The following is a 56,087-nucleotide window of genomic DNA, read 5'->3' as shown; positions in this document are numbered from 1 at the left end:
TCCCGGCCGGGCACCTACGGCGCGGGCCTGCTCCAGCTGATCGACTCGCGCGACTGGCGCACCGACGCCGACCTGGCCGAGGTGTACACGGTGTGGGGCGGTTACGCGTACGGCCGCGGGCTCGAAGGGCGCCCGGCGCGCGCGGAGATGGAGACGGCGTACAAGCGGATCGCGGTGGCGGCGAAGAACACCGACACCCGCGAGCACGACATCGCCGACTCGGACGACTACTTCCAGTACCACGGCGGCATGGTGGCCACCGTCCGGGCGCTGCGCGGGACGGCCCCGGAGGCGTACATCGGCGACTCCACCCGCCCGGAGACCGTCCGCACCCGCACCCTCGTCGAGGAGACCTCGCGCGTCTTCCGCGCCCGGGTGGTCAACCCGCGCTGGATCGAGGCGATGCGCCGCCACGGCTACAAGGGCGCCTTCGAGCTGGCGGCGACCGTCGACTACCTCTTCGGCTACGACGCCACGACGGGCGTCGTCGCCGACTGGATGTACGACAAGCTCACCGAGGCCTACGTGCTCGACCCGGAGAACCAGGCCTTCCTGAAGCAGGCCAACCCCTGGGCCCTGCACGGCATCACCGAGCGCCTCCTGGAGGCCGAGTCCCGCGGCATGTGGGAGAAGCCGGACCCGGAGACGCTGGCGGCGCTGCGCCGGGTCTTCCTGGAGACGGAGGGCGACCTCGAAGGCGCCGCGGGCGACGACGAGGCCTGAGCTGTGCTCCCGGTCCGCGCGCGCTGTGTGCGGATCGGGACGGTGACCTGGGGCGGGGTGGTGGGCGTGCGTGCCCGCGCAGCGGTGACGGCGGCGGCGGTGCTGGGCCTGGGGCTTGCCCTGGGCGCCTGCTCGGGAGGCGGCGACGGGGGTGCGCCTCCGAAGCCCCCGAAGCCCGCGCGTCCCACGACGGCGCCCGCCGCGACGCCCTCGGCGTCCCCGTCGGCGGACCCGGCCGCGGAGCCGTCGGCGGACCCGGCCGCGAGCGCCACTCCGTCGAGGGTCCGGATCACCCCGGGCACCGGCGGGCGCTCGGCGAAGCCGTACCGGCCCGGGACGTCCGGCGGCGTCCGGAAGAAGGCGGCGGCGGAACCGCAGAACCCCTACGCCGGCCCGAACCCGCCCCCCGCGCCGGACCGCCCGGAGCCGCCGCCCTACACGCCGCCGCCGGCCTACCGGCCCGGCGACCCCGTCACCGTCGTCCCGGTGCCCACGTCGGAGCAGACCCCCTTCACCCCGGACACGGTGCGCCGACCCACGGCTCCAGCTCCATCCGCCGCCCCCGGAAACCCTCCCGCAGGCGCCGGTCGTGGCTGACGACGACCAGCGTGCCCGGGTAGCCGGCCAGGGCCGCCTCCAGCTCCTCCACCAGGGCCGGGGCCAGGTGGTTGGTCGGCTCGTCCAGGAGGAGCAGGTCCGCGGGCCGGGTCACCAGCCGGGCGAGCTCCAGCCGGCGCCGCTGACCGGCCGACAGGTGCCGCACCGGGACGGTCAGGTCGCGGGCCGTGAAGAGGCCGAGGGCGAGCAGCTCCTCCTCGCGGCCCTCCCCGAAGGCCGCCGCCACGGTACGGGGGTCGGTGGGCGGCGCGGTGTCCTGGCGGAGCAGACCGGCCCGTGCGGGCACCTTCACCGTGCCGCCGTCCGGGGCGAGTTCGCCCGCCAGGACCCGCAACAGGGTCGTCTTCCCGGCCCCGTTCGGGCCGGTGACCAGGAGGCGCTCGCCGGGCTCCAGGCGCAGGGCGTCCAGCCGGAGACGCCCGTCGACGCGCACGTCCGCGAGCTCGACCGGGGTCGGCTCGCCCTCGATCCGCGCGGCGAACCGCAGCGGGTCCGGCGGCCGGGGCGCCGGGTGCTCGGCGAGCTCCCGGAGCCGGGTGCGGGCGGCCCGGATCCTGCTCATCGCGCCGTGCGCCCGTGACCGCGCCCGGAAGGCGCCGGCGCCGCTGAACGCGGCGGGAGCCTTGCGCGGGATGAGGGAGAAGCGGTCGATGGTGCTGTCGGCGAGCCCCGCGTACCGGGCCCGCTCCGCCCGCCACTCCTCGTACTCCCGCTCCCGGCGGGCGCGTTCGGCCGCCCGAGCGGCCAGGTAGCCGGCGTAGCCGTCGCCGTGCCGCCGTACGGTCCGGGTCTCGTGGTCCACCTCCAGCACGGCGGTGGTGATCCGGTCCAGGAAGGTCCGGTCGTGCGTGACGGCGACGACCGTGCCCCGGTGGGTGCGCAGCCGCTGCTCCAGCCAGGCGACGGCCTCGTCGTCGAGGTCGTTGGTGGGCTCGTCGAGCAACAGCAGCTCGGGCTCGGCGGCGAGGGTCGCGGCGAGCGAGAGCCGGGACCGCCGGCCGCCGGACAGGGTGCCGAGCGGCCGGTCCCGGTCGAGCGGCGTGCGCTCGCCGAGCCGCCGGAGCACGGTCTCCACGCGCCGGTCGGCGCCCTCGCCGCCGCGGGCCTCGTAGGCCGCGAGCAGTTCGGCGTACCCGTCGAGGTCGCCGGTCGCGTCGAGCGCGGCCTCGGCCTCGCGGATGCGCCGTTCCAGTGTCCGGACGCCGGCGAGCGCCCGGTCGATCGCGTCTCCGACGGTGGCGGTGCCGGGCAGGTCCAGGGTCTGGGCGAGGTGCCCGACGCCGCCGGGGGACTCGACGGTGACGGTGCCGTGGTCGGGGCGCTCGATGCCGGCGAGGAGCCGCAGGAGGGTGGACTTGCCGGAGCCGTTGTCCCCGACGACGCCGACGCGTTCGCCGGCCCGGACGGTCAGCGAGACCCGGTCGAGGACGAGCCGGTCCCGAACGTACCGGTCGTCGTAGCGCTTGGTGACGTCGAGGAGATGGACACGGAACAAGGGCGACCTCCCGGGGCGCGGCGACGGGGACGGGATCCATGGAGCGAGATCCGCGACGAGACGTATCGTCTCGTCACCTGTTCACCGTACGCCTCCGGTCCTCGCCCGGCAAGACGTTTCGTCTCGCCACCGGACAGGTGCACCCGGCCTGGGTGGTCCGGCGGCGGACTTCACGTGCCGCCGATGAGTTCCGGCGGCGGCCAGGGTCTACCCCCTGACCGATCCACCACGGAGGAGAGAACCATGGCCGAGACCGACACCCGCACCCTGGAGACCGTCGGCGCGACCCTTCGCTACGACGTGCGCCCCGGCACCGGGAGCGACCCGCGCCCCCTGCTGCTCATCGGCTCCCCGATGGACGCGACCGGCTTCACCACCCTCGCCTCCCACTTCACCGACCGGACCGTCGTCACCTACGACCCGCGCGGGGTCGGCCGGAGCGTCCGCACGGACGGCGCCGCCGAGACGCTGCCCGAGGAGCACGCGGACGACCTGGCCCGGCTGATCGAGGACCTCGGCGCCGGTCCCGTGGACGTCTTCGCGAGCAGCGGCGGCGCCGTCAACTCCCTCGCGCTGGTCGCCGCGCGCGGGGACCTGGTGCACACCCTCGTCGCGCACGAGCCGCCGACCGCCCAGGTCGTCCCCGACCGGGAGCGGGCGCTCGCGGTCTGCGCGGACGTCCACGCGACCTACCTGCGCGACGGCTGGGGCGCGGGCATGGTCCGGTTCCTCGCGGTCGTCTCCCACAAGGGCCCGTTCCCGGCGGACTGGGCGGCGCGTCCGTTCGCCGCCCCGGACACCCTGGGCCTGCCGGCCGAGGACGACGGCAAGCGGGACGATCCGCTGCTCGGGCAGAACATGCGCGGCTGCACCTCCTTCGCCCCGGACTTCCCGGCGCTGCGGGCCGCGCCGACCCGGATCGTGGTCGCCGCCGGCGAGGAGTCCGAGGGAGAGTTCGCGGCGCGCGCGGCGGCTGCCGTCGCCGAGGGCCTCGGCACCCCGCTCGCCGTCTTCCCGAGCAACCACGGCGGCTTCCTGGGCGGCGAGTTCGGCCAGCAGGGCGCCCCGGAGGAGTTCGCGAAGACCCTGCGCGCCGTGCTGGAGGCGTGACCCCGGCCCGACGCGTCCCGCCTGACGCCCGCCGCCTGCTGCCTGGCGCCTGACACTCGCCGCCTGACACTCGCCGCCTGCCGCCTGCCGCCTGACCCGGGTGGCAGGCGGCGTCAGCCGGCCGGCGCTCCCAGGCGCACGTTCCAGCGCCCCGAGCGCCCCGACAGCTCGACCCGTTCCAGCGGGCGCACGTCGAGGCGCCAGAAGACCGCTTCCGCAGCCCCCAGCGCGTGGGCGACGCCCGCGCGGATGACGTCCGGCTCGGCGACGGCGACGACGGTGCCCGGCTCCAGGGCGTCCATCCAGCCCGCGACCCGGGCGCGCAGCTCCCGCAGGGACTCGCCGCCGTGCGGGGCGGCGGCCGGGTCGGACAGCCACGCGGCCACCGACTCCGGCTCGGAGGCGCCGAGTTCGTCGAGGCCGCGGCCCCGCCACCGGCCCATCGAGCAGCCCGCGAGCGCCGGTTCGGCCGGCACCTCCGGGTGCCCGAGGAGCCCGGCCGTCTCCGCGCAGCGCGCGGACGGCGAACGGAGCAGCCGCACCCGGGGCCCGGTGCGGAGCGGGCTGACGCTCCGGTTCCGCAGCGGCTCCAGCGGCTCGTCGTCGTCGAACCTCGCCTCGCGCAGGGACCGGTTCATGGCGGGCGCGATCAGGGAGAGGTGCACGGTCCCGGGCGGGGGCGTGGTCATGGGTGATTCATCCCTCAGCGGTTCAGGCGCTCTTGGCGTGTTGTGATCGGCGCGGTACCGTCAGTCGACATTTCCATATGAACGACGACGGCGAGACGGAAGCCCGGTGAGAGTCCGGCACGGTCGCGCCACTGTGAGCCGCCCCCAGCCGGTGGGCGGTGAGTCAGACCCGACGACCGTCGTCGCGCACCACCGTATGGGACGCGAGTTCCCGAGGAGGTTCCACCATGGCCGAGGCCATTGCGTCGCCCGCCGTTCCGTCCACCCCCGCCGTCACGGTCCCGCTCACGCTGCCGGTCCGCGCCGTGCTGCCCTGGGCGCTGTTCGTCGGTGTCCTGATGCTCGTCGCGCTCTACTTCGTCGGTGCGGAGCAGGGTGCGACGTCCCTGTTCGCCGGCAGCGACGTGCACGAGTGGGTCCACGACGGGCGCCACCTGCTCGGTTTCCCCTGCCACTGAGGGGCCACCGCACGCATGTCGTCCCCCGCGCACGTCCCCACCGCTCCCACGGGCTCACTCGTCGGGAGACTCCTGCTCCGCGGCCTGCTCGCGGGTCTGATCGCCGGACTGTTCGCCTTCGCCGTCGCCTACGTCGCCGGTGAGCCGTCCGTCAACGCCTCGATCGCCGTCGAGGAGGCCGCCGCCAAGGCGGAGCACGCCGCGCCGGCGCACGACCACGGCGCGAACGGGGCGGCCACCCAGGCCGACTCCGAGGAGGAGATCGTCAGCCGCGACCTGCAGTCCACCGCGGGTCTCGCCACCGGCGTCCTCGTCTACGGCGTCGCCCTCGGCGGCATCGCCTCCCTGGCGTTCTGCTTCGTCCTGGGCCGGGTCGGCCGGTTCACCGCGAAGGCCACCGCGGCGCTCGTCGCGGCGGCGGCCTTCACCACGGTCTATCTGGTGCCGTTCCTGAAGTACCCGGCGACCCCTCCGGCCGTCGGCAATCCGGACACCATCGGGAAGCGCACCACGCTCTTCTTCCTGATGATCCTGCTGAGCGTGCTGCTCGGCATCGCCGCGGTCGTCGCGGGCCGCCGGCTCGCGCCGCGCCTCGGCAACTGGAACGCGACCGTCGTCGCGGGCCTCGGCTTCGTCGCCGCGGTCGGGATCGCCTGCGCGTTCCTGCCCGGGAACGAGGACGCGGTGGCGGGCACCTTCCCGGCCGCCGTGCTGTGGGACTTCCGGCTCGCGACCCTGGGCATCCAGGCGGCCCTGTGGGCGGTCTTCGGACTCGCCTTCGGGCTGCTCGCGGAACGGCTCCTCGCACCGAGGACCGAGACGGCGCAAGCCGTCGGCGCGGCCGCACCGGCCGCCTGAACTCCGGGACGCACCGACGCGATCGGCCCCGTCCGCCCGAGGAGGCGGACGGGGCCGATCGCCGTCTCCGGGTCCGCGCCCCGCCGGCCGGACCGGACCCCGCCGGAGGCCGGGGAAGCGCGGGCGCTAGCGCCAGTTGATCCGGGCCTTGACCGCGCGGGCCGCCTTCCATCCGTAGCTGAGGGCGTACGCGGACACCACCGACGGGGCCGGCTTGACCTGGAGCACCAGTCGGTCGTCGCGCGGCCCGATCCGTACGGTGTGCAGCTTCTTGCCGGCGCCGGGCAGCGAGACGGCGTGCTCGTCGGCGCGCTTGCTGACCTTGCCGCCGAGGGCGCCGCCGAGGCTGCCGCGGGCGGTCAGGCCGTGCGCGGTGCAGCGCAGCGAGAGGTGCCAGTCCCCCTTGGGGAGTACGGCGCCGCCGTCGGCGGTGGCCAGGTCGACGGAGGCGCGGAAGCAGGCCTTGCCGTAGTCGTAGGTCTCCTTGCCCCGGCTGACGGTCAGGTGCGGGGAGGGGAGCTGCTCGGCGGGGAGGGCGATCTCGCGTCCGGTGCCGGCGTGCCGGAGGACGAGCTCGGTCACGAGGTCGTCCGTGTCGACCTGGTCGAGGTAGGCGTAGCCGGAGAGTTCGAGGACGCTGCCGCGCCAGGACAGGTGCTCGACCCGGCGGCGCGGACTGACGGCGAGTGCGGAGGCCGTGATGTCGCAGAGCTCGGCGTGCAGCGGGGAGTCCGCGTCCGGGAACGGCGGTGCCGCGTACAGGCGTCCGTCGCGGACCAAGGCCTTGCCGGGCCGTCCGTCGCGGTTCCACCGCACGACGGCGGCGAGTTCGTCCACCAGGCCCTCGCGCACGCAGTGCGCGACGAGCTTCTCGTGGACGGACTTCCCGGCGAGGACCTCCGGGCGGATCCACTTCCGCGCGAAGGGGCGGGCCACCTCCACCATGCGCGCGAACTCCTCGGCGTCACAGTCGGCGAGGAGCTGGTCGAAGCGGCGGATCAGCTCGACGGTGACGTGCCGCCCGATGAGGTGGTCGCGCAGCGGGCCGGGTTCGGTGAGTCCGGTGACGAGCGAGACCATCTCGTCGGCCTGTTCCAGGGCGACGGGGAAGTCGAGCCAGTCGGCGGTGATGTTGCCGTTGTCGCCCCGCTTCACGACGTAGTAGCAGTCGTAGTCGCCGACGATCGAGATGACCTTGCTGTGCAGGTAGGCGCGGGCCACGAAGTGCTGGTCCTCGCTGACCCGCATGTGCTCCGGGAAGCGCAGGCCGTGCTTCTCGATGAGCGCGCGCCGGAACAGCTTGAAGGGCATCAGGGTGTAGTAGACGTCGCCCTTCGACAGGTCCGCCTTGGCGACGTTCTTCGCGAAGACCTGCTTGGGCACCCGGCGTCCCACGCCGACCAGCTTGGCGAGCACGGTGTCCGAGCCGTTCTTCTCGGCCGTCGCGACCAGCCGTTCGAGTGCCTCCGGCCCGAGGCAGTCGTCCCCGTCGACGAAGAACACGTACGTGCCCGTGGCCAGGTCGAGTCCCACGTTCCGCGGCCGGCTCGGCCCGCCGGACGCCTCCTGGTGGACGACCTTCATGACCCCCGGGTGCCGCTCGGCCCAGGCGTCGAGCACCTTGCCGCTGCCGTCGGTGGAGCCGTCGTCGACGGCGACGACCTCGATGGCGTCCAGGCCGATGGTCTGCTGCTCGATCGACTGGAGGGTCAGTTCCAGGTACGGCATCGAGTTGTAGACCGGGATGACGAGCGAAACGGTGGGCGTACGCGAAACGTTCATCTTCGGATCCCCCAGTAAAGATGGTGTGAAGCTGGTCGCACGCGCGCATAGTAACGCCTTTGGGGGGAAGGTGATTTAGCCGTCCGAAAGCGCCCGAGCCGCCACCAGGACCGGGCGCCGTGCGTCGCCCTCCGTCCCGAAGCCCGGTCTGCCGGACGGGGCTTCGGTTCTGAGGACGGTGCGGGCGGTCAGGCGGTTGCCTCGGCGGGGGCGTGGGCGTGGGCGGGGGTCGGGGTGTTCCGGTGGACGACCCGGCGGCGCCGGGACGGCATGCCCCCGGTCGGGTTGGCCACGCTCCAGGCCGCGCCCTTGCAGATCAGTTCCTTGTAGAGCGCCGCCGGACGGCCCGTCAGGGCACGGTCGACCGAACGGTCGTCGGCCGTCACGAACTGGATCAGCCCCTCCTTGCGGCCGAGGGAGATGCACTGCTGGAAGTAGCGGATGGAGACCCGGGGGACCTTGGTGCCGGTCAGCCGGGCGGCGATGGCGTCGGCCGCCTGCCAGGCCATGGGGACGCCGGAGGCGCAGGACATGCGCAGCGGCTTGCCCTGCGGGCCGACCGCCAGCGCCGCGTCACCCACGGCGTACACGTCCGGGTGGGAGACCGAGCGCATCGTCCCGTCGACCACGATCCGGCCGCCTTCGGCGAGCTCCAGGGTGGTGCCCCGGGCGATCGGGTGCACGGCGAAGCCGGTGGTCCAGACGGTGACGTCGGCGGGGACGGTCCGGCCGTCGGCGATCGTCACGCCGTCCGCCGCCACGGCGGTGACCGCCGCGTGCTCGTGGATCTCGATGCCGAGCCGGTCGGTCACCTTCCGCAGGTGGGCGCGGCCCTTCGCCGAGAGCCAGTCGCCCAGCGCGCCGTGGGTGGCCAGGGAGACCGCGAGGTCCGGGCGGGCCTCGGCGATCTCGGTCGCGGCCTCCACGCCGGTCAGGCCTCCGCCGACGACGACCACGGGCCGGCCGGCGGGCAGCGCGGCGAGGCGGTCGCGGAGCCGGCGGGCGCCCGGCCGGCTGGACAGCTCGTGGGCGTGCACGGCGGTGCCGGGGACGCCGCCGTCGTTCCAGCCGCTGCCGAGGGCGTAGACCAGGGTGTCGTACGCCAGCTCGGTCGGGCCGTCGGCGCCGGTGACGGCGACCGTCCGGCGCTCCACGTCCACGGCGGTGACCTCGGCGAGCCGCAGCTCCACGCCCGTGCCGGCGAACATCTCGTCGAACGGGCGGGGCCGGAGGTCCTGGCCGGCGGCGAGCTGGTGCAGCCGGACGCGCTCCACGAAGTCGGGCTCGGGGTTGACGAGGGTGAGGGTCACGTCCTCGCGGTGCAGCCGCTTGGCGAGGCGGCCGGCGGCGACTGCTCCGGTGTAGCCGGCTCCGAGGACGACGATGCGGTGCTGCATGTCCGTGCTCCTGTCTGAGCGGGGTCCGCCGTTGTCCGGCGTGATGTCGCCCCTTGAACCGGGCGGCCCCGCGTTTCCTGACAGGGTTCGGATATGACCTGCGTCACACCACCTCAGAGGGTGTGGAGGGGGCCCTCCTCGTGGTCCGCGGCGGCCCACAGCTCGGTGGCGCGGACCAGCTTGTCGGGGTTGGCCTGGCTGCGGACCGCCACGATGCCCTCCGCGGTGACCTCCAGGCAGGTGATGGCGACGACCCGGCCTTCCACGACCGCGAGGACGGCGGGCCCGCCGTTGGCGGTCGTGGCGTAGATCTCGGGCACCCCGCCGACGAGGGCCCGCTTGGCCTCGGCGGGCTTGAACAGGCCGCGCAGGAAGGTGGCGACCGCCTTCGCGCCCTCGAACGCCTTGGCGCGGGCCGGGACCTTGCCACCGCCGTCGCCGACCGCGACGGCGTCCTCGGTGAGCAGCCGTACGAGGGGCTCGGTCCGTCCGCTGGTCGCCGCCGCCAGGAACTCCTCGACGATCCGGCGCGCGGCGGCCTCGTCGACCTCGGTGCGCACCTTGCCGTCCGCGACGTGCTTCTTGGCCCGGTGGTAGATCTGCTGCCCGGCCGCCTCGGTGATGTCCAGGATCTCGGCGATCTCCCGGTGCGGGTAGTCGAAGGCCTCGCGCAGCACGTACACCGCCCGTTCCTTGGGGGAGAGGCGCTCCAGGAGGACGAGGACCGCGTACGACACCGACTCGCGCTGCTCGGCCGTGTCGGCCGGGCCGAGCATGGGGTCCCCGGCGAGCAGGGGCTCGGGGAGCCACCGGCCCACGTAGGTCTCGCGCCGCGCGCGGGCCGACGTGAGCTGGTTGAGGCACAGGTTGGTGAGGACCTTCGTCAGCCAGGCCTCGGGGACCTCGATCCGCGAGGGGTCGGCGGCCTGCCAGCGCAGGAAGGTCTCCTGCACGGCGTCCTCCGCCTCGCTCGACGAGCCGAGCAGCCGGTAGGCGATGGCTGCGAGCCGGGGCCTGGCCGCCTCGAACCGGTCGACGTCACTCGTCATCAGGGCCATGTCACGATCCTAGGCGCCCCGGCGCCCGCGTGACGGGACGGCGGGCGGGAGGCCGCCCACGCGCCGCGACGCCCCCTCCCGCCCACCGGCCTGAACTGCGGTTCCGTAGAAAGGCACGAACTGCGGAACCCGGTCCGATCAAGGTTTCATGTTTTCAACGCCTGCCTGCACCAAGCCAGTTGCGGGTCTACTCCTGGGACAAGCCGAACCAACGAACGGGGAAAGCCTTGTCCGAGAAGCTGCCTGGCCGTCAGATCGAGATCTCCTGGCCCGACCTCGGCATCACGGTCACCGCCGACCTGGACGACCGCAATCCGGCACTCGCCGACGCCCTGTGGGACGCGCTGCCCTACCGGAGCCTCCAGGGGCACGCGCTCATCGCGGGCGAGCACCTCTACCACGTGGCGCCGATACCCGCCCTGCTGCACACTCCCCACGACACCCGCGTCCCCGACCGCCGCGAGGCCCCCGACGGCACCGTGTTCTGCTCCGGTCTGCAGCACCTGGGGATCAAGTACGGCACCCTGACCGAGCCGATGCCCGCCACCCCGGTCGGCCGGATCCGGGAGGCGGACATGCCCGGCCTGCTGGAGGCCGGGGCCGCGATCTGGGACGCCGTCTACTCCACGAAGAAGCAGATCCTCGTCGAGGTCCGCCGCGCCGGAGAGCCGGGCGGCCACCGCATCCCGGCGCTGCGCGCCGCCGACGCGGACGCCGCCCGGCTGATCGCCGACATCGCCGCCGAGACCGAGCGGATCTGGCTCGCGCCCCCGGCCGAGCTCGACGACCTCCACCAGGGCGTCATCCCCTCCCGGGCGGGCAACTTCGGGACCGTCCTCCCCACCCTGCTGTTCGTCAACGGCGAGACCCGGCCGCTGGGTTACGCCGCCTACGGCGGCCTCGTCCGCGCCGCCGTCCAGGGCATGCCCATGGACTCCCTCGTCCACATGACCCGCCTGCTGGTCGGCGTCCCCGCCGAGTTCCTGGGCTACTGCGGCCTGGAGAAGCTGTGGGCGTTCACCCAGCGCGTCCTCGACGTCGTCGGCCGCCTCGACCGCGACGACTTCTACGCCGTCACCAGCCAGATGGCCCTCTACATCAACTGCCTCGGCGGCTGGAACCTCCAGCTGTACCCGTGGGAGACCGGGGACCACCTGCGCCAGCAGGCCGTCACGGCGGACGCGTAGCCGTACCGGCCCGAAGTCCGCCGGGAACGGCGCCACCGGCACCCTCCCCACCCCCGCCGCACCCCACCCCCAGGAGAACGAAGACAGTGAGCGCCCTGCCCGCCCGCGCCGACGCCGTCGTCATCGGCGGGGGAGTGATCGGCACCTCCGCCGCCTACCACCTCGCCGAAGCCGGCGTGAACACCGTGCTGCTGGAACGCGGAGGCCTCGGCGGCGGGGCGTCCGCGCACACGGCGGGCATGGTCCGCACCTACTTCCCCGGCCTGCCCGAGACCGGGCAGCGGGCCGTACGCAGCCTGACCGCGTACCACGACTTCGCCCGGCGCACCGGAACCCCGCTCGGACTGCGCCGGCTCGGGTTCATGGCGCTGTTCACCGACGAGCGGCAGATCGCCGACTTCGAGGACGGGCTTCCGGACCAGCGCGCCGCCGGCGTCGGCGTCGGCCTGATCGGACCCCGCGAGGCGGCCGCACTCAACCCGCTCGTCGACGAACGCGCCGTCCTGGCCGCCGCCTGGTCCCCCGAGGCGTACCACGTGGACGGCCTCGACATCGTCCGCGGCTACGCCGCCGCCGCGCGCGACCACGGCGCCCGGCTGTTCACCCACACCCCCGTCACCCGCATCGACGACGACAACACCGTCCACACCCCGCGGGGCAGCATCACGGCGGACGGCATCGTGTGCGCGGCCGGGCCGTGGTCCGGCGAGGTGGCGTCGCTGGCATCGGTCGACCTGCCGCTGACACCCCGCACGATGGAGATGCTCTTCACCGACGCGCCGTCCGCGCCGCCCGGCGACCTGCCCATGACCCTGCACGCCGCCTCCGGCCTGCGGATCCGCGCCTGGAAGGACCGCGTCCTGCTCGCCATGGGCGCGCCGCAGGCCGACGAGTCGCGGGAGTCCTGGCTCGGCCGCATCGCCGGCCATCTCGGCCGCCTCTTCCCGGCCCTGGCCGGCAGCGGCCTGCACCGCGCCTGGAGCGGCGACTTCGACGCGAGCCCCGGGAACACCGCCCTCATCGGCGCAGACCCCGGCCGCCGCTTCCTGTACGCGGCCGGATTCACCGGGGCGGGTCTGTGCCAGGCACCCGCGGCCGGGGAGACGCTCCGCGACCTGCTGATCGCCACGTAGCCCCCTGACAGGAAAGAGTGCCGTGATTGTTCTCGGATGTAATGGCTTCAGCCGGGTGTCGGAGTTCTTCTCCGAACGCCTCGGCGCGACCGGCGTCAACAAGCACTACCTCCTGGGCCACGACGCCGCCGCCGCGCTCCTGATCGACGGCCGGCTGGTCGCCGCGGTGGAGGAGGAACGCCTCAACCGGGAGAAGAAGACCACCGACTTCCCCGTGAACGCGATCGACTGGTGCCTGGCGGAGGCCGGGGTCACGTTCGACGACGTCGACCTGTTCGCCTTCCCCTGGAACTGGACCCCCCAGGTGCTGGACGAGCTCCTGGACGGCATCCGCACCTCGTCGCAGGCGCCGGATGCGAAGGCCCGCCTGCTGGGCGACATGACCGACCTCTTCGACCGGGTCGTCAGCCACGAGGCGATGCTCGCGGACTTCGAGGCCCGCACCGGACACCGTCCCGACCCGGCCAAGGTCCGCTTCGTCCCGCACCACCTGGCGCACGCCACGACCGGCTACTTCCTGGCCGGGATGAAGGACTCGGCGTTCCTCGTCAGCGACGGGCGCGCCGAGCGCTTCTCGACCCTCGCCGGCGAGATCCGTGACGGCCGCATCACCGTCTTCGACGACACGGCCACCGGGGCCCAGCACTCGATCGGCACCCTGTTCTCCGCCGTCACCCGCTTCCTCGGCTTCGTCCCCAACAACGACGAGTACAAGGTGATGGGCCTGGCCGGATACGCCGAGCCGCCGACCCCGAACCCGTTCGTCGAGGACCTGCTGAGGCTGCACGACGACGGCCGCTACACCTTCACCGAACCCCTGCGGACCGACGACCTGCACAGCCACGACGCCCTGTTCGAGGAGTACTTCGGCCCCTTCGAGGACACCCTGGAGTACACCTCCCGCGTCGCCGCCGCCGCGCAGCAGATGCTGAACGTCGCCACCGCCCACCAGGTCCGCCACCTGGAGAAGCGGACGGACCTCGACCGCCTGCTGTTCGAGGGCGGCGTCGCCCTGAACTGCCTGAACAACACCCCGATGTTCGAGGGCTCCCGCTTCGTGGACATGCAGGTCAGCTTCGGCGCCTCCGACACCGGCATCACCATCGGAGCCGCGGCCCACGCCTGGCTGAACCACCCCGGCACCACCCCCGCGGACGTGCTCGCCGCCTCCGCGCCGGTCTCCCCGTACCTCGGGCCGTCCTACGGCGAAGCCGCGATCGAGGAGGCCCTCGCGGCCTTCGCCGGCCGGGTCACCGCCGTACGCCTGGACGACGACGAGGTCGTCGAGCGGGTGGCGGAGCTGCTGACGGAGAAGGTCGTCATCGGCTGGTTCGAAGGCCGCCTCGAACACGGGCCCCGCGCGCTGGGGCATCGCAGCATCCTCGCCAACCCCGGCTTCGGCGACATCAAGGACATCATCAACACCCGGGTCAAGCACCGCGAACCCTTCCGCCCGTTCGCTCCCCTCGTCCTGGAGGAGCAGGCGCCGGAGATCTTCGAGATGGGGCGCAAGACCAGCTCCCCGTACATGACGTTCGTGTTCCCGGTCCGCGACGCGTACAGGGACCGGATCCCCGGCGCCGTGCACGTGGACGGCACCTCCCGGATCCAGACCCTGACGGACGAGGGCACCCCGCGGCTCACGGCCCTGCTGCGGAGGTTCACCGGACTCACCGGCACGCCCTGCCTGATCAACACCTCGTTCAACGTCGCCGGCGAACCCGTCGTCTGCACCCCGACCGACGCCCTGAACTGCTTCATGGGCACCGAGATCGACTACCTCGTCCTCGGAAACCACCTCGTCGCCAAGTCCGGCGGCACCGACCGGAAGTAGGGAACAGCCCGTGCCGATCCAGATCCAGCGCAAGCACACCATGTACCACTCCACCGTCCTGGAGGCCGACCCGGACACCGTGTGGGCGACCGTCCGCGACGCCATGCAGATCCTGGACATCGTGTCCCCGGGCGACCTGGACATCCACCGGGACGTCAGCTGGGTGGAGGGCGGCTCGGTCGACACGGTCCCGGCCCGCTACGACTTCCGGCTCACCCTCAACGGGCGCCTCGTCCAGCAGGAGATCGCGGCCCGGGACGAGATCAACAGGACCCAGTCCTACCGGGCCGTCGCCCCCACCAGCGGAGTCGCCAAATACGAGGCCACCATCCGGGTGTTCCCCGTCACCAACGACCCGTCCCGCAGCTTCTTCGACTGGTCGCGGGTCCTGGAGATCGCCGAGGACGCCGACCTGAAGGTGGTCGAGGCCATCATCGACGTCATGGAGAAGCAGACGGACGCCGTACGGGACCACTTCGCGAAGTGACGACGCTCGTACTGCTGCGGCACGGCGAGACGCCGCTGACCCCGCAGCGGCGGCTCTCCGGCAGCGGGGGTTCCGATCCGGGCCTCTCACCCGCGGGCCGCGGCCAGGCCCGGGCGGCGGCGGACGCGCTGGCCCGCCGCGGCGGCATCGGGGCGATCGTCACCTCGCCGATGCGCCGCTGCCAGGAGACCGCTCACTGGGCGGCGGCGCGCCTGGGTCTGAGCGTCCGGGTCGACCGGGATCTGCGGGAGGCGGACTTCGGCGCCTGGGAGGGGCTGACCTTCGCCCAGGTCCGCGAGCGCCACCCGGACGACCTCGACGCGTGGCTGGCCTCGCCCGAGAGCCCGCCTTCGGGCGGGGGCGAGACGATGCGGCAGGTCACCCGCCGGGTCACCGCCGTACGGGACGAACTCCTGGCCCGTCACGCCGGCGCCACCGTCCTGGTCGTGTCCCACGTCGGTCCGCTGCGCACGCTGATCCGCCTGGCCCTCCAGGCTCCGCCGCACACGCTGTTCCACATGGAACTCGCGGCGGCCTCGCTGTCGACCCTCACCTACACCGCCCCCGGCGAGGCGATGCTCCACTCGCTGAACGACACGCACCACCTGGGGTGAACCCGCGGTGGTCGAGGGCATGGGGGAGCCCGGCGTCGGCCCGGGAAAGCGTCCGGGCGTCGACGGCGGAGGCCGTCCAGGCGCCCGGCGTCGTGTGATCACCAGGGGCTGCGGCGATGCCCGCTCCTACGTCACCGCGCGAGCGATACCCGGGAGGGGGCGGAAGCTAGGCGGACCGGCGTCCGGCCGCGTCCGGGTAGGAGGGCGCCGGCGCGTCCTCGGGCAGGAAGGCGTCGTCGTCCCCGAAGTCCGGTGCCTGGAAGGGATTCGTGGTGGGTGACGGAGACCCGGAGGCGGCGAAGGGGGTCGCCCCTTCAGGCGCGGAGAACGGCGAGGTCAGGTCGATGGGAGGGCTCCTCTGAGGGGTGGGTCCGGGAACGGACCCGGTGGCGCCCGTGAACCGGGCACGGTGATACGGGGCGGTGGCCTACGGATCGTGCCGGGCTCGTGGTGTCCGGCACGATCCGGAAGACACGGCCTAGAGCTTGCTCATCTTGGGATACGGACTCAGGATCCGCTCCTGCGTCGAGCCGAAATTCACGACCGCCGCGATCCCGTTCTCGACGCCGACGACCCGGCCGAGGCCATGCACGTCGTGCGTGACCTGGTCGCCCACGGCGAACTGCTTGGGAGGCAACGCGACCGGAGCCTTGAAGGGGCTGGTGGGCAGATAGCGCTTCGGTGCACTGGATTTTGTCATCATCGCCAGTATGCGCCCCCGCGCGTCGGATCGCTGCTGTCGTTTCTCTCCGCCATGCGCGGTGCCCGGCGGGATCTCGGCGAAAAATCCCGTACTCACCTCGCTGACCTGCGCTTTGCCGGGGTGCGGGTGACAGGAATCGCATCCGCGTCGTGAGCCCGGGAAATCGTCCGGAGCCCGCTCGACGGCTCCTCCCCGGGCCCGCACCCGCCCGGGACGGCGTTCCGGCCCCCTTCGGCGCGCCCCTGAGGGCGCCGGCTCCGGGTGGGGGTGGCGCCGTCCGAGGGGCCGGCGTGCTTGAGAAACCCCTCACTGCCGCGCGCGGGCGGCCGGGCGTACGGCGCCTCCCGGACCACTCGTACGGCCGACGTGGCCCGGACGCACGGGAGGCTGCTCGTGAGCGGCCCTCCGGCGCGTCCTCGGTTCGTGTCCGCCGATCGGTGCCGGCGCCGGCGGCCTCACCTCACGCAGGCTCCGGGGGCGTGCCGGCCTCGGCGGCGCGGCGGTACTCGGCGTTGATGCGCTGGGCCTCTTCGAGCTGGTCTTCGAGGATGATGATGCGGCAGGCGGCCTCGATCGGGGTGCCCTGGTCGACGAGTTCGCGCGCACGGGCGGCGATGCGCAGCTGGTAGCGGGAGTAGCGGCGGTGGCCGCCCTCGGAGCGCAGCGGGGTGATCAGGCGGGCTTCGCCGATGGCGCGCAGGAAGCCCTGGGTGGTGCCGATCATGTCGGCGGCCCGGCCCATGGTGTAGGCGGGGTAGTCGTCGTCGTCGAGACGGTCGTACGAGTCATCTGCTGTCATTTGCACCTCTCCGCGAAACGCATGGAGGGGCCCTGGTGCCGAACGGCACCAGGGCCCCGAAGGAACTACTACACCACCTGCCGGCCCTGAAGACGCGCCGGCGTTCTGTGTCCGCGTGCCCGGCCTACTGCTGCCGGGTGTGCGGGGATCGCAGTTGCTTGACCGGAGACCACCTCACTATCGATGTCCTGCGGTACCCGGGACTCGATGTCACCCGGGCGATCCTGATGGCGCTGCGTTCCTCCGTTCTTCCCTCATCGATCAACGTGCTGCCGGGAGTACTGCTCCCCGGCTTCACTGCTGGTACTGCTGTACTGCACTCACGGTGACCACGCCGGAAGGGTCGTGGTGCCGTGCTCGGAGGCCCCTGATCCGCGGGCCTCCCGGTCCGGCCGCCAGCTTCGTCGCCGTCATGCGAAACCATGGCTTCGAAACTCGACCGCCGTACCGTCCTGCTGACTACCTGTACTGCGGGTACTGCTTGCCGGCAGTCCGTCTCTGCCAGGCCCTGCTGTCTCTCTGGGTTACGAGAAAAACCATAACCACGCCGCCGCCTAATGTCTACTCCGGCCGACATAGATTTTCGTGCTCTCGGTGGACAGGTAATCGGAGTCGGCGGAGATACGGCGATCCCGGGGCGGACCCGGCCGGGGTGACGACCGCAGACGCCGGAGGGCCCGGTCGGCGGATGCCGACCGGGCCCTCTGGGTTGTCCCGGTGTCAACTCACGTGCTCGTGGATCTCGGTCAGGCCGCGACGGCCGCGGTGAACGGCGTCCCGTCGTCGGAGAGGTCGCGCAGCCGCAGCCGGTCCGTGTAGGCGGGGCTGTCGCGGACGGTGGTGAGCTGGGCCCGGGTGACCGTCCCGGTGTGCTGGTCGTCGTGGTCCCGGACGAGCAGGTGCCCGGTGCGGGCCCCGGCCATCACGGCCAGGGCCACCTCCACGGTCATGTCGTCGTAGACCTGCGGGCCGGAAGTGTCCCCGGCGTCGGCCGTCGGGTGCGAGGGGTCGGGGTGCGTCGGGCGGGGCTGCATCTGGACCGGCGTCACAACGTGCCTCCTGAGGGGATGGGTCGGCTTCCGGCTCGCGGGAACGCTCAGGCCGCGGTGGCGGCGGAGCGTCGCGCTCCGGCGCGCCTCGCCGACGAGGCGGGGCCGCGGCGGCCGCGGGTGCTCGTGCTGCGCTTGCGCTGCTCGGTGGGCGGCGCGGTGATCCTCACGGGGATGCCGGAGGGGGCCTGCGCGCCGGTGATGCGGGTCAGTTCCGCTTCGCCGGAGCGGACCTGGGTGGTGTGCGGGACGATGCCGGCGGCGGTCATGAGGCGGGTCATGGCGCGGCGCTGCTGGGGCGTGACGAGGGTGACGACGCTGCCGGACTCGCCGGCTCGTGCGGTGCGGCCGCCGCGGTGGAGGTAGTCCTTGTGGTCGGTGGGCGGGTCCACGTTGACGACCAGGTCGAGGTGGTCGACGTGGATGCCGCGGGCGGCGACGTTCGTGGCGACGAGGACGGTGACGTGTCCGGTCTTGAACTGGGCCAGGGTGCGGGTGCGCTGGGGCTGGGTCTTGCCGCCGTGCAGGGCCGCGGCGCGGACGCCGGAGTTGAGGAGGTCCTGGGTGAGGCGGTCCACGGCGTGCTTGGTGTCGAGGAACATGATCACCCGGCCTTCGCGCGCGGCGATCTCGGTGGTCAGCCGCTGCTTGTCGGCGCCGTGGACGTGCAGGACGTGGTGCTCCATCGTGGTGACCGCGCCCTGGGAGGGGTCCACCGAGTGGACGACGGGGTCGGTGAGGTAGCGGCGGACCAGGAGGTCGACGTTGCGGTCCAGGGTCGCGGAGAACAGCATGCGCTGGCCTTCGGGGCGGACCTGGTTGAGCAGCGCGGTGACCTGGGGCATGAAGCCCATGTCGGCCATCTGGTCGGCCTCGTCGAGGACGGTGACGGCGACCTGGTTGAGGCGGCAGTCGCCGCGGTCGATGAGGTCCTTGAGGCGGCCGGGGGTGGCGACGACGACTTCGGCGCCGTTGCGCAGGGCGTTGGCCTGGCGGCCGATCGGCATGCCGCCGACGACGGTGGCCAGGCGCAGCTTCACGGCGCGGGCGTAGGGGGTGAGGGCGTCGGTGACCTGCTGGGCGAGTTCCCGGGTGGGCACGAGGACCAGGGCCAGCGGCTGGCGGGGCTCGGCGAGCTGCCCGGCGGTGCGGGCCAGGACCGGCAGGCCGAAGGCGAGGGTCTTGCCGGAGCCGGTGCGGCCGCGCCCCAGGACGTCGCGTCCGGCCAGGGAGTTCGGCAGGGTCGCGCCCTGGATGGGGAACGGCACGGTCACGCCCTGCGCGGTGAGCGCGGCCAGGAGCCGGCGGTCCAGGTCCAGCGCGGCGAACTCCTCGACGGCGGGCAGCGCCGGAGTGATCGTCTTCGGCAGCGCGAACTCGCCCTGCACCGCGGCGGGACCCCGGCCCTGCCCCGCGGAACGGCTCGGACCACCCGAACGGCTCGGGCCTCCCGAGCGGCTCGACCCGAACGAGGCGGAGCGACCGCCTCGGCCTGTCCCGGCGGAGGAGTCGTACGTGTGGCCGCCCTGGCGGCGAGTGCGGGAGGAACGGCCGTTCGTGCGTGTGGGGTTCATTCAGAACCTTCCTTGATACGGCGCGTATCGAGAAACTCCGGCAGCAATGAACGGCGTCGGGAATTAAAGGCACGGGCCGAATAGAATGCGAAAATCGCGCGGCTCGGGCCGGGGTGTGATTCGTTCTCGGCGCAAGCGGGCGGGGAAATGAGTGCGAGATGTGCGGGTGCGCGTACGGACCCTGCAGAATGCATGCAGCTGGGGCCCGCACCCCGAGGGATGCGGGCCCCAGCTACGTATTACGCGTCAGCGTCAGGCGGGAACGATGTTCTCGGCCGTCGGGCCCTTCTGGCCCTGCGCGATGTCGAAGGTGACCTTCTGGCCCTCCTGCAGCTCGCGGAAGCCCTGGGTGGCGATGTTCGAGAAGTGGGCGAACACGTCAGGGCCGCCACCGTCCTGCTCGATGAAGCCGAAGCCCTTTTCCGCGTTGAACCACTTCACGGTGCCGGCAGTCATGTCTGTCTCCTTGGGGCAGTGCATCGGCATCCGCACTTTGCGGACGCCGTGTCGCCGCGATGATGCCCCGCCGGAAAAATGACCGGAAATACAAAGCGCTCCCGTGCGATGTGCACCGACGGGAAACGCTTGAAGTCTTCGGGTACCAAAACTGCAACTGGTTCGACAGTAGCACGTCGCCCCGGTCCGTGTGCGCCGAGTATTTACCCCTGCGTGTCACGGGTAAAAACTCTCTCCGTGATGCCCGCTAAAATCTCAGACCGCCGTCGCAGGTATTCCTGTACTTCGAAGGCGGTGTTTCGGAAAAAACGGCCGCGGTGTGCCGGGCCGCTTCGGCGGGCCCGGCCGCGGTGGGGCGAGGGGATACGGCGGTACGGGGGCCTCAGGCCCCTGCCTCCGGTGTGCGCACCGCGCCGCCGACCGGCGTGAGGCAGCGGCGCACGAGGGCGAGCGTGCGCCGGGTGACCGTGTCGAGGGGGGTGCCGTTCTCGACCGCGGCGAGAGCGGTGTGCAGCATTCCGGCGATCAGGTCGGCCGTCAGCGCGGGCTCGGGAACGCCGAGCTCCCGTACGGCGGCGCGGAAGGGTTCGACCTGCTCCAGATGGAGTTCCGTCAGCCGCTGCCGGCAGGCCGGCGGCAGGCCGGCGTTCATGAGGGCGACGGCGGGCCGGTGTGCGCCCTCGGCACCGAGGCGGAGGCTCTCCGCGAAGAACGCCTCGACACGTTCCAGCGGACCGTTCGCGGTGGCCAGGGCTCGGGCGAGTGCCTCGTTGGAGCGCCGGAACGCTTCTTCCGTGATGGTGGCCAGCAGGGCTGCCGAGGAGTCGAAGTACTGGTAGACGCTGGAGCGGGCCAGTCCCGCGCGGGCGCCGACCGCCGCCGGGGTGACGGCGGCGGCGCCCTCGTTCACCAGGATGTCGATCGCTGCCCTGATCAGTGCCTCGCGCTGCTGGGCGCGGTGTTCGGCGACGGTGGAGGCGTTGATCTTCGGCATGCGGGGCGGCTCCTGGGGGCGGACGGGGCCGGGAGCGAGGTTCCGGCCCGAGGCCGCCGGTCAGGACAGGCGGCCGTCGACCATCTCGTGGACCCGGTCGGCTGCGCCCATTATCGCCGTGTCGTGGGTGACCATGACCGTGGCCGTGCCGCGCTCATGGGTCTGCTCGGCGATCAGTCGTACCGCCTCGGCCGAGCGGAGCCGGTCCAGCGCGGAGGTGGGTTCGTCCACCAGCAGGACGGCGGGGGAGGACATCAGGGCGCGGGCCAGTCCCGCGCGCTGGCGCTCGCCGCCGGAGAGCTGGTGCGGGCGGGCACCGGCGCGGTGGGTCAGCCCGACCGCCTCGATGAGCTCGTCGGCCCGGGCCCGGGCCGCGGAGTCGAGGCGGCCGTCGAAGTGCAGGGGGAGCAGGAGCTGTTCCCGGACGGTGAGGGAGGCCAGCAGGTTCGACTGCTGGAAGACGAAGCCGATGTGGCGGCGCCGGGCGGCGGTGCGTTCCCTGTCCGACAGGGCGGTCAGCTCGGTGCCGGCGACGTGCACGGTGCCCGAGGCGGGCCGCTGGAGGCCGCCGGCGACGGCGAGGAGGCTCGACTTGCCGGAACCGGAGGGGCCGACGACGGCGACGAACTCGCCGGGGGCGACGCACAGGCCGACGTGGTCGAGGGCGGTGACGGCGGTGCCGCCGTCGCCCAGCGTGAGGGTGACGTCCTCCAGCCGCAGTCCGCCGGAGCCCTCGGCGTCCGGGGCGGCCCGGTGGTCGGTGACGGGTGTGGTCATCGGGAGGCTCCCAGGGCGGTCAGGGGGTCGACGGAGGTGATGCGGCGGACGGCGACGGCGGCGCCCGCGGTTCCGAGGGCGATGAGGAGGCCGGAGGAGGTGGCGACGGCCGGGGCGGAGAGGGAGAAGGGGGCCTTGCCGGTCAGCGCGCTCCCGAGGGCCAGGCCGACGGCGGTGCCGAGGGCCGTGGCGGCGACCAGCACGGCCACGACCTGGGCCAGGGCGTCGCGCAGGACGTATCCGGTCGGGGCGCCGAGCGCCTTCAGCAGGGCGATCTCGGCCTTGCGCTGCACGGTCCAGACGGTGAAGAACGCGCCGACGACCAGGGCGGAGATGGCATGGAGGAAGCCCTTGATCAGGGCCATGGTGCTCGACTCCGCCGTGTAGCCGGGGGACGCGCCGAAGGCGGTCTCCTTGGTGTCGGCGCGGGTGGCGGTCGCCTTCTCCACGGCGGCGGCGTCGGCACCCGGCTCCAGGGTCAGGGCGACGGCCGTGGCCTGCCGGCGCGCGGCCTCGGGCAGGTCGCCCGGCAGGCCGTAGTGCAGGTGACGCCAGGTGTCGAGGTCGGCGTAGGCGACGCCGATGTGGCCGTAGGAGACGGTCTCGTCGACGAGGCCGACGACCGTCAGCCGCACCTCGCTCCTGTCGGCGGTCAGGACGTCCCCGACCTCCACGCCCAGGTCGGCGATCTCCCGGGTGATCACGATGCCCCCGCTGCCCTCTTCCAGGCCCTCACCCCGGCTGGGGCGGGGTGCCAGGGAGGAGTCGGGTGCCATGCCGAAGACGGCGAGGTTGACCTGCTCGCCCTTCCCGGCGCCCTGGGTCACCTGGGCATTCGTCAGGGTGTTCCCGAACGGCTCCGCCCGCTTCACCCCCGGGGCCGTGGACCAGGCACGCCAGTCGTCCTGGTCCACGGTCGAGCGGGAGAACTGCTCGCTGGTCGCCTTCTCGTCGAAGGCCAGGTGGGTCACGGGCAGCGCCCGCAGACCGGATATCCCGGCGTCCGCCAGACCGGCGGCGAGCCCGGACAGGAGCACGCCGAGCACGGCGATGAGCGCGACCACCGCGCCCATCAGGGCGAAGCGACCGCGGGCGAAGCGCAGATCGCGTAGGGCAAGGAACACGGAGCTCTCCGAGCGGTGAAAGGGGATGGGGGCACGACGACGCGCGCCGTCTCTTTGCGCAAACTTGACGACGCGGCTGTCGGCATCCTAGCGCGTGTTACCGACACCCCTGTCGGCACGTCGTACCCCTGCGCGGTCGGGCGGCGCGAGGCCCCGGGCCCCACGGTGTGGTCCGGCCGGGAGGCGTCGGTCGCTCCGTTCACCGCGACCTCCTGCGACGTGGATTCCGACCCCGGCCGGCCACGGCCCCCTCGACCCGCCGTCCGCCCGCGGCGCCGAGTGCGCCGCCCGCGTCGCCTGCGTCGCCGAGGCCGGCGACGGCGTGACGGCCGTCGCTCCCGGCGGCCTGGCGGTCCTGCCCCGGTCCGTCGATTGCGGCACCTGCGCCCACCGCCGCACGGGGCTGACCGCCCACTCCGTCCCGGCCCCGCACCTGGCGGTGTGAGGCGCGCACATCGAAGCCCGCACCACCCCGCCCCCTCCGGCGGCCCGGCACACCGGTGGAAGGTCATCGCCCTCCTCGCCCGCGAGATGCGCCTGCCCGGCGACGGGGTGCGCCTGCCGGGCGCCCCCTGTCGGGACGTGGTGGCGCGGAACCGGCGCCGCCGGCGCCGTTCCCCTTGCCGCGGCCCTACGCGCCGGCCCCGGCGGGGTCGAGGGAGTCGACGTCCTCCATGAAGGACAGCATCCGGGCGTTGACCACGTCCGGATGGTCGATCTGCGGGCCGTGTCCCGTCGCGGTGACGATCTCGGCGCGGGCTCCGGGGACGAGGCGCGGCACGCGCTCCAGCTGCCGCTTGGGGTGTACGAGCAGGCTGTGCTTGCCCATGATCACGTAGAGCGGCGTGTGGATGGACCGCAGCGCGTCCTCGGTCAGCGGCAGGGGTGCGGGGCGGCGGATCCGGTAGGCGCGGGCGCCGAGCTGGATCCACTTGCGCATCTCGGGGACGGCGATGACCGGCTGGTCCAGCCACCTGGCGAGCCGGGACCGCAGCGCCTTGGGGCGAAGGTGGCGAACAGGCTCACGAAGACCCAGGCGAAGAAGCGCAGGCCGACCTTCTCCAGCCCGCCGGGGTCGAGGGCGGTGACGGAGGCGAGCCGTCCGGGTCGGCGGTGGGCCTGGTTGAGCACCAGCCAGCCGCCGTAGGAGGAGCCGACCAGGTGGACCCGGTCGAGGCCGAGGGCGTCGAGGGCCTCGTCCATCCACTGGGCGGCGCGCTCGGGCTGCCACATGGGCTCGCGGTGGACGCTGCGGTTCGCGTCGCCCGGGGTGTCGAGCGCGTAGACGGGGCGGTCGAGGCTGAGGCCGGGGGTGTTGGGGTACCACATCGCGGAGGAGTATCCGGCGCCGTGGATCAGGACGATCGGGGTGCGGGCCTCGCCGGCGGGGTCCTGGGGGCCGTACCGGTAGACGTGCGTGGTGCCGAAGCTCGTCTCGACGTCCGTCTCGGAGCGGACCGGTGCCCCCATCGCGTAGAGCACCTCGGCGGCGGCGAAGTACCGGTCGCGCAGGGTGTCGTTGACGTAGCGGCCGACATCGCGGCGTACGCGGGCGCTGTTCTCGGGCACGGCGGCACCTCCTGTGAAGATCCGTCCTTCGTGGTACGACCGTATCATCAATATGGTACGGCGGTATCATGAAGGCGTTCGGGGCGTGGGCCGCGAACCCCCTACCGACAGGCGGAGACACGGGAACATGCCGAAGCGCGTGGATCACGAGGAACGGCGCGCCCAGATCGCCGAGGCGCTCATCCAGGTCGCGGGGCGGCGCGGTCTGCATGCGGTCGGCATGCGGGACGTGGCCGCGGAGGCGGGCGTATCGCTCCGGCTCGTGCAGTACTACTTCGAGACCAAGGAGAAGCTGCTCTTCTACGGCCTCCGGCACCTGACCGACCGTTTCACCGGGAGGGTGAACGCCCGCCTGGCCGCCGCCGGCCCGGCCCCCGGCCCGCGCGCCACGGCGGAGGCGCTGCTGCTGGCCTCGCTGCCGACCGACGAGGAGAGCCGCGTCTTCCACCTTCTGTACAGCTCGTACGCGATCCTGTCGGTGACCGACGAGGCGCTGGCCGCCCAGCCCTTCATCGACAACCCCGACGCCGCGGAGAACGCTCTGACCGGACTCCTGGAGCAGGCGCAGCGCTCGGGCCTGGCCGACCCGGCCGCCGACGCGCGCACGGAGGCGATCAGCCTGCTGGCGATGGCGGCGGCCATGGGCACCAGCATCCTCGTGGGCCAGCGGAGTCCGGAGTCGGCGATCGCGGTGCTCCACCACCACCTGGACCGGATCTTCGCGACCGCCCAGACGTCCGACGGCGAAACGGAACCGACCTGACACCCCGCGAAACGCCCGCGCACCACGCCCGGCGGCGTCGACGGCACCCGCCGGCCGTCCACGTCCACGCTCGACGACCGGAGGGGCCCGGGCTCCTGAGAAAGCCCAGCCAGTCCATCGGAACGGAAAGGAACCGGGCGACCCGGTACCCCCCCGCCGGACTCAAGGAAAGGCCACGGTGCGTGCGCAACGGAAAGGGTGAGAAGGAGAAGTGACCGTGATCGAACGCCTGTGGGAAAAGTATGAGCTTCCCGTCCAGGACGCACTCCACTACGCCGACGGGCGCTCCTACGACCTCGCCCTCGACCCCGCCGCGCCGAGCGGCTTCTCCGTGCTCTCCCCGTTCGCGCTCGACGAGGGGCTGCTGGACGACCCTTCCCGGGTGTCCTCGGTCGACGGGCTTGCCGCTGTGGACCTGGGGGAGCGGGGACTCCTGTGGGGCGGCGAGAGTTCGTACGGTTCGGAGGGGTTCATCGCCCGCCTGACTCCCGACCGCGCACTGATCTGGGCCATGTTCTTCGCCGCATCCAATCCGTTTGATCGCATGCGGCTGTCCGGCGGCATCGCTGCTTTCCGCTCGACCGCGGGGTTCGCCATCGCGGTGGACGTCGACGATCCGCGAAATCCCGCTCTCCCGGAAAACTGACGAAAGAAAGTTCAGGTCGCAGACCTGGGCCTTCGTTCAGACCGCTGTGTACGGCCCCTACCGGCACGTCGTGGCACTTTCCTCCGCAGGAGGGGAGGCGCCGCTACTGCGTCTGGACACCACGAGCGGCGACCTGGCGGGCAGGGTGCCGAGTTCTGTTACCTGGCCACCGCCGCCGCGGTGTGGACCGCCGCCCGGCGGCGGTGACCGAAGCCCCGGCCCCTGACCGATGCCGCGGCTCTGGCCACCCCTGCGCCCGTGAAACCCTGGTCGTCGCGTCAAGGACGCGTGAAGGGCCATGGGCATCGGGATCGGGGGAAGACGTGGCGGACCGGGAGACACCGGGAAGTCAACTGGCGGGGTACGCCGGGATTCTGCGCGACGCGTGTGCCACGGGACGCCGTCTCACCCGTGCCGAGCTGGAGGCCCGTCGGGCCGACGGCGAGCGGGCGGCCGAAGCGGGACTGCCGCTGCGGGAGCTGATACGAGACCACTTGGCCGCCGCCCAGAGGGTGGAGCCGGCACCGGCGTCCCGGCCGCTGCTGGCCGTCGTCGAGCAGGCGGTGGATGCGTTCGTCGAGGGGTACGAGCGGGCCCAGCGCCAGGCGGTCCGCCAGGAGGAGGCCGCACGCCGCGAGTTCATCGATGACCTGCTGTACGGGCGCGGCGGGCTCGGTCGGCTGGCCGAGCGGGCCGAGCGGTTCGGACTGCGGCTCTCCCAGGCGCACGCGGTGGCAGTGGCCGCCGGCCCCGAACCGTACGGCGACGGCTACCCGGTGGCCCGCCGTATCGAGGAGGCGGTCCTGGGCCGCTTCGGGAACCGGCAGATCCTGCTGGCCACCAAGGACGGCCGGCTGATCTGTGTGGCTCCGGGGGATCAGCCCGACGTCCTCGCGTACTTCGCGAAGCAGGCGCACGCGGCCACCGACGGAGGACGGGTGGCCGTCGGCCGCTCCCATCCGGGCCCTGGCGGTGTCGTCCACTCGTACGAGGAGGCACTGAACGCCCTCGATCTCGCCGAGCGCATGCGGCTGGAGGGACCGGTGCTGCACGCCTCCGACCTGCTGGTCTACCCCGTCCTGACCCGTGATCGGCAAGCCATGGCCGACCTTGTGGAGAGCGTCTTGGGCCCGCTCCGCGGGGCGCGCGGCGGTCCCCGGCCGCTGCTGGACACCCTCACCGCGTACTTCGACTGCGGCTGCGTGGCGACGGAGACCGCCCGCCGCCTGTCTTTGAGCGTACGGGCCCTGACGTACCGCCTGGAGCGCATCCACACCCTCACCGGTGCCGACCCGGCGGATCCGGTGAACCGCTACACGCTCCAGACCGCGGTGATCGGCGCCCGGCTGCTGGGCTGGCCCGACGCGACGTCATGACCGGACCTCACGCGAGGGCGAAGTAGCGCAGCCACAGGTAGACGGCCGAGATGGCGATGGTGACGGCGGTGACGACGAGCCCGTACCTGGTGAACTGCCAGAAGCCGATGGGGTGGCGGTTGCGTTCGGCGATGCCGAGGACGACGACGCTGGCGGAGGCACCGATGGCGGTGGCGTTGCCGCCGAGGTCGGCGCCGAGGGCGAGGGCCCACCACATGACGTGGTCGGGGTCACCGCCCATGTCGGTGACGAGCTCGCTGGTGATGGGCGCCATCGTGGCGACGTAGGGAATGTTGTCGACGATTCCCGACAGCACGGCCGAACCGCCCAGCAGGAGCATGGTGCCGCCCAGTTGGGCTCCGCCGATGATGTCGGCGAGGTGCCCGGCGAGTCCGCATCGGCATCGCCATGGTGGCCCTCGGTGCACCCATGGCTCTGGCCGGCGCCGCCTTCTGGTCCCTGCCGGGTGCCGGATTCGCTCCGGTGGTCATCGGTCTCTCCTGCCTCGTCACCGGCTTGGTCATGCTGGGTTCCGGGCCGGTCCGCCACTGACCGTCTTGGCGAGCGCCGGCCGCATCCTGCCGTCCCTGCTGCGTTAAAGCGGCGTAAAGATTGCCGAGAGCAGGCAATGTGCGGCGGCCGGTCGCGCTGGCACGATGCCGTTGTCCGGCGCAAACGCGTGCCAACCGGGGAGGTGCTCATGGGCTTGTTTCTAGGTCTCGGCATCGGGGGAATCGCCCTGCTGGCCTGTTCGCTGGTGTTCGACGGGGTGCTGGAGGGGGTCTTCGACGGCGCCCTGGACGGACTGTTCGACGGATGGCTGTCGCTGCCGGTGGTCGCGGGCTTCGTTTCGATGCTCGGTTTCACGGGGGCGATCGTGCTCGGGGCCACCGGCCTCGGGCCGGCAGCGGCAGCCGCCGCGGGAGCCGTGGCCGGTGCGGGCGCGGGCTGGCTGACGTACCGCTTCAGCCGCGCCCTCGCCCGGGCCGGCAGCGGGACCGCCCCGCGCCCCGCCGAACTCCTCGGCTCGGCCGGGACCGTCGTCACCGACATTCCCGCGGGCGGCTACGGCGAGGTGCTGCTACGCCTCGGTGGCCAGCCTGCCAAGTACGCCGCGACCGCCGAGGGGCCACTGGCCCGGGGCGCGGAGGTCTGGGTGACGGCGACGCCGTCGTCCTCCTCGGTCAGCGTCCGCGCCGTCGAGCGCTGACCGGCCGTTTCGCTCTCTCATCCACCACCGATCTGTCCCCTCGACCGAGAGCGGGCAGGGGGGATCAACCATGAGTTCAGTCGTCATCGCGGTCGTGGGAGTCGTCGTACTTCTCGTCCTGCTCGCCCTGGTCGTCGTCACCCGCTACAAGGTGGCCGGTCCCAGCGAGGCGTTCATCATCACCGGGCGCCGGGGCAAGAAGTCCACCGACCCCGACACCGGGCGGATATCCACCGACAACACCGGTCAGAAGGTCGTCGTCGGCGGCGGCGTCTTCGTCGTCCCCTTCGTCCAGCAGCGCTACTCCCTCGACCTCTCCAGCCGGCACATCCCGATCGCCGTCCGGGGCGCGGTCACGCTGCGCGGCATCAAGGCCAACCTCGAAGGCGTCGCGATCGTCAAGGTCGGCGGCAACGAGGACGCCATCCGCGCCGCGGCCCAGCGCTTCCTCCAGCAGCAGAACGGCATCGTCGGCTTCACGCAGGAAGTGCTCTCGGGAGCCCTGCGCGCGATCGTGGGCCGGATGTCGGTCGAGGACATCATCCGCGACCGCGCCGCCTTCGCCGGGCAGGTCGCCGAGGAGGCCGAGGCCAGCCTGTCCGGGCAGGGCCTGGTGCTGGACGCCTTCCAGATCCAGGACATCACCACCGAAGGCTCCTACCTGGAGGACCTCGGCCGCCCCGAGGCGGCCCGGGCCAGGCAGGAAGCGGACATCGCCGAGGCCAACTCCCGCCAGGCGGCCGAGCAGGCCCGGCTGAAGGCCGAAGAGGAGATCGCGGTCGCGCAGCGCACCCTGTACCTGCGCCAGGCCGAGATCAAGGCCGAGACCGACGCGGCCACCGCCCAGGCCAACGCCGCCGGCCCGCTGGCCGACGCCGACCGCCAGCAGCAGATCCTCACCGAGCAGGAGAAGGTCGCCGAACGGCAGGCCGCCCTGACCGACCGCCAGCTCGACACCCAGGTCCGCAAGCCCGCCGACGCCCGCCGCTACGAGGCCGAGCAGGAGGCCGAGGCCAAGCGTGTGGCCCGGGTCAAGCAGGCCGAGGCCGAGCGCCTGGCGGCCATCGCCGCCGCCCAGGCAGAGGCCGAGCGGGCCCGACTGACGGGTGAGGGCGAGAAGCAGCGCCGCTCCGCCCTCGCCGAGGCCGAGGCCATCGAGGGCGCCAAGCGCGGTGAGGCGGAACGCGCCCGCCGCGCCGCCATCGCCGACGCCGTCCGCCTGGAGGGCGCCGCCGAAGCCTCCGCCATCGCGGCCAGGGGATCGGCCGAGGCCGAGGCCATGCAGAAGAAGGCCGAGGCATTCGAGAGCTACGGCGACGCCGCGAAGATCCAGATGCTGGTCGAGGTGCTCCCGCAGGTCGTCGCCAAGGCCGCCGAACCGCTGTCCGCCATCGACAGGATGACCGTCATCTCCACCGACGGCGCGAGCAAGCTCACCCGCACGGTCGCCGACAACGTCGCCCAGGGCATGGAACTCCTCGGCTCCACCACCGGCGTCGACCTCGCCCAGCTCCTCAAGGGCCTGACGGCGAACAAGCCGGAGGCGGCCGCGGAGAGGTTCTCGGCCGACGGCAAGGTCACCATCACCGACTGACATACGAGCTACCAGCGGCAACGAATCGAGGTCTCGCCGGCGGGGGTGCGGCGAGACCTCGATCGGTGCCCTGAACTGCCGGAAGGGACCAGTCGACAGGCCACAGGGCGACATTCGGCCCGGACTGGCTGCCGTGACCCCGAGATCTTGTGGTCGACCGAGGCCGTCTGGCCCGCACACAGACGTTGTCGTGCGGCGCTTCGCCGAGGGGGACGCGATGGAGGAACTGACCGGCCCGCTCCCTCGCGCGTACGCTGATCACGCAGCCGCCGGCAGGCGGATTCGGTCCGGCGGCCCCTTCGTGAGGTGCGTGTGGCGCGCCAAAGGGCCTCCCGTCAGCACTCGCGGGAGGTGGGGCACGCGGAGGGAGCGGCGAGGGCTGAGAGCTCTAGACAACAACGAAGCCCCAGGTCTCTGACCTGGGGCTTCGTAGGAGAGCGGATGACGGGAATCGAACCCGCGCTATAAGCTTGGGAAGCTCATGTTCTACCATTAAACTACATCCGCAAAGCCGCGGAAGATCGCTGCGGCATCGTTGCACACTGTACCCCATCCCGCATCCGGGGCGAAGCGCGTTCGACCGGAGTGCCCTCCACGGGGTGTCGTCCCCGATCCCCTAATGTGGCTGACTCGTCCACCACTTGTCGGGGAAGGGACTTGATGGGTTCGATGGAGCGCACCGTCGTCCGTTGTGCCGAGGGGCACGTTTTCAGCACCGCTTCGTTCCCGTTGCAGCAACTCGGGGCAGGGCGGATCGGGCCCGGGCGGCTCATCCGGTGTCCACGGTGCGCCCGGCTGCGGCATGCCGTGCCGGTGGAGCTCGAGAAGCGCTGAGCGTCTGCGGACAGCGACAAGGGGCGCGGGTTCTCCCGATTGGGGGAGCTCAGCGCCCTCTGCGTATCGTGGGACCGTGCTTCTCTCAGACAAGGACATCCGGGCCGAGATCGACGCCGGGCGGGTCCGCATCGACCCGTACGACGAATCCATGGTGCAGCCCTCGAGCATCGACGTGAGGCTTGACCGCTTCTTCCGGGTGTTCGAGAACCACCGGTACCCCCACATCGACCCTGCGGTCGAGCAGATCGACCTCACCCGTGAGGTCGAGCCGGAGGGTGACGAGGCGTTCATCCTGCACCCGGGCGAGTTCGTGCTCGCGTCGACCTACGAGGTCATCACCCTGCCGGACGACATCGCCTCCCGCCTGGAGGGGAAGAGCTCCCTCGGGCGGCTCGGCCTCGTCACGCACTCCACCGCCGGCTTCATCGACCCGGGCTTCTCCGGGCACGTGACCCTGGAGCTGTCGAACCTCGCCACCCTGCCGATCAAGCTCTGGCCGGGCATGAAGATCGGACAGCTGTGCATGTTCCGGCTCAGCTCGCCCGCCGAGTTCCCGTACGGCAGCGAGCGGTACGGCTCCCGGTACCAGGGCCAGCGGGGGCCGACGGCCTCGCGGTCGTTCATGAACTTCCATCGGACCCAGGTGTGAGGCGGTAGCCGGCATGAGTGACGTACGCGAGAACCTGACGTACGAGGGCTTCGGGCGCGCGGTCCGCGAGCTCGCGCAGACCATCGCCGACGACGGCTACGAGCCCGACGTCGTGCTCTCCATCGCCCGCGGCGGCGTCTTCGTCGCAGGCGGCCTGGCCTACGCCCTGGACTGCAAGAACATCCACCTCGTGAACGTGGAGTTCTACACCGGCGTCGGCACGACCCTGGAGATGCCGGTCATGCTGGCCCCCGTGCCGGACGCCATCGACTTCAGCGACAAGAAGGTGCTCATCACCGACGACGTCGCCGACACCGGCAAGACCCTCAAGCTCGTCCACGACTTCTGCGTCGACCACGTCGCCGAGGTCCGGTCCGCGGTCATCTACGAGAAGTCGCACTCGCTCGTGAAGTGCGAGTACGTCTGGAAGAAGACCGACGAGTGGATCAACTTCCCGTGGTCCGTCGAGCCGCCCGTCGTCCGGCGAGAGGGCCAGGTCCTCGACGCCTGACCCCCGAGGGCGCCTCAGCCGCGGAGAGACCGCCTCGCCCGGACGGGACGCCCGCCCCGGAGAGGCCGCCTCGCCCGGACGGGACGCCTCGTCCGGTGGGTGCCTGACCGGCCGCCGGCGTCCGGACGACCGCGCACGCAGCAGGGCCCCCACGGCATCGCCGTGGGGGCCCTGCGTGTACCTACGGGTTCCTAGAGCGTGCCCAGCTTGATCAGGCTCAGCAGGGCCACCAGCTGGATCGCCGACGCGCCGAGCGCCTTCGGCCATGGGAGGTCGTGGGAGCGGCTCACCATCACCGTGAAGAGCGCGCCCGCCGCCAGCCAGGTCAGCCAGCCGATGACCTGCACCAGGCCGTTCTCGCCGCCCAGGAAGAGCGCGAAGACCAGGCGCGGCGCGTCCGTGATCGACATGATCAGCATGGACAGGCCGACCGTCGGCTGCCAGGAGCCGTCGCCGCCCAGCTGGCGGGCCAGCGTGTGCGTGACCGCGCCGAGGATCAGCCCGCCGACGACGAAGCCGACGGCCGTCATCAGGACGTACGGGACCGCCGTCGACAGGGTGGCGTTGATCGCCTCTTCGCGCGCCTTGTCGAAGCCGAAGATCGCCAGGAGTCCGTAGAGGAAGGTGACGACCAGCGCCGGGCCCCACACGGCGTGGTCCCGCATCCGCAGAAACGTGTCTGCCGGACGCAGCACGATGCCGCTCAGGAGGCCCTTCCAGGGTAGCCGGGGGCCCGTGGGGACCGGGGCGGCGCCGGCCTGGTACGCGGCCGGCTCGCCGTACGGGTCGTCGTTGACGCTGAAGACCTGGGTGTGGCCCGGGTTGTTGGCGGCGTAGTGCTGCCGCGGGTGCTGCTGCGGCGCGTGCGGGTCGCCGAAGTACTCCGGCTCCCCGTCCCCGTACCCCTGCTGCTGAGCCCATTGCTGCCGCGGTTGCTGCTGGTGCTGCTGCGGGTACGGCGGCGGGGGCGCGTTGTACCCGTAGGGCGCCTGCTGCGGTCGTTGTTGCGGGGGGCCACCGGCCCGGCCGCGTCCGTTCCTGAATCCAGCCACGTCATGAAACGTACCCGCTCCCGCTGTGACCTCGCGCCATGCCGGGAGAGTGCGGCAGAGCTGTGACATCCCCTAGGGGGTCTCGGGGGTCTCGGGCGGTTTCGGGGGTCTCGGGGGTGGCCACGCCGTGCCGGAGTCTTGCGGAAGCCGTGACGAATCGGATGTGACGCTCATACGGGGCCGGCCGGCGCCTCGTCGGCGTCGGCACCCTTCGGCAGGGCGGCGACGGCGGGGCCCACGAGCTCGCCGGCAGGCTCGTACGGAAGTGCACCGCGCGGCGGCGGGCGCCGGCGTCGTGGCCCGCTCCGCGGTCCCCCAGGGCCCCGCGGAGCCCGCGCCGGGCGGGGAACGCCCCGGCCGCCTCCGGTGACCCCCGCGAGGGCTCTCGGCGGCACGGGCGTCGCATGGCCCTCCTCCGTCCCACCGGCCTCGGCTTCGCCCTACGCCGGCGGGACGGGCGCGCGGCGCCGACCGACCCGGAACGGCCGGGGCGTCCCCGCCCCGGGTGCGGCCGGAGCGGAGCCTTCGACCCGCTACGGCTCGCGCGCGGCGCCGACCGACCCGGAACGGCCGGAGCGTCCGCCCCGGTACGGCCGTACCCGAGCCTCCGACCCTGCGCCGCCGACGCCGAAGGGCGGCCTCCGCGTCTCCGCGGGGGCCGCCCTTCGGCATGTCGTGTTCGAAACCCGTCAGACCGCGGGTTCCGTCTCCTCCGTCGGCTTCGGCTCCGGCTCGACCGGGGTCTTCACCGAGTCGAGCAGCAGCTGCGCCACGTCGACGACCTGGAGGCTCTCCTTGGCCTTGCCGTCGTTCTTCTTGCCGTTGACGGAGTCCGTCAGCATGACGAGGCAGAACGGGCAGGCGGTGGAGACGATGTCCGGGTTGAGGGACAGCGCCTCGTCCACGCGCTCGGTGTTGATGCGCTTGCCGATCCGCTCCTCCATCCACATCCGCGCACCACCGGCGCCGCAGCAGAAGCCGCGCTCCTTGTGGCGGTGCATCTCCTGCTGGCGCAGGCCGGGGACGGCGGACATGATCTCGCGCGGCGGCGTGTAGACCTTGTTGTGACGGCCCAGGTAGCACGGGTCGTGGTAGGTGATGAGGCCCTCGACCGGGGTCACCGGGATCAGCTTGCCCTCGTCGATGAGGTGCTGGAGCAGCTGGGTGTGGTGGATGACCTCGTAGTCGCCGCCGAGCTGCGGGTACTCGTTGGCGATCGTGTTGAAGCAGTGCGGGCAGGTCGAGACGATCTTCTTCGCCGACTTCGGCTTCTTCGTCGCCTCGTCCTCGTCGTCCTCGCCGAACGCCATGTTCAGCATCGCGACGTTCTCCTGGCCGAGCTGCTGGAACAGCGGCTCGTTGCCCAGACGGCGCGGGGAGTCACCGGTGCACTTCTCGTCGCCGCCCATGATCGCGAACTTGACGCCCGCGATGTGCAGCAGCTCGGCGAAGGCCTTGGTGGTCTTCTTGGCGCGGTCCTCCAGGGCGCCGGCGCAGCCGACCCAGTAGAGGTAGTCGACCTCGCTGAGGTCCTCGATGTCCTTGCCGACGATCGGGACCTCGAAGTCGACCTCCTTGGTCCACTCGACGCGCTGCTTCTTGGCCAGACCCCAGGGGTTGCCCTTCTTCTCCAGGTTCTTCAGCATCGTGCCGGCCTCCGACGGGAAGGCGGACTCGATCATGACCTGGTAGCGGCGCATGTCGACGATGTGGTCGATGTGCTCGATGTCGACCGGGCACTGCTCGACGCAGGCGCCGCAGGTGGTGCAGGACCACAGGACGTCCGGGTCGATGACGCCGTTCTCCTCGGCGGTGCCGATCAGCGGGCGCTCGGCCTCGGCGATCGCCGCCGCGGGGACGTCCTTGAGCTGCTCCTCGGTGGCCTTCTCGTTGCCCTCCATGTCCTTGCCGCCGCCCGCGAGCAGGTACGGCGCCTTGGCGTGCGCGTGGTCGCGCAGCGACATGATGAGGAGCTTCGGGGAGAGCGGCTTGCCCGTGTTCCAGGCGGGGCACTGCGACTGGCAGCGGCCGCACTCGGTGCACGTGGAGAAGTCGAGGATGCCCTTCCAGGAGAACTGCTCGACCTGGGAGACGCCGTAGACGTCGTCCTCGCCCGGGTCCTCGAAGTCGATCGGCTTGCCGCCGGAGGTCATCGGCTGCAGCGGGCCGAGGGCGGTGGAGCCGTCGGCGTTGCGCTTGAACCAGATGTTCGGGAAGCCCAGGAAGCGGTGCCAGGCGACACCCATGTTGGTGTTCAGCGAGACCGTGATCATCCAGGTGAAGGACGTGACGATCTTCAGCGCCGCGAAGAAGTACGTGAGGTTCTGGATCGTGCCCAGGTCGGCGCCGTCGAGCAGGGCGATCAGCGGGTAGGAGGCGAAGAAGCCCGGCTCCCAGCCGGTCACGTGGTGCTGGACGCCCTCGAGCGCGCGCAGCGTCATGATGCAGACGCCGACGATGAGGATGACGGCCTCGACGAAGTAGGCCTGGCCCGTCTTGGAGCCCGCGAAGCGGGACTTGCGGCCGGCCTTGGTGGGCTTGCTGAGCTGGCGGATCACGATCAGCGTGACGATGCCGAGGACGGTCATCAGGCCGAGGAACTCGGTGAAGATCTCGTACGGCAGCCAGTCGCCGATGATCGGGATGAGCCAGTCCGCCTGGAAGAGCTGACCGAAGGCGTTGACGATCGTGAGCAGGAGGGAGAAGAAGCCCACCGCCACGAACCAGTGCGCCACGCCGACGACGCCCCAGCGGTTCATCCGGGTGTGGCCGAGGAATTCCTTGACCAGGGTGACGGTGCGCTGCGTCGGGTCGCCGGTGCGCGTTCCCGCGGGCACCGGCTGACCGAGCCGCACGAAGCGGTAGATCTGCGCGATGGCGCGGCCGAACAGCGCGACGGCTACCACCGTGATGACGATCGACACGACGATCGCGGCGAGTTGCATGAGGGGCTCCTCGGGCGGGCCTGCGAGGCGGAGCACCGGCACCCGCCAGTGCTCCGGGCACTGTCGAGTGTGGCACTACTAAGCGGTAACTTATTCAGTCCGTGACGAGATTACCGGGTAGCGGCCGCGCACTGTAGCGGAGCCCACGGTGATCTGTGTCGCTCAGGCAACCCTTGCCGTACGGGCTGCGCGGGGCGCGTGGAGTCGTTTACGGACTGCTGGCAGGGTACGCGCCAGGATCACCAGGTCCATGCCGAGCCAGTGGTGGTCCACATAGTGGAGATCGAGCAGCTCGCGCTCCTCCCAGGGCAGCTCCGAACGCCCGCTGACCTGCCACGGCCCCGTCATCCCCGGCCGTACGGACAGCCGGCGCCGCCCGTCCCCCCTGCTCTCCCGGTGTCCGGGCGCCAGCGGGCACGGTCCGACCAGCGACATCTCGCCGCGGACGACATGGAACAGCAGCGGCAGGTTCGCCAGCGGGCTCTTCGTGCGGAAGGTCAGCATCGTGAAGGTCCGGTCGCCCAGACCCGCGACCGGGCGGCGGCGCAGCGGTCCGGCCGTGCTCCCCGCGCGCGTGCCGCCCGTTCCGAGGGTGACGGAGAGGGCGACGGCGGCGATCAGCGGGGACAGCAGGGTGAGGAGGACGAGTCCGCCCGCGATGTCGAACGCGCGCTTCGCCGTCATGCGCCTCCACCTTCCGGCGAGAATCATGGGATATGCCCGGACTCTCTCACGCGCGGGGTGCCGGGGCGGGGAACGACGCGCCCCGGAGACGCGTTCGTTGAGTGCCAGGGATGGCGAAGAGTTGAGTCGACCCGACTCATGTCTGTTGACTCTCGCCCAGGGGTCGTGCATCCTTGAGTCAGTTCCACTCAAGTCGGTCAGCTGGAGGAATCGAAATGGCACGTGCGGTCGGCATCGACCTGGGCACGACTAACTCCGTCGTCAGCGTTCTGGAAGGCGGCGAGCCCACCGTCATCACCAACGCCGAGGGCGCCAGGACCACGCCGTCCGTCGTCGCCTTCGCGAAGAACGGTGAGGTGCTCGTCGGCGAGGTCGCCAAGCGCCAGGCGGTCACCAACGTCGACCGGACCATCCGGTCCGTGAAGCGTCACATGGGCACGGACTGGAAGATCGAGCTCGACGGGAAGACCTTCAACCCGCAGCAGATGTCCGCGTTCATCCTTCAGAAGCTGAAGCGTGACGCCGAGGCCTACCTGGGCGAGAAGGTGACCGACGCGGTCATCACCGTCCCGGCCTACTTCAACGACTCCGAGCGTCAGGCGACGAAGGAGGCCGGCGAGATCGCCGGTCTGAACGTCCTCCGTATCGTCAACGAGCCCACCGCGGCCGCGCTCGCGTACGGCCTCGACAAGGACGAGCAGATCATCCTCGTCTTCGACCTCGGTGGCGGCACCTTCGACGTGTCCCTCCTGGAGATCGGCGACGGCGTCGTCGAGGTGAAGGCCACCAACGGTGACAACCACCTCGGTGGTGACGACTGGGACCAGCGCGTCGTCGACTACCTGGTGAAGCAGTTCGCGAACGGCCACGGCGTCGACCTGTCCAAGGACAAGATGGCCCTGCAGCGTCTGCGCGAGGCCGCCGAGAAGGCCAAGATCGAGCTGTCCTCCTCCACGGAGACCACGATCAACCTTCCCTACATCACGGCCTCCGCCGAGGGTCCGCTGCACCTGGACGAGAAGCTCACGCGCGCCCAGTTCCAGCAGCTCACCGCCGACCTGCTCGAGCGCTGCAAGACCCCGTTCCACAACGTCATCAAGGACGCCGGCATCTCCCTCAGCGAGATCGACCACGTCGTCCTGGTCGGCGGTTCCACCCGTATGCCCGCCGTCGCCGAGCTCGTCAAGGAGCTGACCGGCGGCAAGGAGGCCAACAAGGGTGTGAACCCGGACGAGGTCGTCGCCATCGGCGCCACGCTCCAGGCCGGTGTCCTCAAGGGTGAGGTCAAGGACGTCCTGCTCCTCGACGTGACCCCGCTGTCCCTCGGCATCGAGACCAAGGGCGGCATCATGACCAAGCTGATCGAGCGCAACACCACGATCCCGACCAAGCGGTCCGAGATCTTCACGACGGCCGAGGACAACCAGCCGTCGGTGCAGATCCAGGTCTACCAGGGCGAGCGCGAGATCGCGGCGTACAACAAGAAGCTCGGCATGTTCGAGCTGACCGGCCTGCCGCCGGCCCCGCGTGGCGTCCCGCAGATCGAGGTCTCCTTCGACATCGACGCGAACGGCATCATGCACGTGACCGCGAAGGACCTCGGCACGGGCAAGGAGCAGAAGATGACCGTCACCGGCGGTTCTTCGCTCGCCAAGGACGAGGTCGACCGGATGCGTCAGGAGGCCGAGCAGTACGCGGAGGAGGACCACCGCCGCCGCGAGGCCGCCGAGAGCCGCAACCAGGGCGAGCAGCTCGTCTACCAGACGGAGAAGTTCCTCAAGGACAACGAGGACAAGGTCCCCGGTGAGGTCAGGACCGAGGTCGAGACCGCCGTCGCCGAGCTGAAGGACAAGCTCAAGGGCGAGGACACCGCGGAGATCCGCACCGCCACCGAGAAGCTCGCGGCCGTCTCCCAGAAGCTCGGCCAGGCCATGTACGCCGACGCCCAGGCCGCCCAGGCCGCGGGTGGCGCCGACGCCGGCCAGGCCCAGGCCCAGGACGACGACGTCGTCGACGCCGAGATCGTCGACGAGGACAAGCCGAAGGGTGGCGCTGCCTGATGTCGGAGGAGACCCCGGGCTTCGAGGAGAAGCCCGACGTCCCCGCCGACGGCACGCCCGAGGAGACCGAGGCCGCCGAGTCCGCCGACCAGGCGGAGGGGGCGGCCCCGGCCGGGGACGCTACGGACGTAGCTCTGCTGGCCCAGCTGGACCAGACCCGCACCGCGCTCTCCGAGCGCACCGCGGACCTCCAGCGGCTCCAGGCCGAGTACCAGAACTACCGCCGCCGGGTGGAGCGGGACCGGGTGACGGTCAAGGAGATCGCCGTCGCGAGCCTCCTGACCGAACTCCTGCCCGTGCTCGACGACATCGGCCGGGCCCGTGAGCACGGCGAGCTCGTGGGCGGGTTCAAGTCGGTCGCCGAGTCGCTGGAGACCGTCGCCGCCAAGATGGGTCTGCAGCAGTTCGGCAAGGAGGGCGAGCCCTTCGACCCGACGATCCACGAGGCCCTGATGCACTCGTACGCGCCGGACGTCACCGAGACGACCTGCGTGGCGATCCTGCAGCCTGGGTACCGGATCGGCGAGCGGACCATCCGCCCCGCGCGCGTGGCCGTCGCCGAGCCCCAGCCGGGCGCGGCTCCGGCCGCCAAGGAAGAGAAGAAGGCCGACGAGGAGAGCGGTGGCCCCGACGAGGGCTAGCGCGACGATCGTCCGAGAGGAGGGACGTCGATGAGCACGAAGGACTTCGTCGAGAAGGACTACTACAAGGTTCTCGGCGTCCCCAAGGACGCCTCCGACGCCGAGATCAAGAAGGCGTACCGGAAGCTCGCCCGCGAGAACCACCCGGACGCCAACAAGGGCGACACCAAGGCGGAGGAGCGCTTCAAGGAGATCTCCGAGGCCAACGACATCCTCGGCGACCCGAAGAAGCGCAAGGAGTACGACGACGCCCGCGCCCTGTTCGGCAACGGCGGCTTCCGGGCCGGCGGCCCGGGCGGCGGCTCCTTCAACTTCGACCTGGGCGACCTCTTCGGGGGCGCCCAGGGCGGGGCCGGGGGCGCCGGCGGCTTCGGCGGCGGCATCGGTGACGTCTTCGGCGGCCTGTTCAACCGGGGCGCGGGCGGCGCGGGCACCCGTACGCAGCCGCGTCGCGGCCAGGACATCGAGTCCGAGGTGACGCTCAGCTTCACCGAGGCCATCGAGGGCGCCACGGTGCCGCTGCGGATGTCCAGCCAGCAGCCCTGCAAGGCGTGTTCGGGCACCGGCGACAAGAACGGCACCCCGCGGGTGTGCCCGACCTGTGTCGGCACCGGGCAGGTCTCGCGCGGCAGCGGTGGCGGCTTCTCGCTGACCGACCCGTGCGTGGACTGCAAGGGGCGCGGCCTCATCGCCGAGACCCCCTGCGAGGTCTGCAAGGGCAGCGGGCGGGCCAAGTCCTCCCGCACCATGCAGGTCCGCATCCCGGCGGGCGTGAGCGACAACCAGAAGATCCGGCTGCGCGGCAAGGGCGCCCCGGGCGAGCGCGGCGGGCCGCACGGCGACCTGTACGTCGTCGTGCACGTCGACGCCCACCCGGTGTTCGGCCGCAAGGACGACAACCTCACCGTCACGGTGCCCGTCACGTTCGACGAGGCGGCGCTCGGCGGCGAGATCAAGGTGCCGACCCTGGGCGGCCCCGCGGTGACGCTGAAGCTGCCCGCGGGCACTCCCAACGGACGCACCATGCGGGCCCGCGGCAAGGGCGCGGTCCGCAAGGACGGCACCCGCGGCGACCTGCTGATCACGGTGGAGGTCGCGGTGCCGAAGGAGCTGGACGACAAGGCCCGCGAGGCCCTGGAGACCTACCGCGAGGCCACGACGGGCGAGGACCCCAGGGCAGAGCTGTTCCAGGCCGCGAAGGGAGCTTGAGGAGATGGAAGGCCGGCGTCGCAATCCCTACCAGCTGACCGACGAGACACCGGTGTACGTCATCTCGGTGGCGGCCCAGCTCTCCGGGCTGCACCCCCAGACACTGCGTCAGTACGACCGTCTCGGCCTGGTCTCCCCGGACCGCACGGCCGGGCGGGGCCGCCGCTACTCGGCCCGTGACATCGAGCTGCTCCGTCAGGTGCAGCAGCTGTCGCAGGACGAGGGCATCAACCTGGCCGGCATCAAGCGCATCATCGAACTGGAGAACCAGGTGGCGGCCCTCCAGGCCCGGGTGGCCGAGCTGTCGACGGCGGTCGAGGGCGCTGCGGCGGCGATGCGTCAGCGCGAGGCCCAGGTCCACGCCTCCTACCGGCGCGACCTGGTCCCGTACACGGACGTGCAGCAGGCGAGCGCCCTGGTGGTGTGGCGGCCGGGGCACAAGCGCGGCGAATAGCCCCCTCCTCGCACGAGGCTCCTTGCGGACGAGCCCCCTCTTCGGAGGGGGCTCGTCGCGTTCACCGGCGGGCGCTACGGCAGGAGTTCGGAGACGATCTCGACGGCCGTGTGCCACCAGGGCTGCGCCCCGGTGCCGAAGGCGGCGGCGAGGGCGGTCCCGAGGGCCTGGTCGAGCGCGTCCGCGTCCTGCTCCCAGCCGGCGTCGACGCGGCCGTCCCCGGTGGACTCCAGGGTGCCGAGACGGCGCCCGTCGCGGGTGAGCCCGCTCTCGCCGTACGAGCAGGGCACGAGCCGGTAGCGGCGCCCGTCCACGGTCGCGTCGACGCGGTACGAGCGGCGCGAGAGACGGCCCTTGGCGGGGCGGAGTGCGGCCGGGCGCCCGTCGACGGTGAGGGCGAGCAGCGCGGCGTCGCGGGTGCCGATGGGGGTGTGGCGGTCGGCGGCGCTCCCGGCGGCCCGTTCGAGCTCCACGGTGGGCAGGCCGTGGCCGTCGACCCGGAGGGCGCCGGCGCGGGTGTCGAGGTGGATCCGGAGGTACACGTCGGTCATGCGTCCCGTTCGAGGATGCCGGAGCGGGCGATGAGATAGCCGAGCTGGGCGCGGCTGCCGCTGCCGAGGGCGGCGGCGAGCTTGGCGATGTGGGCACGGCAGGTGCGCACGTTCATGCCGAGGCGGCGGGCGATGGCCTCGTCGACGAGCCCCTCGACGAGGAGCTTGGCGATGGAGCGCTGCACGCCGCTGATGCCGCTGAGCATCGGCTCGTAGGTCACGGGGGCGTCCAGCGGCGTGGCCTGGAGCCAGAACTGGTCGAAGACGCCGCCGAGGTACTCGACGAGGCCCTGGTGGCGCAGTTCGAGCGCGATGGTGCGGTCGCGGCTGGCCGGCACGAAGGCGACCTTGCGGTCGACGATGATGAGCCGGTCGATGATCTCTTCCAGCGTGCGGACCTCGACCTCGGACCCGATGCGCTCCAAGTAGGCCAGGGTGATGGGCTGGTGGCGCGCCGTGTGCTGGTAGAGCGTGCGCATCTTGATGCCCTTGCCGAGCAACGGCCGCACCCGGCGCAGGGCTTCGCCGAACGTGTGGGCGCTGCGGCCCTTCCCCGGTTGTACGGTGAGCAGTTCCGAGGTGCACTCCTCGACGGCCCGGTCCAGACTGGCGTTGATGCGGTCGAGGCCTTCGAGGACGGTGATGGCGTGGGTCATCGAAGGGTCGCGTGCGCCGAGGGCCATGAACGGCTCGAAAGCGTCGGAGAGGGAGACGGTCAGACGTCTGCGTTCCTGGATCTCCTTCTCTATCGGGAGGAGCAGCCGGGCCAGCGCGGCCGAAGGGGCCACGGGGCGCAGCCATTCGGCGTCGTCGGGGTCGGGACGCAGCAGGTCGAGGTCCATCAGGCAGGGGGCCGAACCGATGTCCGAGCGGGCGATCCGGCCTGATCGCAGCGCTTCGGCATAGAGGCGAGTGCCCGCTTCGCACAGGTCTGCGTGCGTGTGAGAATGTCCCTCTTTCTCAGGTTCTATTCGCATACGTACACCCCCAGGCTTTTGCATTACAGGAACATGATGCATTGAGCGAGTGGTGGAAACGGGATGAGTGAGCCATCGTCGTGACTTGCGGGGGAGCAGGTTGTTACACACCTTCAAGTGAGGTTGCTCGGTCATGTCCAAGAAGCTCATACGCACCGTAGCCGGTGTCGCACTGATGGCTGCTGCCGCTGTGGGAGCGGTCACGGCAACCGAGGACCCGGGGTGGGGTTCGCAGACGAGGGTCGTGAACGCCGACCCGGGCTGGGGTCTCACCCCCGCTGCCGATGCCGCCGACCCGGGCTGGGGTGTCGTCCTGGCCGCCGCGGACCCCGGGTGGGGTGTCGCGTCGGCCGCCGATCCTGGATGGGAGTCCGTGAGGGCATGACGGTTCCCGAAGATCCTCGTTTCCGACGTGAGATGGCGAGCGCCTACCGGTCCGGGTGGCACTTCATCGACCTCGTCACCGCGGTGCCGCGCCGTGGCGAGTCGTTGATGGTCACCCTCTTCGGAGAGCCGATCGTCGTCGTCCGCGAAGACGACGAGGACATTCGCGCCTACCGGTGTCTTCGCCGCCCACGCGGTGCCCCGCAGCCCGTCCGCTGTGCCATCCGGTACGGCATGATCTTCGTCAATCTCGACCAGCGCGACCACCAGCTGGTCGAACCCCACCTGGTCGACACCGAGACCATCACCGCCACCCCCCGCAGTGCCTGAACGATTCCCCCGTCGTTGTAGATCGTTCAGGTGCTTCCCCCACACAGCGGCGCCATCGCGGACCTGAAACGCGATGGCGCCGCTGTGCGTCTGCGTCCGCGTCCGGGCCCGCCGCCGGCCGGCCCGCGCGCCGGCTACGCCCGGCCCATCGCGCGCGTGAGGGCGATCTCGATCACGACCCGGTCCGGGTTCGGCGTCGGGACCCGGTTGTAGCGCGCCGCGTAGCGGTCCACCGCGTCCGCGACGGCCTCCGCCTCGGTGCGGATCCGCGCCACGCCCTCCAGCGTGGCCCAGCGCCCCTTGTCCACCTGGCAGACCGCCACCCGCGCGCCCTCCGGGCCCGCCGCCAGGACGTTGGCGACCTTGCGGCTGTGCTTGTTCGTGATGACCCGGGCGATGCCCTTCTCGCCGCCGTCGGGGTCGTAGGTGACGCCGACCGCCACCACGTGCGGCGTGCCGTCCGGGCGGGGCGTGGTCAGGGTGCACATGTGGTACTCGCGCCAGAAGGCGAGGTACGTGTCGCTGGGCTTGCTCGGGTCGATGGCCATGCCCCGGAAACTACTCCGGTGACCGCTTCCTCCGGTACCTTGAGCGGAATAGACTCAACTTTGTGTACGTTGGATGAGTCATAGGAGGGGACGAGTCCCCGCAGCAGTCGAAGAACCTGGAGGAGACCCCGCACGTGGACGCCGAACTGACCAACAGGAGCCGGGACGCGCTGAACGCGGCCAGCAGCCGCGCCGTGTCCCAGGGGCACGCCGATCTGACCCCCGCGCATCTCCTGCTCGCCCTGCTCGCGGGTCAGGACAACGAGAACATCACCGACCTGCTCGCCGCCGTCGAGGCCGACCAGGCCGTCGTGCGCTCCGGCGCGGAGCGGCTCGTCGCCGCCCTGCCCAGCGTCACCGGGTCCACGGTCGCGCCCCCGCAGCCCAACCGCGAACTGCTCGCCGTCATCGCCGACGCCGCCGAGCGCGCCAAGAAGCTCGGCGACGAGTTCCTGTCCACCGAGCACCTGCTCATCGGCATCGCCGCCAAGGGCGGCCGGGCCGGCGAGCTCCTCGACCGGCAGGGCGCCGGCGCCGGCCGGCTCCAGGCGGCCTTCGAGAAGGCCCGCGGCTCCCGCCGGGTGACCAGCGCCGACCCCGAGGGCTCGTACAAGGCCCTGGAGAAGTTCGGCACCGACTTCACCGCCGCCGCCCGCGAGGGCAAGCTCGACCCGGTCATCGGCCGCGACCACGAGATCCGGCGCGTCGTCCAGGTCCTCTCCCGCCGCACGAAGAACAACCCCGTCCTCATCGGCGAGCCCGGCGTCGGCAAGACCGCGGTCGTCGAGGGCCTCGCCCAGCGCATCGTGAAGGGGGACGTCCCCGAGTCGCTGCGGGACAAGCGCCTGGTCTCGCTGGACCTCGGCGCGATGGTCGCCGGCGCCAAGTACCGGGGCGAGTTCGAGGAGCGCCTGAAGACCGTCCTCTCCGAGATCAAGGAGAGCGAGGGCCAGGTCATCACCTTCATCGACGAGCTGCACACCGTCGTCGGCGCGGGTGCCGGCGGCGACTCCGCCATGGACGCGGGCAACATGCTCAAGCCGATGCTGGCCCGCGGCGAGCTGCGCATGGTCGGCGCCACCACGCTCGACGAGTACCGCGAGCGGATCGAGAAGGACCCCGCCCTGGAGCGCCGCTTCCAGCAGGTCCTGGTCGCCGAGCCGTCCGTCGAGGACACCGTCGCCATCCTGCGCGGGCTCAAGGGCCGCTACGAGGCCCACCACAAGGTGCAGATCGCCGACTCCGCGCTCGTCGCCGCGGCGGCCCTCTCCGACCGCTACATCACCTCCCGGTTCCTGCCGGACAAGGCCATCGACCTGGTCGACGAGGCAGCCTCCCGGCTGCGCATGGAGATCGACTCGTCGCCCGTCGAGATCGACGAGCTCCAGCGCTCCGTCGACCGGCTCCGGATGGAGGAGCTCGCCCTCTCCAAGGAGACCGACGAGGCGAGCCTGCAGCGCCTGGAGAAGCTGCGCCGCGACCTCGCGGACCGCGAGGAGGAGCTGCGCGGCCTCACCGCCCGCTGGGAGAAGGAGAAGCAGTCCCTCAACCGGGTCGGCGAGCTCAAGGAGCAGCTCGACGAGCTGCGCGGGCGCGCCGAGCGCGCCCAGCGCGACGGCGACTTCGACACCGCCTCCAAGCTGCTCTACGGGGAGATCCCGGCCCTGGAGCGCGAGCTGGCGGCCGCGAGCGAGGCGGAGGCCCAGCAGGAGGCCGCGAAGGACACGATGGTCAAGGAGGAGGTCGGCCCGGACGACATCGCCGACGTCGTCGGCGCCTGGACCGGCATTCCCGCGGGCCGTCTCCTGGAGGGCGAGACGCAGAAGCTGCTGCGCATGGAGGACGAGCTCGGACGGCGGCTCATCGGCCAGGGCGAGGCCGTCCGCGCGGTCTCCGACGCGGTGCGCCGCACCCGCGCCGGCATCTCCGACCCCGACCGGCCCACCGGCTCCTTCCTCTTCCTCGGCCCGACCGGCGTCGGCAAGACCGAGCTGGCGAAGGCGCTCGCGGACTTCCTCTTCGACGACGAGCGGGCGATGGTCCGCATCGACATGTCGGAGTACGGGGAGAAGCACTCCGTCGCCCGCCTGGTCGGCGCGCCTCCCGGCTACGTCGGCTACGAGGAGGGCGGCCAGCTCACCGAGGCCGTACGGCGGCGCCCATACTCGGTCGTGCTCCTGGACGAGGTGGAGAAGGCGCACCCCGAGGTCTTCGACATCCTGCTCCAGGTCCTCGACGACGGCCGGCTCACCGACGGCCAGGGCCGCACGGTGGACTTCCGCAACACGATCCTGATCCTCACCTCGAACCTGGGCAGCCAGTACCTCGTGGACCCGCTGACCGGCGAGGAGGAGAAGCGGGAGCAGGTCCTGGAGGTCGTCCGGGCGAGCTTCAAGCCGGAGTTCCTCAACCGGCTGGACGAGATCGTGGTGTTCTCCGCCCTGGTGCAGGACGAGCTGGCCCGGATCGCGCGGCTCCAGATCGACCGTCTGGCCCGGCGTCTCGCCGACCGCCGGCTCACCCTGGACGTCACGCCCGAGGCGCTGGCCTGGCTCGCGCAGGAGGGCAACGATCCGGCCTACGGCGCCCGCCCGCTGCGCCGCCTGATCCAGACGGCCATCGGCGACCGCCTGGCCAGGGAGATCCTGGCGGGTGAGGTGCGCGACGGCGACACGGTGCGGGTGGACCGGTTCGAGAACGGCCTGATCGTGGGCCGGGCCGAGTGACCGACCGGCGTGATCGAGCCCCGTGGCGGGCCGGACCGGGAGCCGCGAGCGCTCCCTCCGGTTCCCCCCATGGGGCGAGATCGTGTCAGCCACGAGCTGATCGTGCCGTGAGGACTTGCCACGTACCGCCTGGCATGGGGGAGGATGGCGGGCATCCGTACGAAGGGAAAACCCGGTGAGCATCGACCCGTCCTCGATTCCTAATTTCGGGGCACAGCCCCAGCCGCAGGCCGGAGGACCGGCGGGCCCCGTCGTTCCCGACCAGGACCTGGTGAAGCAGCTTCTCGACCAGATGGAGCTGAAGTACGTCGTCGACGACGAGGGTGACCTCGCGGCGCCGTGGGAGGAATTCCGCACGTACTTCATGTTCCGTGGCGAGGGCGAGCAGCAGGTCTTCTCGGTCCGCACGTTCTACGACCGCCCGCACGCCGCCGACGACCGCGTCCGGATCCTCGACGCGATCGACGACTGGAACCGCCGCACCCTGTGGCCCAAGGTCTACACCCACCTGCACGAGGAGGAGGACGGCTCCGCCACCCTCCGCCTCATCGGTGAGGCGCAGATGCTGATCGGCACCGGGGTGTCGCTGGAGCACTTCGTGTCCTCCACCGTCAGCTGGGTCCGCGCGTCGATCGAGTTCGACAAGTGGCTCGTCGAGCAGTTCGGCCTGGAGTCTCCGGAGGACAAGGACTCCGGCGAGGCCGACTCCGAGTAGTCACAGGGCCATGCGCGCGAGTGTCAGCGCGTACGGCGCGTAGCAGAACGAGAGCCCGGCCAGGCCCGTGATCACCACGATCGCGGCGCCCGGCCGGGCTCTCGTCATGGCGCCGGCCAGCGGCAGCAGCAGCGGGAAGGCCGGCAGCAGGAACCGCGGCTTCGACTCGAAGAAGCCGGAGCCGCCGACCGTGATCAGCACGAGCACCCCCGTGTAGACGACCACCGGCAGCGGCGGACGCTCGACGACCACGAGCAGGGCGAAGAGCAGCACCCCGGCCGCCGTGATGACCAGGGCCATCGCGAAGCCGAACTGGGTCGGCCCCCTCAGCATGTCCCGCACGAAGATCAGCGCGCCCCGCCCGAAGTCGAAGCGGGAGGTCCAGCCGTCCTGGACGGCGAAGTAGCCGCCGAGCAGGTCGCCGCGCCGGGCGCCGACCCACAGCAGGTACGAGAGCCAGCCGGCCGGCGCGACCGCGGCGCCGGCCCACACCGGCCAGGCGACCCTGCCCCGGGCGCGCCACAGCGCCAGGGCCGCGGCGGCGAGGACGGCGGCGGCGATGGCGATCCCGTTGGGCCGGGAGAGCCCGGCCAGCGCGGCCAGGCCGCCCGCCCACAGCCAGCGGCGGGTCAGCAGCGCGTACAGCGCCCAGGCCGCGAAGGCGGTCATGAGCGGTTCGGTGTACGCCATGGACAGCACGACCGAATGGGGGAGCAGGCCCCACAGCAGCACCGTGACGACGGCGGTGGGCCGGCCGCACAGCCGCTCCGCGACCAGGTAGATCCCCCAGGCCGCGGCCCCCGCGGCGAGCCAGGACAGCAGCAGTCCGGCCGTGCCGCCGGTGACGGGCAGCACGGCCGTGACGGCCCGGACGAGTCCGGGATAGAGCGGGAAGAAGGCCAGGTCGGACTGGACCACCCCGCCGGGCCAGAACAGGGTGCGGCCGTAGCCGTTCGCGGCGATCCCGGTGTACCAGAGCGAGTCCCAGGACCTGGCGAGCAGCGCCCGCGGCGACCGCCCGACGTGCCAGGCCCACAGCGCGAGCACCAGCATCCCGGTGAGCCGGGCGGCGGCGAACAGCCCGAGCGCGGGTGCGGCACGGTGCAGCGAGGCCCGCCAGCGGGGCACCCGCCGGGCGGGAGCGACGGCCGACGCCGGGCGGTCGAGGGTCTCGGCGGACAGGGGGCACCTCCGGGCGCGCGGACAAACCGATCGGTACTCGACAAATCGGTTTACCGGACGATCGGCCCGCCCGGGGGACGGGCACGCCGCGCGCCCCCTGGTCCGCCCGGGGGACAACCCCTCCGGGTCAGCCCCGGCCCATCTCCAGCAGGAGCAGCGCCAGCCCCACCCCGGGGCGGCGCAGCTCCTCTCCGTAGCGCAGGACCACCGAGTTCTCCCAGGCCAGTTCCGTGGCCGGCCGCCCGACGGCCCGCCGCGCGGCGACGAACCGCCGCTGCTCGGCGGCGCGCCGCCGGACCAGTTCGATGATCTGCGTGTCCAGGTCCACCAGCCGGCCCCGCCCGTCGTCGGGTGCGGGTTCGGTGACTCCGGTGTCCCGGGCGGGCTCCGCCTCGGCGGCCGCCTCGCGCTTCGCCGTCTCCACTAGGCCAGCTCCCGGACGGCGCGCTCCAGCAGGCCGAGGCCCCCGTCGAGGTGGGCCGCGTCGACGGTGAGCGGCGGGAGGAGCTTCAGCACCTCGTCCCGGGGGCCGGAGGTCTCGACGAGGAGGCCCAGTTCGAAGGCCCGCCGGCTGACCGCCGCGGCCGTCGGTGCGTGGGCGAAGCGCAGGCCCTGGACGAGGCCTCGGCCGCGTACGGAGACCTCGGCGCCGACGGAGCCGGCGAGCCGGGTCAGGCGCTCGCCGACCTGCTCGGCGAGGTCGCCGGTGGACTTCTCCAGGGTGCTGTCGCTCCAGTAGGCGCGCAGTGCGGCGGCGCCGGTGACGAAGGCCAGGTTGTTGCCCCGGAAGGTGCCGTTGTGCTCGCCCGGGCTCCAGACGTCGAGTTCCGGCCGGAGCAGGACGAGCGCCATCGGCAGCCCGTAGCCGCTGATCGACTTGGAGAGGCAGACGACGTCCGGGACGATGCCCGCCTCCTCGAAGCTGAAGAACGCGCCGGTGCGTCCACAGCCCATCTGGACGTCGTCGACGACGAGCAGCAGTTCGTGGCGGCGGCACAGGTCGGACAGCTCCTGGAGCCATTCCGCCCGGGCGACGTTGACACCGCCCTCGCCCTGTACGGTCTCCACGACCACCGCGCCGGGCCGGTCCAGGCCGCTGCCGCCGTCGGAGAGCATCCGGTCGAGCAGGGCGAGCCCGTCCACGTCCGGGTCGAACCCGTCGTACGGCACCCGCAGCACGTGGTCGAGCGGCACGCCCGCGCCCGCCCGCTTGTCCGCGTTCCCGGTGAGCGCCAGGGAGCCCAGGCTCATGCCGTGGAAGGCGTTGGTGAAGGCCACGACGTTCGGCCGGCCGGAGACCTTGCGGACGATCTTCAGCGCCGCCTCGACGGCGTTGGTGCCGGTCGGGCCGGGGAACTGGACCTTGTGGGGCAGCCCGCGCGGGGTGAGGATCCGGCTCCTGAAGACCTCCAGGAATTCCGTCTTCGCGGAGGTCGTCATGTCCAGGCCGTGGGTCACCCCGTTGCCGGTCAGATAGTCGATCAACGGCTGCTTGAGCAGGTCGTTGTTATGTCCGTAGTTCAGGGTCCCGGCGCCCGAGAAGAAATCGATGAATTCTCGTCCGGAAGTGTCGGTGAGAACGGATCCGTGGGCCTTGGTGAATTCTGTCGGCCAGGTCCGGCAATAGCTCCGTACTTCCGATTCGAGCTCTTCGACGATACTCATGAACCCTCCCCCTGGAGTGCGGCTATCGGTGGCGGGATCGTGGCACGACGCCGATCCGCAATGCAAGGAGGGCGCGGATCACGCAAGCTGGAGTTCATTATTGAAGGGGCCTATGGAGTTATTGGTCCAGGGTATTTGACGGGTGTCTGAGCGGTGTGGATGGATAGTCCGCGGCAATGCTGTTCGGCTCGTCCGATGTCCGGGGGGATTTCGCGGTGCACAATGCAGGGACGCAGGAGCCGCCGGAACTCGTCCGGCTGCCGCTGAGGGCGCGGCTGGACGCGTTCTCGCGGGGCGGGGTGGACCCCGCCGACTGGGCGGAGCAGGCCAACACCTGGAGCTTCGCCGCCGACGAGCGCTACCGGGCCACCACGCTGCTCTGCCCCGTGGAACCGGCGGATCCGCCCGTGCGGCTCGGCGTCAAGGACACCGTGGACGTGGCCCGGCTGCCGACCCGGCTCGGCCTGCGCCGGCACCGCGGCTATCCGGAGCGCTCGGCCGCCGCGCTCGACGGCGTCACCGGTGCGGTCGTCAACGCCAAGCTGGTCACCACCGAGCTGAGCCTCGGTCTCGAACACGGCTGTGTGAACCCGTACTTCCCGCACCTCGACCCCGCCGGGTCGAGCACCGGCTGCGCGGTCGCCGTCGCCGCCGGCATCAGCGACCTCGCGATGGGCACCGACTCGGTGGCCTCGGTCCGGCTGCCGGCCGCCGCCTGTGGCGTCGTCGGCCTGCGCCTCACCCACGACCCCCGGCTCCTCGACGGCCTGTACCGGCTGTCCGACCGGCTCGACGCGCCCGGCTGGCTCACCCGCACCGTCGACGACCTCGACGTGCTCTGCCGCTCCGGCGCGCTCGGCGCCCGGCTCGCCGCCGACGCCCGGCGTCCGGCCGGCGCCTGGCGGATCGGCGTGCCCGAGGAGGTGCTGGCCGACCGGATGCTGCCCGAGGTCCGGGCGGACTACGACCGGGTGCGCGCCGCCGTCGAGGCGGCCGGGGCGCAGCTGGTCCCGGTCCGGCTCGGCGAGCTGTTCCGGCGGCGCGCGCTGGCGTACGAGCTGTGCGCCAAGGACGCCTTCGACGCGTACGTCCGATGGCGGGCCGGCGGTTCCGGCGCCGCCGACGAGCCGGCGCCGTCCACCCGCCGGGCCCTGGAGATGGGCGCGGCCGTCGGCCCCGGCCGGCACGCCGAACTCATCGCGGTCCACGAACGGCACCGCGCCCTCGCCCGGCGCCTGTTCGCCGAGGACCGGGTCGACGGCTGGCTGATGCCCGCCGGGACGCTGCTGCCGCGCAACCTCCACACCGAGGAGGCGCCGGAGACCACCATCCGCACGGCGGACCCCGAGACCCCCGGTCACGGCGCCGACGGCGAGGACGACGGCTACGACGGCGTCAACTACGCCACCATGGCGGCCTTCGCCGGACTCCCGGCCCTCAACTTCCCGCTCGCGTACGACCCCGGGCACGAGGCCCCGCTCGGCATGCAGCTGATCGGGCCGCCCGATACCGAGCCCGCGCTGATCGCGCTCGCCGCCTTCGTCACCGAGGCCGCCGGCACCACCGCCCACTACCTGGGCCGCCCCTCCAAGTGGCCCGGGGAGGACGCCCGATGAGCGCACCGCAGCCCACGGGCACCGCGCCCGGCGCCCCGGCCGGCGCCGTGCGGGGCGCCCCGGGCACGGGCGGCGTCCGGGCCTTCCTCGTGGCCTGGGTGCCCAGCCTCCTCGTCGTCATCGCGACGGGCGGCTGCCTCTTCTCGCTGAGCTGGTGGATCAACGGCGCGCCCGGCGGGGGCGCTTCGCTCGGCCTCGTCATCGGGGGGTCGAGCGTGGTGTCCCTCAGCGTCACCACCGTCCTGTCCGGGGTGCTCGACCGGGCCGACCGGCTGCGCGCCCTCACCGTCCTGCTGCTGGTCCTCGCACTGCCCGTCGGGGCGCTCGTCGTCCTCTTCGGCCCGTCCCGGCCCGGCACGGCGGCGCTGGTCGTGGCCGCCGTCTGCTACACCGCGATCAGCACCACCGAGACCCTGTACCTGGCCGCCACCGAGACGGTGACCGCCGACCTCGCCCCGGCGAACTGGCCGGAGACCCGCACCGCGCTGCTCACCCAGATCCACTCGCAGGTCGACCGGGTCGTGGCGCCCGCCGCCGCCGGCGCCGCGATCTCCGCCGGGGCGCTGCGCTCCGTCCCGCTCACCGGGCTCGCCGTACTCCTCGCGATGCTGCTGGTGCTGCGCTGGGGGCGGCGCCCGCTGGACGCGGTGACCGCCCGGATCCGGGCCGAGGCCGCGGACCCGCCGGGCTCCCCGCTGCGCACCTGGCTGAAGGACGCCGCGTCCGCCGTCGCCCTCATCCGGGCCCACCGCGACCTGGTCTTCCTGGTGCGGCTCGGGGTGCTCGGCAACCTGGTCGTCTTCCCCTTCTACGCCGTGCTGCCCGCCTTCCTCACCGCCTACGTCTCCTCGCCCCGCGAGAACGCCACCGTGTACGGGCAGGCGGCCGCCGGCTACGGCCTGGGCATGCTCGTCGGCACCGTGCTGCTGCTGCGGGCCGGCCGGGGGCTCTCCGGGCGCCGGGCGCTCGGCGTGGCGAGCGGCGCGCTGGCCGCCATCTGCGCCGTCGTGTTCGGCGTCTCGCTGACCCGCTCGCCCGGCGCGGTCGTCGCGGGCACGGCCCTGACCGGGCTGCTGTTCTCCGTGCTCGTCGCGGTCGGCGGCGCGGTCTGGCTGAAGCGCACCCCGGCGGAGATCCGGGTCCGGGTGTTCAGCCTGCGCCGGCTGACGGTCTTCTCCAGCATTCCCCTCGGCACCGCGCTGCTCGGCGTGGGCGGCGCGGCCTTCGGCTACCGGGAGTTCGTCCGCGGCGTCGTCCTCGTCGTCCTGCTCGCCCTCACCTGGTCGTGGTTCGCCGCCCGGCGCCACCTCGACGAGGACTGAGCCCCGGCAGTTCCCCACGCCTCCCGCCCCACCTCGTCACCTTGCACCTCTCCTCGCGAAAGGCACCGACAGAGCCGTGAAGAAGATCCTGTTCGTCCACGCCCGGGGCGGTGTCCCGCTCGACCACGCCCTGCCCCGGCTCGCCGCCTGCGGCGAGGTGCACATGCTGGCGCTGTCCGCGCTCTCCGCCGACCGCTCGGAGCCCTGGCGCCGCTGGTGCGCCGACGTCATCGAGGCGGGTGACCGGCGGATCGTCGGCGAGGAGCTCGTCGAACTCGTCGTCGCGAGCGCCAAGGAGGTCGGTGCCGACGCCGTGATCGGCTTCTCCGAGTACATCCTGCTGGCCCTGGCCCACGCCGCCGAGCGGCTCGGCCTGCCGGGCCCCGGCGCGGGCGCCGTCTACTCCCGCGACAAGCGCCTGATGCGGGAGCGCTGGGCCGAGGCCGGGGTGCCGGTGCCCGCCTTCCGGCGGGTCGCCACCGAGACGGAGCTGGCCGAGGCCTTCGAGGCGCTCACCGCGCCGATGCTGCTGAAGCCCGCGTGGGGCGCCGGCTCCATCGGCCAGGCGGTGCTGCGCACCCGGGAGGACGTGGCCGGCGCCTGGGCGTCCGTGACCGGCGCGCTGCGCGGCCTCGCCGACCGCGGCTTCGGGGAGTCGTACGAGACGGACGCCCCGGGCCACCTGCTCGTCGAGGAGATCATCGACGCCACCACCGAGGGCTGGTACGAGGAGGAGGGCTACGGCGACTACCTCAGCGTCGAGGGCGTCGTGGCGCGCGGTGTCTTCCACCCGGTGGCGATCACCGGCCGGATCCCGACCATCACCCCCTTCACCGAGCTGAGCAGCCACGCGCCCTGCGTCCTCGCCGAGCCGCTGCAGCGCCGGGTCGAGGAGGTCGCCCGCGCCGCCGTCGACGCGCTCGGCCTGGACACCTGCGGCACCCACACCGAGATCAAGCTGTGCCGGGACGGCCGTCTGATGGTCGTCGAGTCCGCGGCCCGGTTCGGCGGCTCGGCCATCACGGCCGTCGTCGAGGAGGTCTTCGGCGCCGACCTGGTCACGATGCTGACCCGCGAACTGCTCGGCGAGCCGGCCGGACTGCCCGAGCGCATGCTCGTGGAGGGCGGCCGGGGCGCGGCGGCCGAGATGTCGCTCATCGGCACCGACGCGGCCGGCCGGCCGTGGACCACGACGCCGGTGTGGGACGCGCGCACCGCCGACCTCGACCTGCTGGTGTCGCCCGGCAGCCACGTCGAGCCGGTGCGCAGCCTGACCGTGCCGGACGGCACCCCGATCCCCGCGTACGACGCGCCCCGCGGCATCACCAACTGCGCGGGCATGCTCTTCCTCACCTCGCCGGACCCGGCCACCCTGCTGCGGGACACCTACGCCGTCCTCGACGGCATGGAGGCCCGGCTGAACGCCGCCGCCACGCCCGCCGCGGCCGGGGAGCACGGCGCATGACGGGGCCGACCGCCACCGCGGGCGAGGCCGCCACGGCCGCCGCCGGGGCGTACGAGATCGTCGAGCGGAGCACCGTCGCGGACCTGGACCGCGCCGAGTGGGACCGTCTCGCCGCCGGTTCCTCGCTGTACTCCGGCCACCGCTGGCTCGCCTACCTGGAGCAGTACCGCGACTGCGTGCCGCGCTACCTGCTGGCCCGGCGGGACGGCCGGACCGTCGGCGCGCTCCCGCTCTACGAGTTCCCCGGCGACGTGCCGAAGTTCTACGACCCGGCGCAGCTGCTCCCGGTGCCCCAGACCACCGGCGCGACCGGCCGCCCCTACGTCCTCGGCGGCACCCGCGCCGGGTACACCACCGAGCTGCTGCTCGACCCCGGGGCGTCCGAGGAGGAGGCCCGAGGCGCCGCCCGGGCGCTGCTCGGCCGGGTGCGGGAGCTGCGCCGGGACGGCGGCCTCGCCGCGCTGCTCTACCTCACCGACGAGACGGCGGCGCTGCTGCTGCCCGAACTCGGTCCCGAGGACCGGCTGATGCTCATCGACTCACGGGCCCGGATCGGCGTCGACGCGGACGGACTCGACGGGCTGCGGGCCCGGGTGGGCCGCAAGACCCGGGCCCGGATCCGCAACGAGATGCGCAACTTCGAGGAGGCCGGCTGCGTCCGCGAGGTGCTGCCGCTCTCCGCCTGCCACGGGGAACTCGGGCCGCTGGCCGCCCAGGTGCTCCAGCGCTACGGGTACCCGACCAGCGCCGAGGAGGAGGCCGCGCGCTTCGCCTCCCAGGCGGACCAGCTCGACGACCTCACCCAGGTCGTCCTCGCCCGCAAGGACGGCCGGGTCGTCGGCTTCACGCTGTTCTTCGTGGAGAACGGCACGATGTACGGCCGGGTCCACGGGCTCGACGACGAGCTGGCCCGCAGCGCCTCCCTCTACTTCAACCTGACGTACTACCACGCCATCGAGCACGCGGCCGCGACCGGCGTCACGACCCTCGACCTCGGCTGCGACTCGCACGAGACGAAGGTGCTGCGCGGCGCGGAACTCCAGCCGCTGTGGGGCCTGTTCCTCGATCTGCCGCTGGACGCGGCCGGCCGCGCCGAGCTGCGCGCCCGGCACGAGGAACGGCTCGGCACCTTCGCCGCCTGGGACCCGCGGATCCGCACCGCCGTCGCGGACCGGGTCGCCGAGCGGCTCGCCGGCGAGCCGGCCGGCCGCGCTCCGTCCGGCGGGCCCGCAGAGCCCGCCGAGCCGGCCCCTGCCGCCGAGCCGGGCGCCCCCGCCCACCACGCTGGGCCGGCCGCCCCCGCCGCCGAGCCCGGCGCCCCCGCCCACCACGCCTGAGGAGCACCTCCGCCATGACCCAGCCCGACCACACCACCCTCACCGGGGAGCAGGTGCGCGCCCTGGTGGACCGCTATGCGTCCGGTCCGCTCGCCGAGGCCTACGCCCACCTGGACGGCGTGGCCGAGCCCGCCCTCACCGAGGTGCCCG

Annotated in this window: 52 protein-coding genes, 1 tRNA gene, 2 pseudogenes and 1 riboswitch (2 of these 56 only partly in view); of the genes and pseudogenes, 30 read left to right on the top strand and 25 right to left on the bottom strand. The window is 72.3% G+C overall.

Annotated features, from left to right (window positions below; genetic code table 11):
- Positions 1–723 carry the end of a cobaltochelatase subunit CobN gene (gene cobN, locus ACGF1Z_RS21445; protein WP_393006263.1) on the top strand. Its footprint begins 2,901 nt before the window's first position, so the window shows 723 of its 3,624 coding nt (coding positions 2,902–3,624); the start codon falls outside the window, past its left edge; its stop codon occupies positions 721–723.
- A gap of 511 nt (positions 724–1,234) precedes the next feature.
- On the opposite strand, the gene abc-f is transcribed toward cobN, so the two are convergent.
- Positions 1,235–2,836 carry a ribosomal protection-like ABC-F family protein gene (gene abc-f / locus ACGF1Z_RS21440; protein ID WP_393006261.1) on the bottom strand — a complete coding sequence of 534 codons (1,602 nt, stop codon included), beginning with the start codon at positions 2,834–2,836 and terminating at the stop codon, positions 1,235–1,237.
- Positions 2,837–3,079: 243 nt separating this feature from the next.
- On the opposite strand from abc-f, the gene ACGF1Z_RS21435 reads away from it, so the two are divergent.
- Positions 3,080–3,946, top strand: coding sequence for an alpha/beta fold hydrolase (locus tag ACGF1Z_RS21435; RefSeq protein WP_393006259.1), 867 nt, complete (start codon positions 3,080–3,082; stop codon positions 3,944–3,946).
- Between the two features lie 113 nt (positions 3,947–4,059).
- On the opposite strand, the gene ACGF1Z_RS21430 is transcribed toward ACGF1Z_RS21435, so the two are convergent.
- Positions 4,060–4,635: a histidine phosphatase family protein gene (locus tag ACGF1Z_RS21430; protein ID WP_393006257.1), complete on the bottom strand. Its 576-nt coding sequence runs from the start codon at positions 4,633–4,635 to the stop codon at positions 4,060–4,062.
- A 51-nt stretch (positions 4,636–4,686) separates the two neighbouring features.
- A riboswitch (cobalamin riboswitch) is annotated at positions 4,687–4,827 on the top strand.
- Positions 4,828–4,862: 35 nt separating this feature from the next.
- On the opposite strand from ACGF1Z_RS21430, the gene ACGF1Z_RS21425 reads away from it, so the two are divergent.
- Positions 4,863–5,093 (top strand): CbtB-domain containing protein, encoded by a 231-nt coding sequence (locus tag ACGF1Z_RS21425; RefSeq protein WP_376627071.1) that lies wholly within the window; start codon positions 4,863–4,865, stop codon positions 5,091–5,093.
- A gap of 15 nt (positions 5,094–5,108) precedes the next feature.
- Positions 5,109–5,951 (top strand): CbtA family protein, encoded by an 843-nt coding sequence (locus ACGF1Z_RS21420; protein WP_393006255.1) that lies wholly within the window; start codon positions 5,109–5,111, stop codon positions 5,949–5,951.
- Positions 5,952–6,077: 126 nt separating this feature from the next.
- Here the strand turns inward: ACGF1Z_RS21420 and ACGF1Z_RS21415 are convergent, their stop codons facing one another.
- The 3 genes from ACGF1Z_RS21415 to ACGF1Z_RS21405 all read right to left on the bottom strand — a co-directional run bounded on the left by ACGF1Z_RS21415 (position 6,078) and on the right by ACGF1Z_RS21405 (position 10,188).
- On the bottom strand, positions 6,078–7,733 hold the full coding sequence (locus tag ACGF1Z_RS21415) for a glycosyltransferase family 2 protein (RefSeq protein WP_393006253.1): 1,656 nt from the start codon (positions 7,731–7,733) through the stop codon (positions 6,078–6,080).
- A gap of 188 nt (positions 7,734–7,921) precedes the next feature.
- Complete coding sequence (locus ACGF1Z_RS21410) at positions 7,922–9,130, bottom strand: NAD(P)/FAD-dependent oxidoreductase (protein ID WP_393006251.1); 1,209 nt, start codon at positions 9,128–9,130, stop codon at positions 7,922–7,924.
- A 113-nt stretch (positions 9,131–9,243) separates the two neighbouring features.
- Positions 9,244–10,188 (bottom strand): RNA polymerase sigma-70 factor, encoded by a 945-nt coding sequence (locus ACGF1Z_RS21405; protein ID WP_393006249.1) that lies wholly within the window; start codon positions 10,186–10,188, stop codon positions 9,244–9,246.
- Between the two features lie 227 nt (positions 10,189–10,415).
- Between ACGF1Z_RS21405 and ACGF1Z_RS21400 the strand changes: the two genes are divergently transcribed.
- The 5 genes from ACGF1Z_RS21400 (at position 10,416) to ACGF1Z_RS21380 (ending at position 15,443) form a co-directional block, all read left to right on the top strand.
- Positions 10,416–11,375 (top strand): hypothetical protein, encoded by a 960-nt coding sequence (locus ACGF1Z_RS21400; RefSeq protein WP_393006247.1) that lies wholly within the window; start codon positions 10,416–10,418, stop codon positions 11,373–11,375.
- A gap of 86 nt (positions 11,376–11,461) precedes the next feature.
- Positions 11,462–12,508: an NAD(P)/FAD-dependent oxidoreductase gene (locus tag ACGF1Z_RS21395; protein ID WP_393006245.1), complete on the top strand. Its 1,047-nt coding sequence runs from the start codon at positions 11,462–11,464 to the stop codon at positions 12,506–12,508.
- A 22-nt stretch (positions 12,509–12,530) separates the two neighbouring features.
- On the top strand, positions 12,531–14,342 hold the full coding sequence (locus ACGF1Z_RS21390; protein ID WP_393006243.1) for a carbamoyltransferase: 1,812 nt from the start codon (positions 12,531–12,533) through the stop codon (positions 14,340–14,342).
- Between the two features lie 10 nt (positions 14,343–14,352).
- Positions 14,353–14,829, top strand: a complete 477-nt coding sequence (locus tag ACGF1Z_RS21385; protein ID WP_393006241.1) for an SRPBCC family protein — start codon at positions 14,353–14,355, stop codon at positions 14,827–14,829.
- Complete coding sequence (locus tag ACGF1Z_RS21380) at positions 14,826–15,443, top strand: histidine phosphatase family protein (protein WP_393006239.1); 618 nt, start codon at positions 14,826–14,828, stop codon at positions 15,441–15,443. Before ACGF1Z_RS21385 ends, ACGF1Z_RS21380 begins: the two co-directional genes overlap by 4 nt.
- Before the next feature lie 478 nt (positions 15,444–15,921).
- Here ACGF1Z_RS21380 and ACGF1Z_RS21375 read toward each other — a convergent pair whose 3' ends face one another.
- From ACGF1Z_RS21375 to ACGF1Z_RS21335, 9 genes and pseudogenes are all read right to left on the bottom strand, one after another.
- Positions 15,922–16,143, bottom strand: coding sequence for a hypothetical protein (locus ACGF1Z_RS21375; RefSeq protein WP_393006237.1), 222 nt, complete (start codon positions 16,141–16,143; stop codon positions 15,922–15,924).
- A gap of 463 nt (positions 16,144–16,606) precedes the next feature.
- Complete coding sequence (locus ACGF1Z_RS21370) at positions 16,607–16,945, bottom strand: MerR family transcriptional regulator (protein WP_393006235.1); 339 nt, start codon at positions 16,943–16,945, stop codon at positions 16,607–16,609.
- 755 nt (positions 16,946–17,700) lie between these two features.
- Positions 17,701–17,994 (bottom strand): annotated as a pseudogene (locus ACGF1Z_RS21365) (CBS domain-containing protein); the annotation flags it as partial.
- Positions 17,995–18,041: 47 nt separating this feature from the next.
- Positions 18,042–19,568, bottom strand: a complete 1,527-nt coding sequence (locus tag ACGF1Z_RS21360; protein ID WP_393006233.1) for a DEAD/DEAH box helicase — start codon at positions 19,566–19,568, stop codon at positions 18,042–18,044.
- A 252-nt stretch (positions 19,569–19,820) separates the two neighbouring features.
- A complete protein-coding gene (locus ACGF1Z_RS21355; RefSeq protein WP_393006231.1) occupies positions 19,821–20,024 on the bottom strand; it encodes a cold-shock protein in 204 nt (67 codons plus the stop codon).
- Between the two features lie 382 nt (positions 20,025–20,406).
- Positions 20,407–21,018 (bottom strand): TetR/AcrR family transcriptional regulator, encoded by a 612-nt coding sequence (locus ACGF1Z_RS21350; protein ID WP_393006229.1) that lies wholly within the window; start codon positions 21,016–21,018, stop codon positions 20,407–20,409.
- Positions 21,019–21,078: 60 nt separating this feature from the next.
- The gene (locus tag ACGF1Z_RS21345) at positions 21,079–21,795 is read right to left on the bottom strand and encodes an ABC transporter ATP-binding protein (protein WP_393006227.1); all 717 of its coding nucleotides are present in this window, start codon (positions 21,793–21,795) and stop codon (positions 21,079–21,081) included.
- The gene (locus tag ACGF1Z_RS21340) at positions 21,792–22,919 is read right to left on the bottom strand and encodes an ABC transporter permease (protein WP_393006225.1); all 1,128 of its coding nucleotides are present in this window, start codon (positions 22,917–22,919) and stop codon (positions 21,792–21,794) included. Before ACGF1Z_RS21340 ends, ACGF1Z_RS21345 begins: the two co-directional genes overlap by 4 nt.
- A 631-nt stretch (positions 22,920–23,550) precedes the next feature.
- Positions 23,551–24,488 (bottom strand): annotated as a pseudogene (locus ACGF1Z_RS21335) (alpha/beta fold hydrolase).
- A gap of 127 nt (positions 24,489–24,615) precedes the next feature.
- Here ACGF1Z_RS21335 and ACGF1Z_RS21330 point away from each other — a divergent pair.
- From ACGF1Z_RS21330 to ACGF1Z_RS21320, 3 genes are all read left to right on the top strand, one after another.
- Positions 24,616–25,251, top strand: coding sequence for a TetR/AcrR family transcriptional regulator (locus ACGF1Z_RS21330; protein WP_393006223.1), 636 nt, complete (start codon positions 24,616–24,618; stop codon positions 25,249–25,251).
- A gap of 211 nt (positions 25,252–25,462) precedes the next feature.
- Complete coding sequence (locus ACGF1Z_RS21325) at positions 25,463–25,897, top strand: hypothetical protein (RefSeq protein ID WP_393006221.1); 435 nt, start codon at positions 25,463–25,465, stop codon at positions 25,895–25,897.
- Positions 25,898–26,220: 323 nt separating this feature from the next.
- Entirely contained in the window at positions 26,221–27,273 is a 1,053-nt protein-coding gene (locus ACGF1Z_RS21320) for a PucR family transcriptional regulator (RefSeq protein ID WP_393006219.1), read from the top strand.
- 7 nt (positions 27,274–27,280) lie between these two features.
- On the opposite strand, the gene ACGF1Z_RS21315 is transcribed toward ACGF1Z_RS21320, so the two are convergent.
- Entirely contained in the window at positions 27,281–27,700 is a 420-nt protein-coding gene (locus tag ACGF1Z_RS21315; RefSeq protein WP_393006217.1) for an SLC13 family permease, read from the bottom strand.
- Positions 27,701–27,702: 2 nt separating this feature from the next.
- Here ACGF1Z_RS21315 and ACGF1Z_RS21310 point away from each other — a divergent pair, with 2 nt between their 5' ends.
- The 3 genes from ACGF1Z_RS21310 (at position 27,703) to ACGF1Z_RS21300 (ending at position 30,077) form a co-directional block, all read left to right on the top strand.
- Positions 27,703–27,825, top strand: coding sequence for a hypothetical protein (locus ACGF1Z_RS21310; protein ID WP_393006215.1), 123 nt, complete (start codon positions 27,703–27,705; stop codon positions 27,823–27,825).
- Between the two features lie 148 nt (positions 27,826–27,973).
- Positions 27,974–28,483, top strand: a complete 510-nt coding sequence (locus tag ACGF1Z_RS21305; protein ID WP_393006213.1) for a hypothetical protein — start codon at positions 27,974–27,976, stop codon at positions 28,481–28,483.
- Positions 28,484–28,553: 70 nt separating this feature from the next.
- Positions 28,554–30,077, top strand: a complete 1,524-nt coding sequence (locus ACGF1Z_RS21300) for a flotillin family protein (protein ID WP_393006211.1) — start codon at positions 28,554–28,556, stop codon at positions 30,075–30,077.
- Between the two features lie 436 nt (positions 30,078–30,513).
- Here ACGF1Z_RS21300 and ACGF1Z_RS21295 read toward each other — a convergent pair.
- A tRNA-Gly gene (locus ACGF1Z_RS21295) sits at positions 30,514–30,584 on the bottom strand.
- A gap of 403 nt (positions 30,585–30,987) precedes the next feature.
- On the opposite strand from ACGF1Z_RS21295, the gene dcd reads away from it, so the two are divergent.
- Positions 30,988–31,563: a dCTP deaminase gene (gene dcd, locus ACGF1Z_RS21290; RefSeq protein WP_393006209.1), complete on the top strand. Its 576-nt coding sequence runs from the start codon at positions 30,988–30,990 to the stop codon at positions 31,561–31,563.
- Positions 31,564–31,576: 13 nt separating this feature from the next.
- A complete protein-coding gene (locus ACGF1Z_RS21285) occupies positions 31,577–32,074 on the top strand; it encodes a phosphoribosyltransferase (protein WP_393006207.1) in 498 nt (165 codons plus the stop codon).
- 191 nt (positions 32,075–32,265) lie between these two features.
- Here ACGF1Z_RS21285 and ACGF1Z_RS21280 read toward each other — a convergent pair whose 3' ends face one another.
- The 3 genes from ACGF1Z_RS21280 to ACGF1Z_RS21270 all read right to left on the bottom strand — a co-directional run bounded on the left by ACGF1Z_RS21280 (position 32,266) and on the right by ACGF1Z_RS21270 (position 36,755).
- Positions 32,266–33,126: a Yip1 family protein gene (locus ACGF1Z_RS21280; protein ID WP_393006205.1), complete on the bottom strand. Its 861-nt coding sequence runs from the start codon at positions 33,124–33,126 to the stop codon at positions 32,266–32,268.
- A gap of 689 nt (positions 33,127–33,815) precedes the next feature.
- The gene (locus ACGF1Z_RS21275) at positions 33,816–36,071 is read right to left on the bottom strand and encodes a (Fe-S)-binding protein (RefSeq protein ID WP_393006203.1); all 2,256 of its coding nucleotides are present in this window, start codon (positions 36,069–36,071) and stop codon (positions 33,816–33,818) included.
- A gap of 162 nt (positions 36,072–36,233) precedes the next feature.
- Positions 36,234–36,755 (bottom strand): sugar transferase, encoded by a 522-nt coding sequence (locus ACGF1Z_RS21270; RefSeq protein ID WP_393006201.1) that lies wholly within the window; start codon positions 36,753–36,755, stop codon positions 36,234–36,236.
- Positions 36,756–36,970: 215 nt separating this feature from the next.
- Between ACGF1Z_RS21270 and dnaK the strand changes: the two genes are divergently transcribed.
- The 4 genes from dnaK to ACGF1Z_RS21250 are packed head-to-tail and all read left to right on the top strand — an operon-like array spanning position 36,971 to position 41,119.
- Entirely contained in the window at positions 36,971–38,815 is a 1,845-nt protein-coding gene (gene dnaK / locus ACGF1Z_RS21265; protein WP_393006199.1) for a molecular chaperone DnaK, read from the top strand.
- A complete protein-coding gene (gene grpE / locus ACGF1Z_RS21260; RefSeq protein ID WP_393006197.1) occupies positions 38,815–39,456 on the top strand; it encodes a nucleotide exchange factor GrpE in 642 nt (213 codons plus the stop codon). The genes dnaK and grpE overlap by 1 nt, the downstream gene beginning before the upstream one ends.
- Before the next feature lie 30 nt (positions 39,457–39,486).
- Positions 39,487–40,665, top strand: coding sequence for a molecular chaperone DnaJ (dnaJ, locus tag ACGF1Z_RS21255; RefSeq protein ID WP_393006195.1), 1,179 nt, complete (start codon positions 39,487–39,489; stop codon positions 40,663–40,665).
- Between the two features lie 4 nt (positions 40,666–40,669).
- The gene (locus ACGF1Z_RS21250) at positions 40,670–41,119 is read left to right on the top strand and encodes a heat shock protein transcriptional repressor HspR (RefSeq protein ID WP_384422474.1); all 450 of its coding nucleotides are present in this window, start codon (positions 40,670–40,672) and stop codon (positions 41,117–41,119) included.
- 74 nt (positions 41,120–41,193) lie between these two features.
- Here the strand turns inward: ACGF1Z_RS21250 and ACGF1Z_RS21245 are convergent, their stop codons facing one another.
- Both ACGF1Z_RS21245 and ACGF1Z_RS21240 read right to left on the bottom strand, forming a co-directional pair.
- Complete coding sequence (locus ACGF1Z_RS21245) at positions 41,194–41,670, bottom strand: hypothetical protein (protein WP_393006192.1); 477 nt, start codon at positions 41,668–41,670, stop codon at positions 41,194–41,196.
- Complete coding sequence (locus ACGF1Z_RS21240; protein WP_393006190.1) at positions 41,667–42,647, bottom strand: helix-turn-helix transcriptional regulator; 981 nt, start codon at positions 42,645–42,647, stop codon at positions 41,667–41,669. Before ACGF1Z_RS21240 ends, ACGF1Z_RS21245 begins: the two co-directional genes overlap by 4 nt.
- Before the next feature lie 133 nt (positions 42,648–42,780).
- On the opposite strand from ACGF1Z_RS21240, the gene ACGF1Z_RS21235 reads away from it, so the two are divergent.
- Positions 42,781–43,032, top strand: a complete 252-nt coding sequence (locus ACGF1Z_RS21235) for a hypothetical protein (RefSeq protein ID WP_393006188.1) — start codon at positions 42,781–42,783, stop codon at positions 43,030–43,032.
- Positions 43,029–43,361, top strand: a complete 333-nt coding sequence (locus ACGF1Z_RS21230; RefSeq protein WP_376626989.1) for a (2Fe-2S)-binding protein — start codon at positions 43,029–43,031, stop codon at positions 43,359–43,361. Before ACGF1Z_RS21235 ends, ACGF1Z_RS21230 begins: the two co-directional genes overlap by 4 nt.
- Before the next feature lie 134 nt (positions 43,362–43,495).
- On the opposite strand, the gene ACGF1Z_RS21225 is transcribed toward ACGF1Z_RS21230, so the two are convergent.
- Positions 43,496–43,909, bottom strand: coding sequence for a pyridoxamine 5'-phosphate oxidase family protein (locus ACGF1Z_RS21225; protein WP_393006186.1), 414 nt, complete (start codon positions 43,907–43,909; stop codon positions 43,496–43,498).
- 134 nt (positions 43,910–44,043) lie between these two features.
- On the opposite strand from ACGF1Z_RS21225, the gene clpB reads away from it, so the two are divergent.
- Together clpB and ACGF1Z_RS21215 are read left to right on the top strand one after the other, a co-directional pair.
- Positions 44,044–46,635 carry an ATP-dependent chaperone ClpB gene (clpB, locus tag ACGF1Z_RS21220; protein ID WP_393006184.1) on the top strand — a complete coding sequence of 864 codons (2,592 nt, stop codon included), beginning with the start codon at positions 44,044–44,046 and terminating at the stop codon, positions 46,633–46,635.
- A 175-nt stretch (positions 46,636–46,810) separates the two neighbouring features.
- The gene (locus tag ACGF1Z_RS21215) at positions 46,811–47,350 is read left to right on the top strand and encodes a YbjN domain-containing protein (protein WP_393006182.1); all 540 of its coding nucleotides are present in this window, start codon (positions 46,811–46,813) and stop codon (positions 47,348–47,350) included.
- Here ACGF1Z_RS21215 and ACGF1Z_RS21210 read toward each other — a convergent pair whose 3' ends face one another.
- From ACGF1Z_RS21210 to ectB, 3 genes are all read right to left on the bottom strand, one after another.
- The gene (locus ACGF1Z_RS21210; RefSeq protein ID WP_393006180.1) at positions 47,351–48,478 is read right to left on the bottom strand and encodes a glycosyltransferase family 39 protein; all 1,128 of its coding nucleotides are present in this window, start codon (positions 48,476–48,478) and stop codon (positions 47,351–47,353) included. It lies immediately after the preceding gene.
- A gap of 181 nt (positions 48,479–48,659) precedes the next feature.
- Positions 48,660–48,956: a hypothetical protein gene (locus ACGF1Z_RS21205; protein WP_393006178.1), complete on the bottom strand. Its 297-nt coding sequence runs from the start codon at positions 48,954–48,956 to the stop codon at positions 48,660–48,662.
- Positions 48,956–50,197 (bottom strand): diaminobutyrate--2-oxoglutarate transaminase, encoded by a 1,242-nt coding sequence (ectB, locus tag ACGF1Z_RS21200; RefSeq protein ID WP_393006176.1) that lies wholly within the window; start codon positions 50,195–50,197, stop codon positions 48,956–48,958. The genes ACGF1Z_RS21205 and ectB overlap by 1 nt, the downstream gene beginning before the upstream one ends.
- Positions 50,198–50,412: 215 nt before the next feature.
- Between ectB and ACGF1Z_RS21195 the strand changes: the two genes are divergently transcribed.
- From ACGF1Z_RS21195 to ACGF1Z_RS21175, 5 genes are all read left to right on the top strand, one after another.
- The gene (locus tag ACGF1Z_RS21195; RefSeq protein WP_393006174.1) at positions 50,413–51,813 is read left to right on the top strand and encodes an amidase family protein; all 1,401 of its coding nucleotides are present in this window, start codon (positions 50,413–50,415) and stop codon (positions 51,811–51,813) included.
- The gene (locus ACGF1Z_RS21190; RefSeq protein WP_393006172.1) at positions 51,810–53,135 is read left to right on the top strand and encodes a hypothetical protein; all 1,326 of its coding nucleotides are present in this window, start codon (positions 51,810–51,812) and stop codon (positions 53,133–53,135) included. Before ACGF1Z_RS21195 ends, ACGF1Z_RS21190 begins: the two co-directional genes overlap by 4 nt.
- Positions 53,136–53,211: 76 nt before the next feature.
- Positions 53,212–54,600: an acetyl-CoA carboxylase biotin carboxylase subunit family protein gene (locus tag ACGF1Z_RS21185; RefSeq protein ID WP_393006170.1), complete on the top strand. Its 1,389-nt coding sequence runs from the start codon at positions 53,212–53,214 to the stop codon at positions 54,598–54,600.
- On the top strand, positions 54,597–55,937 hold the full coding sequence (locus ACGF1Z_RS21180) for a GNAT family N-acetyltransferase (protein ID WP_393006168.1): 1,341 nt from the start codon (positions 54,597–54,599) through the stop codon (positions 55,935–55,937). The genes ACGF1Z_RS21185 and ACGF1Z_RS21180 overlap by 4 nt, the downstream gene beginning before the upstream one ends.
- Positions 55,938–55,951: 14 nt before the next feature.
- On the top strand, positions 55,952–56,087 hold the start of the coding sequence (locus ACGF1Z_RS21175; protein WP_393006166.1) for a phenylacetate--CoA ligase family protein. It continues 1,109 nt past the right edge of the window; 136 of the gene's 1,245 nt are visible here — the first part of the coding sequence; the start codon lies at positions 55,952–55,954; its stop codon lies off the right edge, out of view.

It is taken from the genome of Streptomyces sp. NPDC048018 (genome assembly GCF_043202995.1).
In the GTDB taxonomy this organism is placed as follows: Bacteria; Actinomycetota; Actinomycetes; order Streptomycetales; family Streptomycetaceae; genus Streptomyces.
This window is presented reverse-complemented; position numbering and strand designations above follow the sequence as displayed.

Coding starts and splice junctions, on each gene's coding strand:
- dnaK (WP_393006199.1), top strand. CDS start 36,971: ATGGCACGTGCGGTCGGCATCGACCTGGGCACGACTAACTCCGTCGTC.
- ACGF1Z_RS21235 (WP_393006188.1), top strand. CDS start 42,781: ATGTCCAAGAAGCTCATACGCACCGTAGCCGGTGTCGCACTGATGGCT.
- ACGF1Z_RS21230 (WP_376626989.1), top strand. CDS start 43,029: ATGACGGTTCCCGAAGATCCTCGTTTCCGACGTGAGATGGCGAGCGCC.
- ACGF1Z_RS21350 (WP_393006229.1), bottom strand. CDS start 21,018: ATGCCGAAGATCAACGCCTCCACCGTCGCCGAACACCGCGCCCAGCAG.
- ACGF1Z_RS21425 (WP_376627071.1), top strand. CDS start 4,863: ATGGCCGAGGCCATTGCGTCGCCCGCCGTTCCGTCCACCCCCGCCGTC.
- ACGF1Z_RS21370 (WP_393006235.1), bottom strand. CDS start 16,945: ATGACAGCAGATGACTCGTACGACCGTCTCGACGACGACGACTACCCC.
- ACGF1Z_RS21415 (WP_393006253.1), bottom strand. CDS start 7,733: ATGAACGTTTCGCGTACGCCCACCGTTTCGCTCGTCATCCCGGTCTAC.
- ACGF1Z_RS21300 (WP_393006211.1), top strand. CDS start 28,554: ATGAGTTCAGTCGTCATCGCGGTCGTGGGAGTCGTCGTACTTCTCGTC.
- ACGF1Z_RS21355 (WP_393006231.1), bottom strand. CDS start 20,024: ATGACTGCCGGCACCGTGAAGTGGTTCAACGCGGAAAAGGGCTTCGGC.
- grpE (WP_393006197.1), top strand. CDS start 38,815: ATGTCGGAGGAGACCCCGGGCTTCGAGGAGAAGCCCGACGTCCCCGCC.
- ACGF1Z_RS21250 (WP_384422474.1), top strand. CDS start 40,670: ATGGAAGGCCGGCGTCGCAATCCCTACCAGCTGACCGACGAGACACCG.
- ACGF1Z_RS21245 (WP_393006192.1), bottom strand. CDS start 41,670: ATGACCGACGTGTACCTCCGGATCCACCTCGACACCCGCGCCGGCGCC.
- ACGF1Z_RS21435 (WP_393006259.1), top strand. CDS start 3,080: ATGGCCGAGACCGACACCCGCACCCTGGAGACCGTCGGCGCGACCCTT.
- ACGF1Z_RS21180 (WP_393006168.1), top strand. CDS start 54,597: ATGACGGGGCCGACCGCCACCGCGGGCGAGGCCGCCACGGCCGCCGCC.
- ACGF1Z_RS21275 (WP_393006203.1), bottom strand. CDS start 36,071: ATGCAACTCGCCGCGATCGTCGTGTCGATCGTCATCACGGTGGTAGCC.
- ACGF1Z_RS21405 (WP_393006249.1), bottom strand. CDS start 10,188: ATGGCCCTGATGACGAGTGACGTCGACCGGTTCGAGGCGGCCAGGCCC.
- ACGF1Z_RS21345 (WP_393006227.1), bottom strand. CDS start 21,795: ATGACCACACCCGTCACCGACCACCGGGCCGCCCCGGACGCCGAGGGC.
- ACGF1Z_RS21310 (WP_393006215.1), top strand. CDS start 27,703: ATGGCTCTGGCCGGCGCCGCCTTCTGGTCCCTGCCGGGTGCCGGATTC.
- ACGF1Z_RS21240 (WP_393006190.1), bottom strand. CDS start 42,647: ATGCGAATAGAACCTGAGAAAGAGGGACATTCTCACACGCACGCAGAC.
- dnaJ (WP_393006195.1), top strand. CDS start 39,487: ATGAGCACGAAGGACTTCGTCGAGAAGGACTACTACAAGGTTCTCGGC.
- ACGF1Z_RS21305 (WP_393006213.1), top strand. CDS start 27,974: ATGGGCTTGTTTCTAGGTCTCGGCATCGGGGGAATCGCCCTGCTGGCC.
- ACGF1Z_RS21270 (WP_393006201.1), bottom strand. CDS start 36,755: ATGACGGCGAAGCGCGCGTTCGACATCGCGGGCGGACTCGTCCTCCTC.
- ACGF1Z_RS21190 (WP_393006172.1), top strand. CDS start 51,810: ATGAGCGCACCGCAGCCCACGGGCACCGCGCCCGGCGCCCCGGCCGGC.
- ectB (WP_393006176.1), bottom strand. CDS start 50,197: ATGAGTATCGTCGAAGAGCTCGAATCGGAAGTACGGAGCTATTGCCGG.
- ACGF1Z_RS21225 (WP_393006186.1), bottom strand. CDS start 43,909: ATGGCCATCGACCCGAGCAAGCCCAGCGACACGTACCTCGCCTTCTGG.
- ACGF1Z_RS21330 (WP_393006223.1), top strand. CDS start 24,616: ATGCCGAAGCGCGTGGATCACGAGGAACGGCGCGCCCAGATCGCCGAG.
- ACGF1Z_RS21285 (WP_393006207.1), top strand. CDS start 31,577: ATGAGTGACGTACGCGAGAACCTGACGTACGAGGGCTTCGGGCGCGCG.
- ACGF1Z_RS21360 (WP_393006233.1), bottom strand. CDS start 19,568: ATGAACCCCACACGCACGAACGGCCGTTCCTCCCGCACTCGCCGCCAG.
- ACGF1Z_RS21420 (WP_393006255.1), top strand. CDS start 5,109: ATGTCGTCCCCCGCGCACGTCCCCACCGCTCCCACGGGCTCACTCGTC.
- ACGF1Z_RS21375 (WP_393006237.1), bottom strand. CDS start 16,143: ATGACAAAATCCAGTGCACCGAAGCGCTATCTGCCCACCAGCCCCTTC.
- ACGF1Z_RS21430 (WP_393006257.1), bottom strand. CDS start 4,635: ATGACCACGCCCCCGCCCGGGACCGTGCACCTCTCCCTGATCGCGCCC.
- ACGF1Z_RS21410 (WP_393006251.1), bottom strand. CDS start 9,130: ATGCAGCACCGCATCGTCGTCCTCGGAGCCGGCTACACCGGAGCAGTC.